The sequence below is a fragment of the Peribacillus alkalitolerans genome, from assembly GCF_010882125.1.
Lineage (GTDB): Bacteria > Bacillota > Bacilli > Bacillales > DSM-1321 > Bacillus_BN > Bacillus_BN alkalitolerans.
Map to the genome: position 1 here is coordinate 1 of NZ_JAAGVZ010000024.1, position 46,372 is coordinate 46,372.

Here is a 46,372-nt window from a genome sequence, read left to right on the forward strand (position 1 = left end):
GTTAACATATTTATCACCTAAGCACATTTTGTAGTACCTTCATTATACAAAAAAAGACCGCAGACAAATCCCCTTTTTGGGGGATTTGTCTACAGTCTGAATAACCCCATTATCTGGGGTTATTTTTTTTTTTTTTGAGAGGTTCCTAAAAAAAGTTAGTATTGTTAGATGTGCTTTAAAGAAAGCTCCTATACCTTCTTAATCATGTTAAATTTGTGGTGTTTTGATTATTAATAAATTTAGTGAAGAGCTGTCGTTATGGAAGCCTTTCTTTTTACAAACGTGGCAACTTGGAAGAAGGGAATTATAATTGAATTATAGAATAATTAGAGAAAATTGTTTGTTTTAAGGAGAGCTTATGAAATTTATTCATATATTTGGACCACAAGCGGTTGGAAAAATGACTGTTGGGCAGGAGTTAGCGAAAATAACGGATTTGAAACTTTTTCATAATCATATGACGATTGACTTGGTTAATCATTTCTTCGATTACAGTACAAATGAAGGAAAAAGATTAGTAAAATTGTTTCGTCAGGAGATATTTGAAGAAGTATCAAAGAGTAATTTGTATGGAATGATATTCACTTATGTATGGATGTTTGATCTGGAATCAGATTGGGATTATGTTAAGCGACTCTCCCAGCTTTTTGAGTCCAGAGGAGGCTCTGTTTACTATGTAGAACTTGAGGCTGACTTAGAAGAGAGACTTGAGAGAAATAAAAGTCCAAATAGACTTGAACACAAACCTAAAAAAAGAGATATTGAATGGTCTGAAAATGACTTAAAACGCACAATGGAGAAACATAGATTGAATTCCTTAGAAGGTGAAATCACATTTTCAAATTATATAAAAATCAACAATACAAGCTTGAATGCAGTTGATGTAGCTAAAATAATTAAAGAAAGATTTCATTTATGAGTTACTTTGTTGTTTACAAACGTAGTTCAACTTAATGAGGGGTAATCCAGAAGGATTATCTCTCTTTATTATTGAATAAGGTTTATTTCTAGTTATATTGCTTAAGAGGCAGATTAGTTCAAATAGAATGTAGAATAAAATTACCATCTTAGATCTCCCTTTAGTAAGTGTAGATTATATAGATGCTAAAAGAAATGAAATAGAAGAATAAAAGGAAATGGAGGTCCGCTAATCTATAGCGTGTCCTTTTAACTAAAAGGATTGAATGGGGGGAATTTACATCTTAATCGGTACAAGATTTATCAATTTCAGTAAAAAACTTGGGATAGGGTTTATTGGTGCACTTATTACTGGAGTAATTTGTGGGTTTTTGCTAAGAATCATTATGCGGATCATTGCTCTTGCATATCCTTCATTAGGAAGCGGTGTATCAATTCAAGGAGTGATTTCCCTGATAGGTACTGGAATTAGCTTTTGTTTAGCGAGCAGTATCTTATATACATATGTAGCACCATATCTTCCAAATCATTGGGTAATGAAAGGAAGTATATTTGGCATTATCAATCTAGTTTTTTTCGGCATACCTATATTAAATAATCCTGATTTACAAGGTGATCAAGCTATTTTGACAATTATACTATTCTCTTGTGTTTTCATAACGGGTGGGTTATTACTGGCATACACCTGTTGGAAGATTTCTACATTTTCCCAAAATCGAAACCACAATAAAATATGGCACGTCAGTTTTATTGTTTTTGTAATTCCAGCCTTAGTATCGCTAGTTCAAAACATAAGTGGGGTATTGATAGAGGTATTGGGATAGTATGATGGTTTCATTGTCAAACGCTTTTCTTATTTAGTTTGAGTAAAGTTATGAGATAAAAAATAAGGAGGTTCTGTGGTGAAAAATAAAATAGATTATACGATAAAACCCCCTGAAAATTTTAAGGGATTATTGACATTGTATGATGAATTAGGATGGAACTCGCTTAAATTAACAATTAATGATTTAGAACAAATGTGCAATCAGAGTTGGTATGTAATATATGCTTTTGATGACCAAGAATTAGTAGGAATGGGACGTGTTATTTCTGATGGAGTAATTACGGCAATTATATGTGGAGTATGTGTATTACCAAGCTACCAGTCTAGAGGAATTGGCAAAGAAATAATGAAACGAATAATCGAGCATTGTGGCCAAAATAGAGTAATTCCTCAACTTATGTGTGTAGAACGGTTAGAGTCTTATTATGAAAATTTAGGTTTCAAGAAATTTTCCATTGGAATGACAAAAAATATAAATCGTTAATTTGCTTTTGTTAACCTTAAAGCACTTATTTTCTAATAATTGAATCAAGATTGTAAAAGGTTGTACTTAAACTATTGGGGACTAGAGTTCAATAACAAAACTTGTTATGCAGCTCTCATTTTTTTGTTCTAATCTTGAGGCTTTGAACGGATGAAATACACTAATTTTTAAGGGGAAATGATAAAAAACTTTTAAAACCTTAAATATTCAATATATTAATTAGTACTTATATTGTAAGGAGTGCTCCTAATCATGGAAGTAGTTGAAAGAAAAAAGAGAATTAAAACAAGTCAAATTTTAGGGTTAATTATTATTGGTTTAGTTATAGCTGCAAACTTTAATATAATTCAAAGCTCGCTTAACAAATTTATTGTTCAACAGACGAAAAAGGAGTCAACAGTTACTAAAACTTTAACCCCACATGAAATTGACCAACTGGAAACTAAACAAGAGAAACTTTCTCAAAAATATGACAAAGCAAAAACTGAATGGCTTCATAAAGAGATTGAGCTTGGTGCATTCCTTATGAGGCGTAACGGTTATTCATTTCTGTTGCACCATCCTGAATACGATTCAGCAGCGATTAAATATACTGTAACTAAGTACAAAATTGATGGAAAAATAGTTGAGTTTATGAGTAAAAGTGAAATCATTCAAGTTCATTCAAAAGAAGGATGGAAAGATCTATAACTGCTATATAAAATAAACCCCTTTTCCAACTTACGCATTCTCATATATTCTTATTACATTGTAAAGGATTGATTATTTATGAAAAAATTTAGAAACCCTGACACGATTCATACTCCTGTTGCTCCATATGTGCATCAAATTGAAATATCTGGTGCTAATAGATGGTTAACTTTATCTGGACAATTAGGTATGGATATCGATGGCACAGTACCAGAACATCCCTTAGAACAAATGAAATTAGCATTAGAAAATATTAAGAGAAACCTTGAAGCTGCTGAAATGGAAGTTAATGATTTAACTAAGTTAGTGTTTTATTTAGTTGGTGACTTTGAAGCTAATGAAAGAAAAAAAATAATAAGTGATTTTCTTGGTGAACACCTTCCGTGTACAACAATGGTTTATGTAGTTGCTCTAGCTGCACCTGCTTTTAAAGTTGAAATTGATGCTTGGGCCTGTAAAGAGGTTGAATAAATATTCTATATCCCTTGTTTGTACTAACCAGGGCGAGAGTTGAAGATCCAGCTACCATTTAGGGTGCTTTTTTATATACCTAAAGGGGCGGGTTAGTGGAGGAAGGAAATGTCCTACTACTTACAGAATATTTCATATAGGTATTATTGATATCCTATTTATCTTAATACCAAATATTATAAGCTGAAATGACAATTTGATCAATGAGGGCGGTGATCCAAAAGGATTATCGCTCTATTTTATTGAAATAAGATAAAATGAATTGGGAAGTAATGGGGCAGGTTAGCACAAAAAAGATTAAAACAAACAGGAGATTGGTAGGGTTTGAAGAAGTAAAAAAATGAATCTTTAGGAGGGAACTTATAAATGTTTATTGTAAATGTTGAAGGTGCAATTAAGAAAAATGATAAATGGCTTATAATTGAAAGAAGCGTAAAAGAAGACCACGCTGGTGGTATGCTTTCTCTTGTTGGAGGCAAGGTAGATATTGAAGGGAACTCCTCAGATATATTAGAAAGAACTGTAAAGCGTGAAATTTTAGAAGAAGTCGGTGTGATAGTAAAAGACAGGATAGATTATGTACACAGTACATCTTTTGTAACAGAAACGGGTGAAAATGTAGTAGATATTGTTTTTCTTTGCGAACATTATTCTGGTCAGGCATTTCCTAAAAGTCCTTATGAAGTAGAAAAGGTCCTATGGTTTACTACAGAAGAAGTATTAAGCCACCCAAAAGCACCTATTTATTTAAAAGAAAGTATAAAACGAGCTGAATCGTTGAATCCAATTCATCCCTCATTTTAACTTTATAATCCATATACTTAATATTGGAGTGGTTTTGTTGAAGAAAATATATATTATAAGGCATTGTGAGGCTGAAGGACAACCATCCGAATCACAACTCACAGATAAAGGTTTTAAACAAGCAATAGAGGTATCTGATTTTTTTTCAGAAATTAAAATCGACCGTATTATTTCAAGCCCTTATAAGCGTGCTATACAATCTATACAGCCACTTTCAAAGCGGTTAAATGTCGAGATAGAGATTAATAGACAATTAACTGAACGTGTACTAAGTACTAAAAATCTTTCGGACTGGTTGGAAAAACTACAATTAACATTTGAGGATATTGACCTGAAATTTGAAGGTGGAGAGTCCAGTAAAGAAGCCACGCAACGAATAGTAGAAGTTGTAGAGGAAGTTTTTAACTGTGAATATGAAAATACTATCATGGTTACCCACGGAAATCTAATGTCATTACTTTTAAAGTATTATAATGAAAATTTCGGATTTGATGATTGACAAAAACTTAGTAACCCTGACATATTCATTTTAAGAAATGCGAGTAATAAAGTAATTTATGAACGATTATGGCAACAAAAATAGGTTATAGGTATAGATAGATTGTGAAGAAACGTACTATCGGGATAATTAAGGATTAGAGCTGTCATTCAGCATTTCTTATTGAAAAAACGATCTATTTATTCAGCTAAAGCTGGCGGTGGTCCTAAAGGATTATCGCTCTTTTTATGTGAATTAAGATATGGTGAATGAAGGTCGTTGGCATACCCATCTTCAACCAGCATTATCAATTGAGTCTAATACTCAGTTTGAAACAGAGATAAATCAAAAGTTCCCTCATGATAAATTTTTAATTTTAACAACAACTATATTTTTATTTTGAGGGTAATTTGCATACCGCAAACGCTTTATCTTGGTAATGTATTAAAATAAATTATTGACACATATTTTGATCTTGTGTTAACTTTATGTCATCGCAATTTATTTCTCTAATACATTAGCGAAATAAAGTATTTGGAAGTTTAGTATTTTAATATAAATTTTGTAAAGGTGGTATACACAAATGGCACGTTTTGCAGCTATGATCTTATCCATTTCAACTGTATTATTCCTACTTATTGGTTGTTCCAAATCTGAAGAAAAAATTAATAAAGACACACTAGTCATTGGAATTGATGATAAATTTGCCCCTATGGGATTCCGAGATGAGAAAAATGAAATCGTAGGATTTGACATTGACTATGCAAAAGCGGCTTCAGAAAAAATGGGGATGAAGGTTAAATTCCAACCTATAGACTGGAAAACCAAAGAATCTGAGTTAAGCAGTGGAAGAATTGATTTAATTTGGAACGGATACACAATCACTGATGAACGCAAAAATAAGGTTCTGTTTACAAAACCCTACTTAAAGAATGCACAAGCGGTAGTCACATTGGGGAATTCGAACATTACGAATCTTAATGATTTAGGAGGAAAAGTGATTGGTCTTCAATCTCTTTCTTCGGCTGCTGATGCTTTGAATAGTAGTCCGGTTAATTCACAAGTCAAGACCGTGACGGAATATGCCGACAATGTTCTAGCCTTAAGTGATCTGAAGTTAGGTCGGGTGGATGCTGTGGTAATTGATGAAATTGTCATAAAGTATTACATGTCAAAAGAGAAAGAGACTTTTAAGTTACTCGATGAATCTCTAGCTCCTGAGGAATACGGGGTAGGTGTGAAAAAAGGAAACGAAGAACTATTAAAGAAACTTCAAAAGGCACTTGATGAGATGAATGAGGACGGTACAGCTGCAGAAATCTCTCGTAAGTGGTTTGGAGAAGATAAGGTATTAAAGTAATTAGCGGCAAAAATAATGGACAAGCAGGATTTCCAGTGGAAAGCCTGTTTTGTTTTTGGAGGAATGTTACATGTCTTTGGATTATGTGATTTCAATACTTGTTCCTATGTTAGAAGGGGCTAAGATGACAGTACTATTATTTTTAATTGCCATACTGTTGTCGATTCCGCTTGGGTTCTTATTAACATTAGCAGTAAAAAGTAGGATTAAGACTATATCATTTATTGCACAGATTTATATTTATTTGATGCGGGGTACACCACTACTTCTTCAGTTGCTTTTTATAGTTTTTGGACTGCCACTTATTCCTGTAATAGGTGAATATTTGGTACTAGATCGATTTTTAGCTGCCTGTTTGGGATTCATTTTGAACTACGCTGCATATTTTGCTGAAATTTTTCGTGGAGGGTTATTGGCGATAGATAAAGGACAATATGAAGCTTCACAAGTCCTAGGTTTGAGTAAATGGCAAACCACAAATAAGGTTATCTTACCACAAATGTTTCGAATAGCACTTCCTGCAGTTTCAAATGAATCGGTGACACTAGTAAAGGATACTGCGTTACTCTATGCAGTTGCTGTACCCGAATTATTACACTTCGCACAAACAGCTGTGAACCGTGATTTTACTATTGTTCCATTCTTTTTAGCGGGGATTATCTACTTAATGTTAACACTCTTATTAACTATTCTTTTTAAGTGGCTCGAACAAAGGTTCAAATTTGAAAAATAAGGAGTGGTGAATGTGTCAATTATTGAAGTATCTAATCTCAAAAAATCATTTGGTAAATTGGATGTATTAAAAAAGATTACTTTTGATGTTAATAAAAATGAAGTGGTTGCAGTAATCGGCCCATCCGGTTCGGGGAAAAGTACGATGTTGCGTAGTCTTATTCATTTAGAAGAAATAGATGACGGAAATATCAATATTACTGGTAAACATCTGGTGAGGGACGGAAGCTACTCTAATATACAGGAAATCAAGCAAATTACGTCTAAGATGGGCATGGTATTTCAGAATTTCAATCTCTTTCCTCATCTGAATGTAAAAGAAAATCTTGAACTTGCTCCAAAAATGTTGAAGAAAGAATCAATTGAAGAAATCGTTAAACGAAGTACAAGCCTATTAGAGAAAATAGGTCTCTCTGATTGGTCGGATGCTTATCCTGATATGCTTTCTGGTGGCCAAAAGCAAAGAGTTGCAATTGCAAGAGCACTAATGATGAACCCAGAAATTTTGTTGTTTGATGAACCTACATCTGCCTTGGATCCAGAATTGACTGACGAAGTACTAAATGTAATGAAGCAATTGGCAAAAGAACATATGACTATGATAGTGGTGACACATGAGATGGAGTTCGCTAAGGAAGTTGCTGACCGAGTCATATTCATGGATAACGGGAAAATCATAGAATCAGGTACGCCTGATGAATTGTTTAATAGTCCACGGAACGAAAGAACGAAAATGTTTTTGAAACGTAAAATAATATAACCGAATAAGTCACAAGTAAAAGGCTGTCTTTTTAGGCAGCCTTTTGTATTTGTTGAATACTTTTTCTACTAGTCAAATTAAACAGCTTCGCCTTCTAAGAGTAAAGGACAAATAACATTAAAAATGGTTCTTGTGGTGCGAATCATTAACCACAAGGGCCTATATTTTTTGTCTACTATCCATTTTCAAATCCATCCAATATGAAAGTAGGAAAAGAAAAATGTATTCAAATTAATAAATATATTATTCGTTTGGTGATTGACAAGAATGATGTCCGTATCATAAATTTATAGACAAAGATAATAAAGTTGCATTAGGCAAACTTTTTAAGAGGAGGTAAAAGTATGTCGGACAATAAAATGTCTCGTCGAGATATGTTAAAGATTGGTACGGCGGGAGCGCTTGGTATTGCAGGGAGCATGTATTTAAATAAAGTGTCCCAGTTTTCAGGTGTAGCGAAGGCAGAGACCCATCATACATCCAGCAAAAAAAGTCATTCTGGAAGTCATTCTGGAAGTCACTCACATGTGGTAGACACGTCCAAAACAGAAGGCTATTTGATGGCAGAACGCCTATTAACCGAGTTTGATTATGGAAAGGTATCCAATCTTTCAGATGGGCGTACTCTTCGTGAATATGAGGTAGTGGCAATTGATAAAGAAATCGAAATCGCTAAGGGAATCAAGTTTCCAGGCTGGACGTACAACGGGTCCATTCCAGGACCAACCTTTCGTTGTACAGAAGGAGATGTATTACGTTTTCATTTTGTGAACCAAGGAAGCCATCCTCATTCCATTCACTTTCACGGTATCCATCCTCCCGAAATGGATGGCATCGACGCTATTCCGCCAGGTGGTTCGTTTACGTATGAATTTGAAGCACAACCCTATGGCTTACAGATTTACCATTGCCATGTGTTGCCATTAAGAAGGCATATTCATAAAGGACTGTATGGGAACTTCATCATTGATCCAAAAACGCCTAGGGAGCCAGCAGTAGAAATGAACATGGTCATGAATGCCTTTGATTTAGACTTAGACGGAGCCAATGAATTTTACACCGTGAATGGGTATGCGTTTGCATTTATGAATCATCCCATACAAGTAAAGAAGGATGAGCTTGTCCGAATCTATCTTAGCAATTTAACGGAGTTTGACTTACTCAACTCCTTCCACTTACATGCCAACTACTTTACGTATATTCCGACGGGTAGAAACGAAAATCCTACTCAATTTACGGATACGATTATGCAATGTCAAGGGGAACGAGGAATCATTGAAGTGCGTTTTCCTTATAAAGGAAAATATATGTTCCATGCCCATGTAAGTGAATTTGCGGAACTCGGCTGGATGGGATTCTTTGAGGTCGTATAAAGAGGAGGGAAGAGAATGAAAACAAAATGGTTTATATCAGGTTTGATCCCACTAGCCTTGTTAGTGTTGGTTTTAGGATGGGTATTTACAAAAGGGGCAGGTGTAGAAAGAGAACCGGCAGCACCGATTGAAGTCTTAAATGTTGAAAAGTTCAAGGTCATTCCTGGGGGTTTTGAACTCGATGTTAGTAACACAGGACCCGAGACATTGACCATCGCTCAAGTCATTGTGGATGATTCCGTTTGGAATTTTTCCATGGAACCTAGTCCGACTCTAAAAAGATTTGAAGATGGAAAAGTCCGAATTAATTATCCGTGGGTGGAAGGAGACCCTCATACGGTCTTATTAATTTCAGAGAATGGAATCATCACAGAAGCAGGATTGGATGCAGCCACTTTAACACCTGAACCATCATGGAAGAGTTTCTTAAATTATGGGTTCATCGGATTCTATGTAGGAATTGTCCCAATCACGTTAGGTTTACTGTGGTATCCTTTTATGAAACGATTGAACCGAAAGTGGATAAATGGCATTCTTGCCCTTACTGTAGGGTTATTATTGTTCTTATTTTTTGGTACTTTATTTGATGGATTTGAAATTGGAGCAGAAGCTCCCTCGGTATTCCAAGGTAACATGGTCGTCATTATTTGTACGATTTTAACCTTTTTACTACTCTTCGGATTCGATCAATATCAACAACGAAAACAGAAGAGAAACGGTTATTCTCCATTTGGAATTTCCTTATTGATGGCTACGGGGATTGGTCTTCATAATTTTGGAGAGGGATTGGCGATTGGATCTTCCTTTGCACTAGGAGAAGCTGCATTAGGTACGTTTTTAATCATCGGATTTACGTTGCATAACATTACCGAAGGTATCGGGATAGCAGCACCATTATTGAAGACGAAGCCTAAAATCAGTACCTTCTTTCTACTAGGTGCCATCGCAGGAGCACCTGCGATTCTCGGAACCTGGTTTGGAGGATTTGTCTTTTCACCGATTTGGGGAGCTGTTTTCCTTGGAATAGGTGCAGGTGCTATCTTACAGGTTATCTTTGTGATAGCCAAAATGCTGATGGATGATCATAAAAAGAATGCAGAACCTTCAGTTTCTTGGTTGAATTTTGCAGGTTTTACTCTTGGGATATTAATTATGTATTTCACGGCATTCTTCGTTAAATATTAAAGGAGGGGCTAAATATGGCAAATATAGGGGTAAGTGGTGCAGTATTAATTCTCGTGTTGGCATTAATCGTTTTTGGTCCGAAGAAACTTCCAGAACTGGGACGTGCGGTGGGTACAACATTGAGGGAGTTTAAGCAGTCCACCAAAGGTCTCATAGATGACCACGAGAAGGAAAAAGAAAAGGAACCATCGTAAACTATGAAAACATTAAATGTAAAGACTCTTTATAGACTCTTTATACTTCTTTAACAAAGGCAACATTATGGAGTGGAGGGGAAGCAGGGCTTCCTTTTTCCCTTTCCCATACATTAAAACCGTTACATTAAAAAGTCGATTTGCACCATATTAGAATCACTAATTCTTATCGTCTAATCCCGGTTATTGCAAGGAATTTAAAGATTCTTGAGTTCTTCCAAATTCATATTTACAAGGAGTTTAATTTTGTTTATTTGGACTCACCAAGTAATTATATACAGAAACTATAATTAATAGATTCATCAAGCTTCCTCTTTCTCCATTCAAAGAATCCATTCTTATTCTTCATGCTCTTTCCTCGTGATTTCTTTTATTTAATATACTTCTATAATAACAGAATTAAGATAAAAGGGAATTATTAGCAAATTACTATGAGTAAATCCTTATCTATTACACCCTTTTCACATACTTTCTAATCAAAAAACATAAGAAGAATATTTCGACTTCCAAAATAAACTGAATTATTATAAAATTATGTAAACTTAGGACAAGCACATGTTTCTAAGTTTCATTTTGAAAAGGAGTGAAGAGAATTGGATCAATTATTTAAGGGATTAGATGATGTTTTTGACGAAATGGTTGAAATCCGCCGTCATCTTCATCAACATCCAGAGCTATCTTTTGAAGAAGTTAATACGGCAAATTTTATTGCTGCCTACCATGAAAAATTAGGACATGAAGTAAGAACGAATGTTGGTGGAAATGGGGTATTAGCCTATTTAAAAGGGGATAAACCTGGTCCAACCGTTGCTTTACGGGCAGATTTTGATGCACTTCCAATTCAAGAAGAGACCGATGTACCTTTTAAATCAGTCAATGATGGGGTTATGCACGCATGTGGACACGATGGCCATACTGCCACTTTATTAGGTCTAGCCAAAGTGTTAAATGGGATGAAATCTGAACTCAAAGGGACCGTTGTTTTCCTACACCAGCATGCCGAAGAATTACCCCCAGGTGGAGCCATTTCCATGATCGAAGATGGTTGCTTAGACGGGGTGGATGTTATTTTTGGCACTCATTTACAAGCAACGATGCCTTTAGGGGAAATAGGTTATCGCTCAGGCCCACTTCAAGCCGCTCCAGATCGTTTTGACATTAAAATTAAGGGTAAAGGCGGCCACGGGGCAGCTCCACATGATACGAAGGATAGTATTTTAATTGGAGGTCAGCTCCTTACAAATCTACAACAAATTGTGAGTAGAAAAGTAGATCCACTGGAATCAGCCGTTGTTTCCGTTTGTTCCTTTGAAGCAAAAGGTCCTTATAATGTGATTCAAGACTCCGCTTCAATGATTGGAACCGTTCGTACGTTTAAAGAAGAGATTCGTACTTTTATAGAGAATGAAATTGAAAGAGTGGTAAAAGGAACCTGCCTCGTTTCAGATGCTTCCTATGAATATACATACTATAGAGGATACCCTGTTTTAGTAAACCATAAAGAGGAAACAGAGTTCGTAGCAAAATTAGCTGAGTCTGTTCCTGGAGTGGAGAGTGTGATAGAAACACCGCCAATTATGGGTGGTGAAGACTTTGCTTTCTATTTACAAAAAGTAAAAGGAACCTTCTTCTTCACTGGTGCTAAAAATCCAGAGTGGGAAGTGGCATATCCACATCATCATCCAAAATTTAATATCGACGAAAGAGCCTTATTAATTGCCGCTAAAGTTTTAGGTAAGGCAACCTTACAATACTTGAAAAGTGGTGTAAGGGAAATAGTCGAGTCGAGCAGTTCTCGTTAAATAGATTTAGGAACGAAGTTCAAAAAAGGGGGATGAATGTGATGTCAGAACAGGTTCAACAATTATGGAAGGATTGGCGATTGCATGCACTCGTATTAGCCATCGTATTAGTGACAGAAGCCATCGGAATCCATCAAATCCCATTAGGTCCAGGTACCATTTTACTATTGCCCATGCTTTATGCAGTTATTATCGGGATTGCATTATACTTCACACCACTTGTAAAAGAAAAACAGTCCATAAATGCAGAACAACTTGTATTTTTATCGGTGACCCTTTTAGTTGCTAAATTTGGGGTGCAAGCTGGACCAGCCTTGCCTAAGTTAATAGCCGCAGGACCAGCACTACTCCTTCAAGAAATAGGCAATATCGGTACCATTTTAGTAGGTCTACCAATTGCGGTGATCCTCGGACTGAAACGTGAAGCCATCGGTATGACACACTCTATCGGTCGTGAGCCAAATGTTGCGTTAATTACAGATAAGTATGGTTTCTCCTCCCCTGAAGGGCGGGGAGTAATGGCGATCTACATTTTCGGAACCGTTTTTGGAGCTATTTTCATGGGACTCATTTCTGGATTTTTAGCTACAGTGACACCACTACACCCGCTTTCCTTTGCAATGGCGACAGGAATCGGAAGTGGAAGTATGACGGCTGCCGCATTAGGTCCACTAGTTTCAGCTTTTCCTGAAATGAAAGAAGATATCATAGCCTTTTCAGGAGCAAGTAACCTCGCCACATCTGTAACAGGCTTATATGCCAGCATTTTTATTGGTTTACCTTTAACGGAAAAAATGTACACATGGTTGACAAGAAGAAAAAGTAAAAAAGCAGATCCAAATGTAAAGGTGGGGGCATAACCAATGTTAAAAAACATTCAAGAATGGGCACTCGTATTAGTCATCATTGGAGCTGTAGTATTAATTGGAAACTGGGTTGGCTATGATGTTCTCCCAACGAAAGCTTTACCAGGATTGCTTAGCTTAGTACTTATTTGTTTAGCTGGATTAATTATTTCCAAACTAATTCCAGCAAAAATTCCCAGTATCGCCTACATTGGGATTTTAGGTTTTATCCTCACCATTCCCGGCATGCCAGGATCGGAACAAATTGTCAAATGGACAGCCGAGGTGAACCTTTTAGCCATTGCAACACCCATCTTAGCCTACGCAGGAATCGGAATTGGCCGCTCATGGGCAGACTTCTCCAAACTAGGCTGGAAAACCATCATCGTTGGTATGTGCGTTCTACTAGGAACCTATTTAGGATCTGCAGTCATCGCGGAAATTGTGTTGAGATTTCAGGGAATTATATAGAAAACAAGGAAGCAAAAGAACCGTCCTTTTGCTTCCTTTATACCCTTATTTCACCCTAGCAAACCCAACCCCCGATACATAATCATCACCAGTTTCTACTCCAATTCCACCATTAATATCATAAAATTTTGCTAATTCTGTCCAAAGTCGAGTGGGCTCCATGATGAATTGCATGACTAAATTTTTGATGCTTGGCCAGAGACATGCGGTATAGCCATGGAAGTTCCGCTAATTGTTTTGTAGTTTCCTTCATACTATGTAGATTCAAACGCAATTTTTTCTTATTAAAGCTACGTAGCAGGTTAGTTGAACTATAAATTGAATAGTTTTAAGTTTTATAAAGCATTTCTTTGTAATGAGGAATGCTTTTTATCTTTTTTAAAATGAAAAGGAAATTCCTATAACAATAATGTTTTCAAATGGGGCAAGTCCCAGACGCGTATGTTACTAATCTAACAACACAGAAATTCTTAATAAGGATAAAGATGGGGCTTGGTTTCCATAAAACAGGATAAACAATAACGAGGATTTAAAGCAGGGATAGAAGTAAAGGTATGGTACGAAGTAATGGATGAATCATTACCTGGATCTGGCATTTCGATAGAAATCATAAAAACAAAATATTGAGGAACAATAAATTGAAAAAATTTTAAAAGGATATAAAGCGAGGAGTTTTATGAAAAAGGGTGTAATGTTTTTCCTCTGTCTAATTATCTTTATTGTTCCATCACAAGTTTTTGGACAACGAAAAGTACCTATTTTAATTTATCATTCAATCGACGAGTTTAAAGGACAGGGTTCTAAGGAGTTATATGTAACCCCTAAAAATTTCGAGAAACAAATGATTTATTTGCGAGATCATGGATATACATTACTTACTTTTGATCGGTGGCAAGACATTAATAAAGTAAACAAACCCATTTTCATTACTTTTGATGACGGATACAAAAACAATCTGAATGCATTTGCAATCTTTCAAAAAATGAAAAATGAACGTTTCCAACCAACTGGTACCATTTTTGTTATTTCTGACTTTATCGGTCGTTCCAACCGATTATCTAAATCGGAATTAAAAATGATGGCTGATTCGAGTATAATGTCCATCCAGTCTCATACTGCAACACATCCTGATTTGACGAAAATAAAAAATTATGAATATGAACTGAAAGAGTCCAAAGAGAGAATTCAAAATATAACGGGAAGACCCGTTATTGCTCTTGCATATCCATACGGAAATAGTAATAGCAAGGTTGTAGAAGAAACGAAGAAATACTATATGTTTGGACTTACAACAACTCCTGAACCATTTACTGAGAAGAGCATTAAAGATGAACTCTATCTGTTACCACGAATCTATATCAAGTATTCGACTAATCTTGATGACTTTGCAAAGATAGTTGAAGGATAACGATAGCGTTTACTATACCGGGTAATCTTTTAGTCTTTTAAAAATCAAAAGAACAGTGCATAGAATTAACTTCCTTGTTCAACAAAATAGTGCGTTTATCCATGTAGGATAACGCACTTATTTTGTTGAAGTTCTTATTGATTGGGTAGTTTAGTTGAAGAGTCCAGATAAAATTCTGTTCAGCAATCTGGCCATTTAGGTGAAGATCTCATCAGATAATTAATAATTTAAAGAATAATTCATTCTGAGAAAGAATATTAAAAAAGTGATGATAAGGAGGCGATTGTATGGCTAATCATGTAGAAAATCTATATAACTATCATGTATGGGCAAATCAACGGATTATTGATCATCTTAAGACAATGTCATCCGAGAAATATCAAAAGAAATTGAAAAGTGTCTTTTCTTCTGTTTCAGAGGTTTTGTCACATATCTATTTGGTAGAATATGCATGGCTTTATATCCTGGAAGGTCAGAATATGAAAGAAGCCATGCAATCTTCACTTCAACTTCAAGAAAAGATTGTTAAACATTCCATTGAAGACTTAGAAAAGGAATTTCACATTTTATCAACTCGGTTTATATCCTTTTTGACCAGTCAGGAAGATATGGAAAAGAGAATTATGCTGGATAATCCATGGGCAGGATTAAGAGAGACAAGTCTATCTGAAATGGTCTTACACGTTGTGAATCATGGATCCTATCATAGAGGGAATATTTCAGCTATGTTGCATCAGTTGGGTGATTCTTCAGTTATGACTGATTATGCTTTTTATTGGTATTCAGATAATGTTCTTCATCAGAAATAGGTAAGAGAAGAATAAGTATTTTCCTTCTTAAAAGTGGCTTCTGTTAAGGATCGAGAGCTGTGCAAACAGCACTTTCTATGAGTTAACGGATGGCACTCATAACCAATCTTCTGAGATTATTTTGCAACTTTATCTGCAAGATTAAGTTAATTGGTTCTACAATACCGGTTAATATGAGTTTATATATGTTCAAGAAAATGGCGCTTTCCTTGAATAGAGATTAGCGCTTATTTTTCATTTAGGGCCAAGATTGGGAAATAACAAAAGGAAAATAGTTACATATGATACCAGATTGAAAAAGAGGAGTTTATGGTTTTATAACGAAATAGGTTAATAGTTAAAGGGGGCGATATTATGGAGAATAAAATTGAAGAAAAGTTTGTGGAACAGGGTATAAATTATAATAAAAAGGAGTTTTTCTATTGAAACAAGCTTTACTTATTATTGATGTCCAACAAGAATTAGTGGATGGCAAAACTAAAGAGAAAAGTGTGTTTAATAAAGAAGCATTGTTGGATCACGTTAATTTGGTTATTAATCAAGCATTAGAATCACATGCTTTCATCGTCTTTATAAGAGATATAGATGTTGCTGACGGCAAAGGTCAAGGATTTCAAATCCACCCAAAAGTAAAAGTGCCTACCACAGCGAAAATTTTCGATAAAGCGGCTACAAATTCGTTTTATGGAACGCCATTAATGAGCTTTTTAAAAGACAATGAGATCAAACATCTTGTTATCATGGGATGTAAAACAGAACACTGTATTGACTCAGCGGTTAGAACTGCAACAATCAATCATTTTGATGTTACTTTAGTTGGAGATGGGCATTCGACGACAGATTCTTCAACCCTATCTGCCGAAAAGATAATCAAACATCACAATGAAATACTTCATGGTCATTACAATGTTGACCATTTTTCAGTTGTTCGGGCTACTCAAGAAAATTTGTTTCAACCAATTCATGACAATTACCGATAAATTGCCATTTGCCGTGGTAAATTCAAAGGCTCTGAAAAACATTATTAATCATCGACAATCTCGCCATATTCTTGAATAAGAGAAGAGATTATTCGTAATAGGGGAGGAAATCATTTATGCGCGATACAAATACATTACGAGGACTCACAACCGTCAGTTTTTGGGCAGCTGATTTAGTGGCGGCAAAGAAGTGGTACGCCGAGCTGTTAGGCATTGATCCATACTTCGAACGCCCAGGATATGCCGAGTTTCGCCTCGGCGACTACCAGCACGAGCTGGGCCTGATCGATAGCCGCTACGCGCCAGATGGTGCGGCCACCGGCCCGGCCGGTGGTGCTGTCGTGTACTGGCACGTCGACGATGTGACAGCAACTTTCGAGAAGCTGCTGTCTATGGGAGCGAAAGAATACGAAGCACCCACAGTTCGCGGTCAGGGGTTCATTACTGCCTCCGTGGTTGATCCCTTTGGGAACATCCTAGGCATTATGTACAATCAGCACTATTTGGAGGTTCTGGGTTCGACCAAAAACGCGTGACTCGGGCTGTCAGCATTCAGCTTAACGCACGGCTAGTTTATCTACTTGCCTCATTGGTAGAATCGTTTACTCGAACAAGTGTAAATGAATAATTAGTATTCAGGAAATGGCGCTTTCTTTAATAAGAAGGCGTCTTTCTGTTATGAGTAAGATTCAATGACAATACTTATAAGGAATTGGATTAATTAAAATGTATAAGTGATTGTTAAGGTTTCTACTTAAACTCTAGAGGGCGATTCTTCGAATAACGAGGGATCGGATTTTCTTTTTTTATTATCGGGGCAGGTTCCTTCAATATAAAAGGACTTTACGGATTGTATAGAGAATAAAATTAAGAGTTTAATCTTGAAATATCCCTTTTAATTTGATGTTCTATTTTGTAATGATAATGCGGAAGTGGGGGAATTTTGATGTTTATTTTTTCTGTAATTGCATTTACAGCTTTGATAGGTTTGATTGTGTCAATAATTTTGGCTATCAAAGGCAAGCATCAATTTTACTGGTTTGCCGCAATAGGAATATACATTTTTAGTTTGATTGGAGCCTGGAGCATAGGTCAATTTACTGTTGGATTAACATTTGTACTTTTAGCTTTGGCTATAGGCTATACATTAAATTTGATAAAAACCAAATTACAGTACACTACTTTTGTTGTAGTTGGATTTTTGGTTGGATTTTTAATGATAGCTTTTGTTGATGATTATTGGCTCTTTTTCCCTTTAACATTATTAAGTTAATAGTTTGTTGAAGATCTAGCAATCGATGCAGCTTTTTCTTATTCTGCTAACGGGGCAGATTAGTGGAAGAGAAAGTAAATTACAAGGTTAACAATCAAAGCAACAAGTATTAAGGTTAAAGGATGGTATATAACTTGAAAGACATACTTCAAATGATTAATGATGGTAAAGTAAGTGAAAATATTGCTTAGAAGGCAACCAAACGATGAACTTAACACGGACAACTATGAATGGACTGCCTATTGTCATGGAGCAAGTTTAAGTATATTAGCACAGTGGCGAAAAGAAGGTTGGCAAGATCGATGCTACCTTTGTAGAAGTATGATTAATTATTATGGATTTGGTTGGACAATCCGTGATGATAAATTGATTGGATTAAACTGCTGTAATTGATAGTCAATAAAGTAAAATGCTTGAGAAAATATGATTTAAAGAAATTAGTAGAATTGGTAGTGAAGAATATTTAGGAACTGAGAACAAACTCATTCTATATAGGTTTTCATATTAGCAGACAATTTTCATTTTTTTCTACTAACGAGGCAGAATTGCTCAGTAATAAATTGTAATTTTAATCCAACTATGAGGTATATTTATTTAAAGTAATAAAGTTTGGGAGTTGTTCTAAATTGGCAGAGAAAAAAAAAGTAAAGAGAAAAGGGCAAGTGTTTTTCTCAATAACTTTATCTTTGTTTTTAATCATTACATACTTCTTTATCAAAAGTGGTTTTGAAGATTCTTATGAAATGCCGATTTTGATGTCTATAGTTTTAATTTTTACTTCAATTATAAATATCATACAAAATATAAAGAACAGGCAACCTTATTATGTTGCGGGGTCTTTACTTGCAATTGTTATGATTTTAGTATTTTTCTTAATACCAAAGATAATTAACTGGATATTATAGGTTTAATAGTATAAGTAATTGTAATTCTTTATGTATTTATCACTGTAGGGAAGTTGTGTTACTAACGGAGCAGGGTACTTAAATAAAGGAGTTAATGTTTTGAAAAACACAAAATTAAGAGTTGTATGGATTATTCCTAATGTAATCTGTTACATAATGTTTGTAGGATTTTCAACTTTAATTGCTTTAAATGTTAATGGTTTACAAGAAATAAAACGTTTAGATTTATGGGTATTTGCAATGATTATTCTTTTCTTTATATCCATTTTCGGTAGTTATAGAATTTTGTCATGGATAAAAAAAGGGAAAATGTAATATTTCTTATTGAGCTAAAAGTGGCGGTGATCCGAGGATATCTTGGTACTAATTCCCTTAAAATTCTATTAATTTTTAAGTCATTTATTTATATATTTTTTTCATAGTTTTATTGGACGATAGGGTAGGTTAGTTAAATTGAATAGTAAAGTAAAGGAGACTCACATGAAACATGCGTAACATTATTTTATACATTGGTACTTCAATTGATGGCTATATTGCAAATGATGACGGTACATTAGAATGGCTAGAATCAACAGAAGTAGAAGGAGATTCTGGCTACAATTCACTCCTCGATAGAATTGATACTGTTGTTATGGGAAAAGGAACATATGATGTCATTCGTGGATTTGATATGGACTATCCTTATAGTGATTATAAAAATTATGTATTTTCTAAATCTGTTAGTGGATCTGATGAATACGCTTCATTTATTGATGAAGAAGTCAAAACTTTCATTAAAAATATTAAACAAAAGCCTGGTAAAGATATATGGTTAATTGGCGGAGGAAATTTAGCTCGTGAATTTTTTAAAGAAAATTTAATTGATGAATTCCAACTAGCCATTGCGCCGATTATTTTAGGGAAAGGAATCTCCCTTTATACCGGAGAGGATATTACTCTAAATTACACATTAACGAAAGTAGAAAAATTAGGTCAACTTGCTATGCTTCATTATATAAAAAAATAATTTTCATCATCTTTCCCTTTTTTTGTAGGGGAAGATTCGAAAATTAATAGATATATATATAACAAACGGGGGCGTTGGCTGAAGATCAGAGCTGTCATTAAGGCAGCTTTCCTTTTTCCAATAAAGGAGCATGTTGGAATAGGTAATAGGATTTCTTACTTCAATGTCTTGGTTATATAACCATATATTGATACTGGAGATTTGAACAACCTTATTGTGCAATTATTTTTACTAGGAGTTTCGATGATATTACTAGTTTATGCCAATACTAAACGAAGAAGATTTTTAGGCCAACTTGAGCGATGATCCAGAAGGATTTTCGCTTTTTTTATTTAATCTTTTTATGTTAGTAACGGGACAGGTTAGTGATAGAAAAAGAATAAAATATATGATAATACCAAATTTACGCTTATCTCTAAAAAAGAGTGTTATCATGACAAAACCGATTGAATATTATATTAAATTCATTGACTCTCCCCTAGGAGGAGGCTTTACATTGTGTTCTGTAAAGTTTTTTAAAAGGAGTAGAACAATATGCAAAAACAAAACATGACGTTAGCCATAGTATTGATGAATTTATTCATTGTCTTTTTAGGAATCGGCCTAGTAATTCCAGTTACTCCTTCAATTATGAATGAGTTAAAGATATCTGGATATGTTGTGGGTTATATGGTAGCTGCATTCGCTGTCACACAGTTAATAGTTTCCCCAATTGCAGGTAGTTGGGTAGACCGATTTGGACGAAAACCAATGATCATTACAGGTCTAATAATCTTTAGTATTTCAGAGTTATTATTCGGAATCGGAAAAACTGTTGAGGTTCTTTTTATTTCTCGTATGCTTGGAGGTGTCAGTGCAGCATTCATCATGCCAGCTGTAACAGCATTTATTTCAGATATTACAACGGTTGATACAAGGGCAAAAGCGCTTGGATTTATGTCGGCAGCTATTTCAACAGGTTTTATTATTGGGCCTGGGGTTGGGGGAGGGTTTGCAGAGATTGGTTCTCGTTTACCTTTTTTCTTTGCAGCTACTTTAGCGGGATTCGCATCTATTTTATCTATTTTTGTACTTCATGAACCAAATCGAAAATCTGAAAAAAAAGAAGTAAAAGAGCAAAATACAGGGATTAAACGAATTTTTGCACCGATGTACTTTATATCTTTTATGGTTATATTAATCTCACAGTTTGGTTTAGCAGCCTTTGAATCCTTATTCTCTCTCTTTACAGATCATAAATTTGGTTTTACACCGAAAGACATAGCCATCATGATAACAGGCGGAGGTATTGTTGGAGCGATTGTTCAGGTTGTATTATTTGATCACTTTACGAAATGGATCGGAGAAATTCGTTTAATTCGTTACAGCCTACTTCTCTCGACGATACTGGTATTTTTAATAACAGTTGTGAACTCATACTTTACGATTTTACTTGTTACGATAACAGTGTTTCTCGGATTTGATTTAATGCGACCAGCTGTGACAACGTATTTATCAAAAATTGCAGGCGATGAACAAGGATTTGTTGGTGGCATGAACTCGATGTTTACAAGTCTTGGTAATGTAATTGGGCCAATTATTGGCGGGATTTTATTCGATATCGACTTAAACTATCCGTTTTATTTTGCAACAGTCATATTGGCAGTTGGTATTGGGTTAACCCTTGCTTGGAAAGAGCCAGCAAAACGTACAGCTTAAGAATCAAAAAGCGTATTCTTTGTTTACCGAAAAGAATATGCTTCTTTTACATATACTAATATAAGGAAGTGATAGAAATGAAGGAAAAGCTTTATACCATTGGTGAAGTCTCAAAACTGGTGAATGTTTCTATTAAAGCCCTTCGTTATTACGATAAAATAAATTTATTTAAACCTGCTTATGTAGACCCGGATACTAACTATCGATATTATAAAGACTCACAAATTCATCTTCTCGATCTAATCAAATCATTAAAATATATTGGTACTCCATTAGAAGAAATGAAAAAAGTACAAGGATTAAAGAGAGATGATTTTTCCGACTTTTTATCAGAACAAGAAATAATTGTAAGGAAACAGATAGAATCTTTATTAGAAATCGAAAAAATTATTGCAAATGCAAAAAAGGGGTTGCAAAGGCAGAAGGAAAATCCTTCACTAGGGGAAGTGTTCCTTTCATATGAAGATGAAATGCAAATTTTACAGACAAAGGCAAAAGGAATTGATCCGAAAAATATTTTAAATGCTTCATACAGTAAATTTAAGAAATTTGATGCTTCCACAGAAGGCTTTAGGAACTATGGCTATGGCGCTATATTCTCTTATCAGCCATATAAACATATTGATGAAGTTGCTTATCGATATTTATTTACACCTGTTTTGACAAACAAACAAATTTCATTACTTATGCAAGATACGGAAGTTGCAAGTATTCCGAAAGGTAAATACGTATGTATAACGTTTAAAAGCATATCACAAGAAGAATATTTTTTTAACTTACAAAAACTAATTCATTTTGTGAAAGTCCATCAATTAATGGTTATCAGTGATATTTATGAGTCTTTAATCCACATTCATTATTCTCCGAATCAACAAGAAGAGTTTTTGATTGAAATGAGAGTACGAGTGACAGAATCAACAAATAAAGGAAGCAAAAGAATACATATACAAAAAGGTTTAATTGAAAGATCTAATTTTATCAAATACTGAATGTTAGGGCAGTCTCTATGGTAGTTTATCGCTAAAGGGGAGGTTAGTTAAAGAAGGGTTTGTAAATAAAACGAAGAACACAATATGATGCAAATCTTAGTAATAAGGAACTTTCATTTATTTTAGGGAAAGGAAGTTATAAGAATGACAGAAATTACATTCTTAGCTTCATCCAAGCCATTTGAAATACCAGATGAAATTGAAGAATACAATAAAAGAACAGTGTTTGAGAGTGAGGAAGATTTTATCTTTTTCACTGTTCAAGAGGCCGATGATTATTGGAAGAAAGAAATCGAGGGGCTGTTTTCTTTGCCCTACGTATATGAAGTAAATGGAGTTGGAAATCGTTTATTTCTAAAGTACATTGAAAAGTATATGGAATTAGGTGATGTGTTGGAAATTTACCATGTTCCCAATCAGGTCGAAAGAAACCTGGATAAGGAACTTAATAATTTACAAGACTTGACCAAGATAATGGGCTTTTCTTCCCCTTGAAGGGATTAAATACATATTAAAAACCCCATAGATTAGTATGGGGTTTCATATTGCTGAAATGTTAATTAGAACTAGTATTCTAATGTGCACTAACAAAAGATATTAGAAAATCCAATTCCAACAGCAACGGCGACGATCTCTATCGTCTCTTATGTCTTCTCTTCTGTCATCGCAACGATCTACCGCACGACAGAAGTCGTCTCTGTCGATGATGATTCTAGCATCAAATGTAAAGTCTCTTCTTCTGTCACGATCTCTGTCATCTCTTCTGTCGTCACTTCTATCATCTCTTCTGTCGTCTCTTCTGTCATCGCAACGATCTACCGCACGACAGAAGTCGTCTCTGTCGATGGTGATTCTAGCATCAAATGTAAAGTCTCTTCTTCTGTCACGATCTCTGTCTCTGTCAAAAATACCTAATACACCACCTCTGTTCCTACGATTACGACAGCAGCATCCAAAAAACATATTAATCACTCCGTTATTTTTTTATTAAACTACAAAACATCATATGTAAATAAGGACAAATTGCTTGAGGCATTAACCTAAGCAATACGGAAAGTGTATTCGCTTAGAAGTGTAGTTAAATTTCTTAAAACCAATATGTTTTCACTTTTCGTAATTACCTTTTTAACAAATCCATCACAAGTGACAATAGGATTACAAAAAACGTGCCTAATTCCTTATAAAAGGAGGGATGCGATTATGAAGAATCGGAGATAAGCAGTGTTGGATTTATTTGCCGTCATTAGGGTTTATTGAAGCGGGAAAGAACTTGGAAGAAATATTAAAGAACATTAACCTGGCTGAAGTAGAAGTAGAAATAGAAAACAAAAAACTTCGTAGGAAATTTCAGCGTGAATATCCTAACTGTGAAATCATTCAAGGACTGAATTGTAATCTAGGGATATCTAAAGAAAGAAGCTTCCTGTACTTTTACTAATCAATAATTGAAGGGAAGATGACTTTATGGTGAATCCAATGCCATACCACTCAAAAGTAAAACTGATTCAGATGTTTATCAAATATGGAACTACAATCAAGATCTTAGAAGAAGAACTAGAGTAAAAGAAGGGGAATATACAAGATGGTTCGCAAAAGGATAAAAACTGAACTACTGGAAGGAAAGTTCGGGATAGTATCAATTGCGAACCATACCACTCCAATATGATGTAAATGATAATTAACCGAATTTGAAATTAGATTGTGTAGAATTAACCTTCAACTAACGAGGGCAAGAGGTAAAGATGGTGATCGCTACGGAGGTCTTTTTGCTTGTTTGACTAACGGGGCAGGTTAGATTATTTAGTTAGAAATAATTAAAGAACCAAGTATAATGTACTAACTATTGGGGCTGTAATTCAGAAGAAACTTGGTTCCTTTCTATATTATTAATGGAGTCATTTCTTTTGCTGTCATGCACATTGTATTGGGACTAAAAGGCATTATTGATAAGGAAATAAAACTTTTGCGTAAGTAAAGACAAGAGAAAAGTAATCAAAAATAGTTAGGCAGAGGGTCCAGAAAAAGATTTTAACGAAAAAGCTCAACATTATATTCATCAAGCTATAGAAAATAATGCATTAACTTTTGGATCTAGTTGGGGTCCAGAGAATGATAAGCCAGATAAGTATTTTAAATTCTTACCTGGACTCGTCCTTCGATATTTATCATTTTACATACTTTCTATGATAATGGGACAAAGCCAGCAAGGGATAGATATAGCGGTAGCTGTGATAATGAACGTAAAATCCCCCTGCCATTGCTTGCCCCTTAGGATAATCTGTAGTCCAATCTTCTTTTTGGAGCGATTCTAGTATATACGTAATCCCACTTTGAATTTCTGTAGTCGGACTTTCTTCAACTGCAATCAATGAATCAAGTGCCCAGGAAGTGTCGGTCAAGGTACTTGTACCTAGCGGAACGTATTTATTTTGCAAATCGCTCATACAGGATTCTCCCCAGCCGCCGTCACTATTCTGAATGCTTTTTAACCAAGTTGTTGCGTGTTGTATGCTTTTATGGTTTGTGGGTAATCCAACAGAAGTAAGACCTGTGATAGCGGACCAGGTTCCATATAAATAGCAAATTCCCCATCTGCCGTACCATGACCCATCTTTTTCTTGATTTTTTATCAGCCATTTTACCGCTTTTTTTACAGAAGGATGATTTCTTGGCAAATTTGTATAGTTTCCGAAAAATTCAAGGGTTCTTCCAGTCAAATCAGCTGATGAAGGGTCGGCAAACATAAATTTACTTTTTTCAATCGGTAGTAGCCCTAGCCATTTATTATCAATATTTTTTTCAAAAGAAGCCCAACCACCATCATCATTTTGCATGGTGAACAGCCAATTTATACCCCGGTCCCATACCACATGATTTTGTGGATTGTCTGAAACACCTCTGGCGATTGATCTTAGTGAGGCTGTTGAGTCATCCACATCCGGATTGACAGTATTTACATCAGAAAATCCCCATCCACCTGGTAAACCATCCGGATTATGAATCACCCAGTCACCAAATTTATGATGTTGACGTTCTAGTAAGTACCGGTTTGCTTTGTTTATAACTGGATCATCAGGAGGAACATCTGCAAGCTGCAAAGCAGAGCTAATTAATGAAGTATTCCATACAGTGGCAGTTGTATATTGCATATGGGGCAACCCGTTTATTTCCGTTTTCATAGATTTTAAGCCATTTATAGCATTAGTGATAAGCGGGTCATTTTTGGAATACCCAAGTGTTAGTAAGGCATATATCATTAAAAATGTAGAACTGTAATAACTGTAAAATGTCCCATCTGGTTCAATACGCTCCAGCATATATCTTTTTAATCGATCAATCGACATGGAATGAAGCTGTGCCGGTAATCCAATTAAACTTTTTACGCACACTTTCATAGATGAAAATAAAGATCGCCACTCAGAGTTAATTTCCCAGTCATCTTCTCCAGTTCTATTCAAAAATAAATCCGATAAATCGGGACTTTTTTTCGTCGTCATGCTAAATTTTTTATCTGCCAAAATTAGAATAGGGGCAAGGTTTACTCTTCCATAAACGGAAAATTGGTAAAAATTTATTGGGAATGAAAGGGGGAAAAGAATGACCTCGGTTGGTATTGGAAAAAAAACAGGCCATTTATGCTGTCCTGTCACTGCAAGCATGATTTTTGTATATACATTTACATTTTCCATCCCGCCATGTGCAATAATGAAGCTTTTAGCAGCTCTCAACCTTGGATCTTCCTTCTTAAAATACCCTGAGTATAAAAGTCCATAATATGCCTCCAAGGTAGCCGTTAAGTTACCATCTTTTTCATCATAAAATAACTTCCAAGCCCCATTTTTCTCTTGTTTGCTGATGATTCTTGATGCAAGGCCACGAATTAAATCTTCATCATTAATTTCCAATGTCCGCAATAAAATAATCATGTATGAATCTGTTGAAATGCCTGTTTCAAATGGATAGTTCCATGATCCATTGGGAGATTGATCTTTTTTAAGCGTTTCGATTATCCACTTAATGCCTTTTTCGGTATTAATCATTATAAATACTCAATCCTCTCCCCTGAAAGATTCAATCAATAATACATATTCACAGTGTAGGAGGAGAATTCATGAAGGAGGGATGACGTATTTTTTTCAGAAAGAAACCAGAAAAAACTCCTATTGAGGTTTTAAAGGAAGAATTCAAGAAAAGGAAAAAATTAACAACTAATAAAAGACTAACAATAGAGGAAGAGATGATCCTACGCCAAATTATACTGAAAACAAAGGAATGGAATAAAAATAATGTAACTAGAACAAAAGCGTACCTGGATTTTTATCATCAACACCCTGAAGTCCATTGGGCTTTCTTGGGGCATATGGTGTCCCGAAATGGCGGTTGGAACATGACCGATTTAAAAGGTGAACTCTTATCCAGATTATTATCCGGAAGGGAAAAACGCTATTTTTTTTCCTTTTTAGAACGGGGAAATTGGCTAATTTTTCAAGATGCTTACCCACAGTTTTTACTATACCAAGAGAGTTTAAAAAGAGATAAACCGTTGTTTTCTCTTTTTCCTTTTTTAAACATTTCTATTTTTATGGAAATCGTTTGGAGCTATTTTTGGATAAATCAAAATAAGTACCTCCTAACGATAGCCCTTATTATCAATGAACAAAATTATTTAGAAAAAAGGGTCGTTAAAAATCCAATTTATATAAACGAGGTTTTTAATACACTCGAATATAAACTGCAGGACATATTGTCCTTTAATCATATTCTTTTTCCATATCTGGATAACGGAACTTTAAATATAGCGGGCCAAACGCTTAATCAGTTTCATTCCATTCATGAAAGAATTTTATTAGGAAAAAGACTTTACGCCGTCCTTTTTAACAAAGATGTATTAAAAAAAACAGAACAGTGGGCAAAGAGTCACCCTCATACAGGTTCAAGAAAGGATTATTGGCCAAATATTTTCAACAATGTCCATGAAGGACTACCAGGTAAGAAATACGCAATTCGCTTGAGTTCCTGTAAATTAAGACCTGGTGCAAGAAGAATTTATAGCCCCTGCCTCGAATCTGTCTGGAAAAATGTTAAACATGTTGAAGCGGAGGTGGGGGACTGGTTTGAAGACCTTCATGTTTTAGATTACCTATTAGATAAGGATGAAACGCTAGATGGGGGAATTCTAAATGAATACTGTAAAACACTTAAAAAACTTGAACTTGCAGCCCTTGCGAAAAAGGCAATTTCTATATGGGATTAAAACCTATATTCCAGCAATGATATTATCCTCCTTAATAGGATCCTATTTAGATCTTTTATTTATTGGGAGTCAACTTTACTCCTTCCCGAATAGGCCTCTCCCATCTGTGTTTTCTATTAACATTTTATTTACGTTGGTAGGGCTTCCAACCCTAATGAGGGGTATATTAATGCTTATGCAAAACTGGAGCAATTGGAAGAGACGAATTTTCATCATAATTATTAGTTTAGGAATGGCTGCTCTCGAAAAAAAGGCAGAGGAATTTGGCTTCTTTGTCCATTCTAAACAGTGGAACCACTTGTATACCATAATAGGATATTTTCTATTTTTACAAGTTGTTTCTAGATTTCATCTATGGATTAACAAAAACGATGATAAATTCTAGAGTTACTTGAAGTTTGGAAATAACAAAATAGAAGAGAAGAATTGAGCGAGAAAAAATCATATATTCTTTCTCCTTATTCATGTAACGTGGGCGTTAGTTGAAAATAAACAAATTTTGAAAACTCCAAGGCGATTCATACGTGTTTAATGAGATCTATCTGTCTCTCGGAATGTTTTTTTCGATAGATTTCTTAAGAGTGCAGCCTGTTCTGACAACTGATCCAGTATAGTATATTAATATAAAATTAAAGATGTTGTAGAATTAAGTTTATATAGGTAAAATATGGTATAATTAAAATAAATGATTAAAATATTTTTGTTAACGTAGTGGGCAAGTCTTTATGATGACAACTGAAATATAAAATTAAGATTAAGTTTTGACAAGGTGTGGATTTATTATGAGCCGTAAAAACAACTGGATTGTACTTTTTATTTACAATTTTATGTTATTTTTTATTTTTTATATTTCATTGGGAGCACTGATAGAAATTGCTGTAACAACAGAATCTTTTCCAAATTTAAACTTTTTTATTGTATTATTATCAACTATCATTGGAATTTGGTTATTAGGTCTTGGTGTTAGAAGATACATTTTTATTTCATCAAAAGATGAAAAAGAACGTCATAAACTTAGAAATATGTTTCTTTTAACAACCCCAATAACTTTTATCATTTATATGGGGTTGATGATTAATACCTGGTAAAATAACAAGTGCTTTATTTTAAGTTCAGGCTGCCATAAATAGCGTTTTTTCTTGTTTGGGTATTACTTCAATTAAGAGGTAATGCCATTTTCTTATTCAAGTAACAGAGCAGGTTACTTAAATAGTAATAATATTTTTTATTGTTATAAGGTGGTTTTGAGATGGCAGAACCTCAATTTAGAATGAGGAAAATATGGGAAGATTATGATGACTTTTATGAGGTAAATCTAGAACTAATAGGAAACGATTGTAGTGTTGATATACAAATATACTTGGATAATGAGCAGCTAGAAAAATTACAAATAGGTTTAGAAAGTTTCACAAAAGACATGGGTAAAAAAGTGTTGATTTGGATTTCTGGAAGTGAAAATGTCAGTAATAATCATTACGTATCCATGAGATTTTTTTTACAAGAAAAAAGAGGGATAGTTGGGGTTGAAATTTTTGCTGATAACAAACGTGAACTACCCTATAAAATGCGATCTCATTTCTATATACTAACTGAAATTGGGCAATTAGATGACCTAGCATGGAAACTTAAAAAATTTATATATAATAAGGATCGTGAAGTAAATAGTCTAATTTATCCAAGCTAAAACTGCAATTTTTAATCAATCATTTTTACTATCGGGGCAGTTTTGTTTATCAGGAGATTTGCTATAAAATATCTAGTAAAAACTAAAAAGATGATAATACATGATTATTGGAGGGAATACATTGCCACACTTAGTGATTCGAGGAGTATCGATAGAAGAGATGAAAAGAATCAGCAAGCCATTAGTAGGAGAGCTTGCAGAAATTTGTGAATGCGGGACTGATAATTTTACGTTTGAAGTGCCTCATTCCACGTTTATATTTGACGGGATAGAAATTCCGTCTTTCCCTCTAATTGAGGTCAAATGGTTTGAACGTGGGCAAGAAACTCGTGATCAATTAGCCAAATCCATTACCAAACATATCATGTCAATGGGGGTTGGTGAGGTAGAGGTCGTGTTTATTCCTTTCTCCGAGCCTGCTTATTATATTAATGGCGAAAGAGTCGCAGATTAAAGGAAACATGATGTGAGGAGTGATTATTACAAACGTAGGCATAATATGTGAAGTTTATTCTTAAATTAGCAGCCAGAAGCTTTACTTCAAAAAGGAGTAAAATTTATTACTATCTTATTAACAAAAGATGAAAACATAAAAGATATAATTTACAAGATGAATTGGGAAGCAATAACATGTAACGAAAATACTTATATCATTTGGTATTCAGAAACGTGTAAAAGATAAATGAGATTACATAGAAGGAGAGAATAACGCTGTCAATATATGACAGCTTTTCTTTTTTGACTAAAGGGGCAGGTTAGAGCAATTAGAATAAAGGTCTTATTAACCTAAAAGTCGAAAGAATGGACATCCATACAACACAAGGAGAGGTACTTTGAAAAAAATTAGGGAAGCAACAAAAGAAGATATGATAGAGATTTATATGATGGGATTTGATGTTTGGGGAGATGATATGCACTCGCATGAATATATAACTATGTGTCAGGATTCCAGTAAGTATAAAAAGGGGAAATGGTACGTTCTTGAAGAAACAGATACAAAGGCATTATTAAGCACTCTCATAGTATATGGACTTAATCCTTCAGAAGACTTAATTGTAAAAGGGATTGGTTCAATAGCTACTCCTGTACAATTAAGAAAAAATGGATATGCTTCTTTATTAGTTAAAGCAACAATAAATAAATTAGAACAGGAAGAAAACTGTAACAACTTTTTCCTGTATAGTGATATTGGGACAGATTTTTACAAAAGATTAGGTTTTGTTGCTCTACCTAATGAAAGTCAAAACTATAAAGACAGTGTTTGTATGTATTACTCAAAAGAAAATGATATCTCCTCCATATCATATGATATCCCCAATTACTTTTAATACATATCATTCTTCAAGTAACGAAGCTATTCGTCACCCTTTCTTATGCTACAAAAGGGGGAGGTTAGTTAAAGAAGAAGTAAATTTAAATAAGTAGAAATCGTTACACAATAAGAAGATTATTTCTCTTTAAAGTAGGGATGAATATGTATAGAAAATTGACAAATATTGATTTTAATTATTTCATTGGTCAGATGGTAACTGAAGTAAATACGGAAGAGAATCTTCCATTGGGAATGACTTTTGAAACTGGTGGTTTATTAATAGAATGCCCGTAGAGGTTGAAAATTGCTAATGAAATAGCTATTGGGTATTCAGATTGCATCAATTCTCCTGAAAGATACTCACATAAAAATGTTGAGAAGGTTCTAATGGGAAAAAGAATAGTGAAGATCCTTCATTTTGAAGAAGTTTCCGATTTAGTTGTGGAATTTTGAAAACAGCATCTATCTTGAGTTGTTTCATGACAGTAATTTTTATGAAGGATGGCAATTACGAGGAGACAATGGTTTTTATTTATTCACTATACCAGGTGGTTCTTATTCAAATTAGTGAAGATCCTTTATAGTTCACTTTCATGGCGATGATCCAGAAGGGTTATCGCTTTTTTTATTGAAGTAAGACAATATGCTTCTAATGTAGGAGGGTTGACCTCCATGAGAGATGTGGACATCCACCAGTGCGATTATAATTTAACTAATCCACCATTTTTTATAAGCCAGTGGCTAATGAGCTATGAGTCTTTTTTTCTTCAAAGGTCCAAATTTATCCTTTCGAGATAAATCAAACCACATTAATGACAAATAACACCAAATTATCTAATTGTGAAAAACTGAGAAAACCGGAGAAAACGGGCGAATTCGCTTTCTTTATTGAGGGAGTTTAGTTAAATAAGCTTTATTTGTTAAATGAAAAGGTTCTGAGAGTTAAGGATGGAATTTAATATATAAATTATATTTTTAAGTTAAGGGGCAAAAAAATGAAAAACCTTGTAATTGGTGGTATTGGAGTTCTATCCAGCACCCTTTTATTCGGAATGACTTTTATTTCGGCAGCAATCTATTCGTTATATTCATCTGAAGAAGGTGGGATAGGAAGGAGCTCTAATTTTGCTCCGTTCGGAACAGCTTTGTATAACATTGGATTCATACCTTTATTGTTGAGTATAATATTCATTTTATCGGTGTTTATTATATTAATAAAAGTATTAAGGAGTAATCTATTCCAACTAATTCATTCGTTTCTGTAATAATCAGGAACGCTTTTTTATTAAGCTGCTATGTCACTAAAGGGGCCGGTTAGTGCAATAAGAATTTACATTACTTTTGCCTAATTAGAATATAATGGTTGTAAAAAGATAATGGAGGGATTTTATGAAACTAGTAGGGGAACAAATTTATCTTCGACTTTACAAAACTTCTGACGCCAGCGAGTTAGCTAACTTACATACTAGAAATCGCGAATTTTTTCAACGAGTTAGCCCATTACTCCCAGAAGCCTTTTATACAGAAGAACATCAAAAAATACGCATTGAACAGGCATTAAAAAAGACAGATGAAGGGCAATTATATGCTTTTGGAATCTTTTTAAAAGCAACTGATAAACTTATCGGAGACATTTCATTAACTCAAATTGCTAGGGGAGACCTCCAAAGCTGTTATACGGGATTTACTTTAGATAAGGAGTATAATGCAAAGGGTTATACAACAGAAGCTCTTCGACTTGTTGTAGACTTTGCCTTTAGAGAATTAAAACTACATAGAATTGAAGCAGGAGCTATGCCTGACAATATAGCATCTATTCATGTATTAGAAAAAGTAGGGTTTAAAAAAGAAGGTATAGCTAAAGAAAATCTAAAGATTAATGGAAAATGGACAGATCATCAAATATTAGCTATCATCAATAGCTTGGATGTGTAAGCTCATTTAACTTCCGATAATGTTATGTAAACGATGGATTTGGTACTTATCTATGGAGTTCTTGGCAACTCTCTTTTTTATTAAAGATTGTGAAATGTTTCACTTAAACAAACTGAGGCAAGAGTTAATGAAGGTGATCGCTGGACGCCATAAGTAGTCATCTATATGTCTGATGCTTGCTGCCAATTTGGTGGCTTTTTTTATGGAACTAACAGGGCGAGATAGTGCAAGTAGAATCCAAAGGGTAAGGATATAATATAGATATATAATGACTGGAGATTTAAGTACTATGAAACCGAAGTTTTGTCCAAATTGTGGTAAGGAACTTATTGATGAATCATTCCATCTTAAATCATTTTCAAGCCTAATTTTTAATGAAGGAAAAGAAAATGAATTAATTGTGTCAGTTAAAGGGTGGGGGATGTGTTATTTTTCTTGGAAAAATTGGGGAAGTTAAAATGAAATTGAATGAATTATAATAAGTTACCAATCAAAAGAATTGAAAATAAACTAGAGCTTGAGCATTCTTTGATACTTACTAAATGCCTTGGAAATCGAGGAGATTTATATATGATCTTGGTGGCGTTATTGGGAATTAGCATACTTACTACAGTTTTTCTCCTATATCGTTCAATGGGGTTATTAAAAATATTCCATTGGTATGAACTTATTATCATATTTCTATTTATTGCTTCTGTAAATTCTTGGTGTTTTGGTCTATATCAATCTGCTTACGAAACTTTACATATTGTAAAAAAGCCAAAAGAATACATGATAACATATATCCAATTTGTTCTGTTGTTTCCACTATCACAGCTATGGATAGTAAGTTTAATTAGAAGAAAGGTATCTCTCAATTATATATTCGTATTCTTCTTAATTTGGTGTACAGCTTATATTTTAGTCTTTGAAATTGATGCTTTTTTTGATGTTATAAAAATAAAGTATTCACATTGGTATCCAATTCTCATTTCATTTGGATATAACATAACAACCTTTGTATTAACATATTTTTTTATGAAATTCTTAAAAGGAAAATTAATAAAAGAAGGGAAATGGAATGGATAATATTGGAGAAATACTACTTAAGATTTATGATCCTATATCCCCAAAACACTTTGACAAAAATGAATGGTGGATTATCAGTTTATTTTTTCTCATTGGATTTATAGTGTTTTATCTCCATAAGAAGTCTCGTATTGTATCAACATCTGAATTATTACTAATTTTCTTTTTAAATATTTACCTCGCCTCATTAGGAGATTATATTCTTGCAATGGATCCAATAGATCTATATGACACGGTGGATTTAGATAGCGGAGAATTATTTGATATACCATTACACATGGTTGTATATCCAGGAACCATTTATATTGCCATGCACTTCTATTTTTTAATAAGACCTAAAAAGTCATATTATATTGTGTTCTGGGCTTTACTTCTAACATTTTTAGAATGGATCTCCACACACTTCTTCCACTTATATACCTATAAAGGCTGGCATCTGAGATATAGTTTTTTAGTCTATTTATTTACAATGACTGTAAACTTATTATTATTAAAAGGTGTAAGAAAATCATTTAGTAAATGCAAATAATCAAAAGCACAAAGTAATAAAGTAATAATATTTTTCCTATTAAACAAAAATGTACGCTGAAAAACTTGAATATACTTATCAACAAACTCCAACTTAACTGCTATTAGGATAAATACTCTTTATTTAGAAGTATCCTTAGGGAGATAACGGTGAGCATTTATTCCATAACAAACTTAAGAGAAATTTCATCGAAATTACTAAGGATACAGTCCATTATAAAGAAGGTAACTGGTAAAGTTAAGAATCCAAAGAGACTTGGACAAGTTAATTCTTAATAAACTAACAGAGAGGGTGATCCAGAAAGAATATTGAATTTTATATTGAATTTAGAAAATATGCTAAATGCACAGGATTTGTTTATGAAGGAAATACATTAAAATAGAAATTAATTTGATTCAAAGAGGTATTTATAATTAAAAATACAACGCCAAAACTTCCATTAACACCCGAAGAAAGAATAAATTTAAGAGGTTCTAGAATAAAAATAATAGAGATTGCCGAAATGGAGATAATTCAACTATCCAAATGTCTTAAATGCTCTCTAGAACGTGCAAAAAGCGGTATCGAAATCATTATGGGTATCCACCTACAAGACCTACTATTTCTAGGTATGAGAAGAAATAATAGATTAAATAGAACCAAAACTTCTCCATTATTATTGTGTCGCTCGTTAGTGTATTAGTTGGGGGGAGCCGTTTATCGTTCTGTTTAAATTTCAATCTAGTTTACATAATATATATTATAGGAAGTTAGGTTGGATTTGCCGAAAATATCTCAAAAGCCTAGTATTCTCAGTGTTTTGAGACGAAATAAAAATTTCGCCAAATGAGATAATTTCAGGAACTTCCTGATAACATTCCGGCATTGTCCAATAATTACTTGAGGTTTATTTTCATGGAAATTCAGCAAGCATTAGATGACTTTTTACTGTATCTTGAAGTTGAACAAAATTATTCCAAAAATACCCTTAGAAGTTATGAAAGCGATTTATCAATTTTCCTGACATTTTTACAAGATCATAAGCGTTCGACTGACCTCGATGATTTGAATCCGTCCATCGTTCGTCGCTTTATTCAGCACCAAACCCTTCATAGCTTTATCGGTCCAAGAAGTATGCAACGACGAATATCTAGCCTAAAGTCCTTTTGTCAGTATTGTTTAAAGGAAAAAATGACCCAACCCACCTTCCCTGTACCAATACGTCCCTTTAGTTGTTTAGCCCAAGGAAAAAACGTGATAACCGTTCCTGGTTGACCAGATTCATCCAAAATAAAGATGATACACTTCAGGACGGTCAAAGTTTTTAATAAGCCTTAACCCAAGTACGCCTACATAAAAGTCTATATTTTTTGTGCATCGTTGACCATCGTCGTTATATGATGAATACTTGACGTTTTTTGCAAGCTAATCCTCTCCAGTTCTTTTACTCTTAGATCTATTCTGGTCGCTCTATGGAAAAAATCTCACCTATTTTGGCATAGTTCGTACCAGCTAAACGGCTTACAGCCGCAAGTCCCCTAGGATCAATTCTTCCATTTTCATATATGTCACTGTCAACATGAAATTGAACCACTTTCCCGATGATAAAATCACATCCAGGTGAGTCCAAACCTCCCAATTCCAAGGAATGTTCTAAAGAACATTCCAATCTGATTTTCGCTTCCTTTACGCCTGGAACTGAAATTTTCACACTCTCAACAGGGGTTAATTTAGCTATATCTATCTCACTTTGATCCGGTGGAAGGTTTGCCGCTGTTCTATTTATTTTTTCAACATTTTGTTCATCTACAATATGAACAACAAATTCCTTTGATTCGATGATGTTCCTCGCTGTATCCTTTTGTCTCCCCGAAGACCGTTGAATGGACAAAGAAATCATAGGGGGATTAGAAGATACAATATTGAAGTAACTAAATGGTGCACCGTTCAAAACGCTATCTTTTGAAAAAGTTGTGACGAAAGCAATAGGTCTAGGGATAATACTCCCAATTAGAAATTTATAATTTTCTCTTTCATTATTTTTAGAAGGATCTATTGAAAGCAAAGAAATCATTCCTTTTCGTAAAATTAGTCTATTTCCCTTACTATGATCGGAATTAACACTCTTTCAATTTGTTCTCTATGATTCTCATACTGTTCTGGCAGCATTAAGTTTTCCCCCATAGTCTCTTGTGTTTCATCATGCGCAAATCCAGGAGGGTCCGTTGCAATTTCAAATAGTATTTCTCCATGTTCCCTAAAGTAAATTGCATTAAAATAATTTCTATCCTGAACTGGAGTGACACCATATCCATTTTCCGCAACATATTTTTGCCAATCCAATTGGTCTTGATCGTCACTTGCTCTCCATGCAATATGATGTACAGTACCCACTCCCGCTTTTCCACGTCCAATCGAGGTTAATTTTAGGTCGATTACATTTCCGATGTCTGCTGAAGAACGGAAGCGGATAAAGTCACCTTCTCTACCAATAATCTCAAGTCCCATTACCTTTTCTAACAATTCTGCTGTTTTGTTGGGCTGAGTGGATAATAGTGTTGCACCGCCGAAACCTTTGATAGCAACTTCAGGAGTTACCCCTCCAAAAGTCCATGTATTGACTTCACCTTCTTCTCGTTCAACTATTTCCAAGTGAAGCCCGTGTGGATCACTAAATTCTAAATACTGCTCACCAAAACGTTCCATTTTAGTGAAAGTAATCTTAAACTTTTCTAGTCTTTGTTCCCAAAATTCCATAGCACCTATAGGAACAACATATGAAGTCACCCCTACTTGCCCGTCTCCAATTTTCCCTTGATAAGCATTAGCCCATGGAAAGAAAGTAATGATTGTTCCTGGTTTTCCACCTTCATCACCAAAATACAAATGATAAGTACCTGGATCATCGAAATTTACCGTTTGTTTCACCAAACGCAAACCCAAAACTCCAGCATAAAAATCTACATTCTCCTGCGGATGTCCTACAATAGCTGTTATATGATGAATGCCCATTGTTTTTTTACTCATATTTTCCACACTCCTATTTGTTTTTTAACATTTAATTAATGTTTACATTTAGATATACGTAACGAATTCGCTTATTGGGTTACGATAGCCACGGAGTTTTCTACTTTTCACTTTCTCTTTCCCGAGTGTAATCATAAGCACCACTTCGTATTGCTGATCCATGTTTAAAACATCTTTGATAGCTTCAGAATTAAATCCAATCATTGGGCAAGTGTCCCATCCCTTTTCCTTGGCAGCTAACATAAATAGCATGGCTGATAAGGAAGCATTTCTAATAGCTTCTTCCCTTTGAAATTCTTGCCCTTTTGATTCATAAAATGACACAGAATCATTGACAATATGATCGTATTCTTACTTACAAACAATCCCTAACATCTTTAAACCTTCATATATTTTAGGTGCTTGATGAAACGCTTTTTTTATCTCCTAATACAATGACTACTGCTGATGCACTAGCTACTTTATATTGTCCATTTGCAACCACTCTTAACTTCTCTTTTAGACAATGATCTATAACAGTTAAATAATTTGTGTGCTGAAGGTTAAAAGCAGATGGTCCCCATTTAACCAATTCAAATACTTCATTTAGTTCTTCTTTTTTTTCGTATAATCAGGTAGGAAATTACTTGCAAATCGCCTTTCCTTTATCACTTGTATAAAATCAGTCATGTCACACTAATCCTCTTTAGTTAAATAATCTTCAATTCGAGATATTTTAGAATAAAAAAGGATCTACCGCGTAGCGTCCAGGTCCCATTAAAACAGTACCGATAGCAACTGCAAGCAAAGTTAGGTTATATTCATATCCATTAGATGTTGCCCATAATCCATTTGGAGCATGCACTTTAACGATAGCCATTACCATAGTTCCTGCAATCATAATTCCTGCAAGTGGAGTTAAAAGTCCTAAAGCAAACAAAATTCCTCCAATAAATTCAGCTAATCCAGCGAAAAGTGCCATGGTTACGCCAGGTTTCATACCAATTGATTCAAACCAGCCTCCAGTCCCTTCTAATCCATAACCCCCGAACCAACCAAACAATTTTTGAGCACCATGGCCAATAAATAAAACACCAATTACCAATCGAATAATTAATAAACCAATATCCATCATTTTAATATCCTCCTATATGTGTTAATTATCTTGAATTCGAGATAATCACATAAAAAAATTTAATTTCCTACTCTTTCCTTTACTTTCTTCAATAGGTGAACAAAAGTCTCTGCCTCATTACTACTTAAGGACTCAAAAGTATAATTTACGAATTCCTTATGTTTCGGCATTATTTTGTTTATTAATTCAAACCATCATCCGTTAAAGTTACATGTATAACTCGGCGGTCTTCAGGACATGCGTTTCGTTTTAATATTGCTTTTTGTTCTAATTTATCAATAACATATGTCATTGATCCACTCGAAATTAGTATGCTATTCCCTATCTGCTGTATAGTTTGTTTTCCATTATGGAATAGTACCTCTAGAACAGAAAATTCCGTATTACTTAAATTGTTTTGGGTCAAATCTTCCCTTATACGTTCTTGATTTGCTCTTGACGTTTGCATTAATAACATAAATGGTTCGCTTGTGCATTTACTTTCCATTTAACCACCTCCTCGAATTAATGTCTTTAATTAAAATATCTTGAATATGAGATAATGATAGTACTTAAAAACTTTTGTGTCAATAACCTGTTAATTATTTTTTTTAGGATTTAATTACATCTTATATAATTTTATCCTTATTAAACCTGCCCCCTTTACTCCCATAACAAAAATGCCACCTTGGGGAGCGACACGATACGATGTAGATTTTTCTTCTCCCTGTTTGTTTACTGAAAGATAAACAAACTTATAATGTGTAACATTCTAAAAAATAAACTTAAAGTTAATGATTTATTATGTCAAAAAGACGTTCTGATTTCTCTGACGATACAATTGCGGACAACCTTGCTACAGCTATAATTGGTGCCCATTGTAACACTTCATCTTTTAACAAACCACTTTTCTCGCAATAAAGACGCAAATACATCTCTGTAATTTATTAGCTCAAGGTACTACTCAGGAAGGCGAAGATATTTCTGCTGTTGAGTGGATCTATGTCAAAAAACTGAAGAGTGAAGAAATTAGATTTGTCTGGTATAAGGAGAAGGATTGGGACAAAAACTTTTCTACCTAGACCACTTGATCTGACAGAGGATGGACTAATAGAATTGTTAAAAGATGGTCTAGACAAAGGTGTTTTCACAGATCATTTCAAAGAGAAACTAAAGAAAATGCTTTAATAGCCATGTCTCATATTTCAGAGGTAAACCAATCCGAATGGAAGGTAACTTTGCCATCATAGAAGGCAGAAAAAAGAGAGACAACTCATGTTTGTTATCTCTGCTTTACTTTCCGGCACTAATTAATATAGCCTCATTTTCCATACGAAGTTTTTGAACTCTCTTTTGAAGTTCTTTGTGTTTCTTCTCTGTTTCCTCCAGTATCCATCAGTCCTTTCTACAAAAAGACCCAGTTTTACAGATAGCTAAGTAGCTTTCTGTAAAACTGGGTGCTGGTAATTTATGACTAATTAATTATTAGTTTGAAATTTCGCTCTTGGCATGATCTTATCTGACTCTTTAAGAACTCTACCGAGAGAAATGATGTTTTGTGAAACTGATTTATGCAAATTACTTTTTCCAGTTCCTACAACTAAGGATGCAGGTAAATTAGAAACTCTTTCCATAGGTTTGTTTATCTTTCTTCCATTTACCGCAGGGGAACGTTTAATTACTACTGAACCAGAGGTTTGATAATTTTCTTTTCTCATCATAATGTTCTCCCTCCTATTAGCAATTTTAGAAATCCGTAGAAATAATCTTGTTCATTCATTATAGCATATTCAATTTCATCTATGTGAGCAATAACTTTTTCATATGACCATTTGTGAGCTAAATAGAAATGTAAACAAAGTACAGAATCACCAATAGGTTCAGTTATATATAGTGTTTGCTTCTCTTCACGATATGTAATAACTTTCTCTTGAGTGTTAAAAGCATCTACCACAAATACATCTTTTTCGTCTAAAAAGAACATTTCATGGGCGGTTATGTCACCAGCTGTACCAACAAGTCTTAATTGATTGGATTTCTCGTCAAAATTATATAATGATGCTGCATAACATCCATTTACTTTAGTAATTAAAGTTGGGTTAAAATCTCGTGCTTGAATAACGTCTTTTGGTTCTTTTAAGAAAGAAATTCCTTGTTCTAATAAGTTTGACCACTTATCTTTGTAATTATCCGGATTGTTACTGATTAAATTTCTTTCAGCAAGCATAGACAATGTGTATTCTGCGTACCTTAACAAATAAATAGCTTGGCTTTGTAAAAGCTCAATTTCATCCCTTTTAGAAATAAAATGAACAACAGACCTTAAAGACGTACTCAACATATCTGATATTTTCTTCGCTTCTTCTTTTGACTGTGAAATATCAATATCATAAAGCCAATGACCGTTTGAATATATCTCAAAAAGAAATGCCCAAACAAAAGGGTCTGCAACTTCAAGTAACTTTTTCCCTAATTGTCCATCTTCCATGTTCTCTTTAATCCAATCTTCGAATGGATCTAAAGGTGAATCAGGTTTGCGATGAAAATCTCTAACATAAGCCTCATGTATAGATTTTAGCTTGGGATGGAGTGTCATAAAATTACTCTTTATGTCGTGTGATACAAAGACAAGGATATGCTTTTTTTCTTGGACTGCTGCCTTGTATTCTTTGAATGTTGGTGTAACATTCCCTTTAAGTAGTTTTCCTGCACTAGCACTTTTATTTATTAAAAGTACATATACATCACTGGATTTCACAACTTCCAAGCACTGTTTTAATGTATCCTTTTCCCATGTTCCCCAGTCACCGTGTTCAAATATAGGTACTTCATGTCCACTATTTTCCAATTGGTGTTTTATATGTTTTCTAGGTTGCTTTAATGCCTCTTCATAAGCAGAACTAATAAATATTCTTGTTTTATTAATCAATGGATTTCCCTCCATTAGGTGAAGATGTTTTATTTTTATAAACTAAATTCTAATTGCTTTTTGTGTTGAGGTATTTCCAAAACCTTTTAGGAATTCGATATTTTGTTTAATGATATCTAGGCATTTCAAGTCTTCTGGAGCCTTTACACGTGTCCCATTATCCTTATACACTTTTCTACCTTTAATAGATGTTCTCGCATTAATATTGGCTGTTCCATCTGCTGAAAAACAAGGGAAATCGAGAAGTAGCTCATTGGCATCACTAACAAATGAAAGTTTACAGTAGAGAATTTTGCGAATATTTCTTTAAGTATTGATCTAATTAACGAAATCAATCCGATAACTCAAATAAGGTACCGCTCCGCCAATACCTATCACTTCATTTCCCTCGATAATAAGTTTCTCTAATTCTTCCATTATATCGTTATTTTGCCAAACAGGATATATCTTTGCGTCTGTTAATCTCTTATGTTTTGATAATTATCTCTTGTCTTAACTGGTTCTCCACACTATCATAAGGGAAAAATCATAAGATTCTTTCGTGATTTTTACATTGATTAATGAACTGGGCAGACCCTTCTAAATATTGTTCATTGAGAAATTCTTCATTGGTTTATTTTATGCTTATAGGAATATGGCATTGGTGTAAAAACTTCAATTTAGTCAATAATTCTTCTAAACCTCCAATAGAAAATTTTGTGGCAATTGAGGAAATTGATAGAATGAATGGAAGGCAATTTGAATTGTTTCTTTCAAAACTATATGATGGGCTTGGCTGCTTTTCTGAAGTAACTCCGCCAACAGGTGATTTTGGGACAGATGTAATCACAGTTAAGGATAAAACCAAGACTGTAATCCAAGCCAAGTGTTATGGGGAAGGTCAAAATGTTGGTGTGGAAGCGATCAATGAAGTTTGCAGTGGTACGGGATATTGGAATGCTCAAAAAAAGATTGTGATTACAAACCGATACTATTCGAAAGCTGCCATTCTTTCTGCAAAAAGGAACAATGTCAAACTAATTGATCGTGACGGCTTACAACTTCTATTACGAGAATATCAGGATTCAATGGAGAATAAGAACTTATTTAGTATCTTTCCACTTAAGAAACAGGCAAACGAGTAGAGAGATGAAAACTATTAATTAGAAAGTATAGGAGTATGCAGATTTTATTATCTGCTATCTTATCTTTTGGACCTTCCTGATAACTAGATAGCTTGATCCGATAAGTGTTGGTGACGGGATATAATTTATGGGTACGTCCAAATAATAACCGATTTGGAGGTTTTTCTTTTGGAATTTCTACCTGCCTTAGATGATTTTTTACTGTATTTGGAAGTCTAATAAAATATTCCCAAAATACGGTTAGCAGCTATGAATGTGATTTGACCATCTTTCAAGCTTTTTTGAAGGATCATAGCCTTAACCTGGCAACAAATCGACTTATATAATGGAACCATTTTGATCTATGGCAAAGGAAGAAAAGAACGCCTCCTCCCCTTTCATTCCGATATGATTCCTTTGTTGAAGAAATATAAAGCTTCCTTCATCCATTAGAACCGGGTGCTAGATGCTCCTGCGGGGTCTCATGTAAACCTTTCTCCCCACAGGAGTCTCGCACCTTCCGCTCTAATCAACTTAGTGCAAATTCAACAATGAATTTTAACATAGTCTTCTAATAGATAAATATTTTATTAACGAGTGTTATTCAATTATCTGGCTCGATACATGAAAAGACGCGTTCCTCAATAAACGCGCCAGTTTGTTCAAGAGCAAAATTTCAAAGATTAACCTTTAATCTTTATTCCAAATAAGGATGCAAACTGGATAGCTTGATTGGTTGATACTGTGCATCCTTGTAAGTTATCAATTGAAACGATTAGTGATTCAAAATCTGAGGAGCTAATATCAATTCCTTTGAGGGGAGTTTCTTCAAAGTTCGCTCCGTTAATATTGCATGAAATGAATTGAACTTTTTTTAGTTTACAATCATACAAATCCGCACTCTCTAATGAAACATCGTTGAATATTACTTTTTCAAACTTTGAGTAGCCAAACATGGCCATATTTAGGATTGAGTTTTCAAACTTCACATTACCAATGTAAGACTCTGTTAGGTTACTACCGAGTAATTTACAGTTAAAGAATTCAACTCGATGAATGGAAGCGTGGCTTAAGTTTGCATTGGATAGATTACAATTTTCAAATCGAACATCAGTCATATCAATATTACTAAAATCGGTATTCATGAAATTGCAATTCTTAATGACTGTGTTATATAGACGTAATCGATCTACGGACTCATTGGAAAACTCTGAATCCGTGATGATGGACATTTCAAATTCTGGATCTTCCTCATAATAAATGTCAGTAAACTTCTTCGCAGTTAACTCAGTCGATATTTTCGGCGCATCAATTTTCATACTCTACCTTCTTTCGCAGATTGAATCATTATCCTCTTGAAGATCGGTTAACACGACATTAGCGCCTTCTCGGGCGAAAAGCTTCGCTTCCGCTTCACCCTGACCCATTGCTGCACCTGTAATAATGCTATTTTACCATTTCCCATGTCTAACACATTCCTATTTCATCATTACAAATTAAATTAGTTTCTCGTAAACTGAAGTAAGTTCTTTAATTTCTTACCGCTAGAAGTTGTACACATAAATAGTTGTAAGTTCCTCGTATTTCTTAGGTTTTTCTACCTGTTCCATTGGGATATTTTTATTGATTATAAAGTTAACCCACCATCTACAAGAACAATTGAACCGGTCATATAGCTCGCTTTATCTGATGCTAAGTAAGCAACCATTTCAGCGAGTTCTTTCGGATCAGCATAACGACCCATTCTCATATTGGAAATCTCTTCTGGAACGTAACCACCTTTTGCAAACTGAGCTTCAACGCTTGTTGTTAATGCTGTATTCACACCGCCAGGACATAGTGCATTAATGCGAATTCCTTTTTTCGCATATTCTAATGCAGCACCCTTGGTTAAGCCTACAACCGCATGTTTGCTTGCAGAATATACAGCTACACTGTGTTCAGGACGAACCCCTGCAGTAGAAGCGGTATTAATTATAGAACCGTTTCCTTGATTCTCCATCACTTTTAATACGTATTTCAATCCAAGGAAGACTCCTTTTACATTTATGGCCATAATACGGTCAAATTCGGACTCTTCTACTGTTGTGAAAGGGGCAAACTTTTGAATAACACCTGCATTATTGAAAAATATATCAATACGTCCATATGTTTCGACTGCTTTTTTTACGTAGTTTTGTACATCTTCAGTTTTAGAGACATCGGCCTGGACGAAGATGCCTTCTCCACCTTGTTCTTTCACAAGTTTTAATGTTTCTTCTCCTGTTTCCTGATTGAAATCGACCAATACAACTGTTGCACCGTTACTAGCAAGTTTCAAACTGCTTGCTCTTCCGATTCCGCTTCCAGCACCAGTTATGACAGCAATTTTATTTGATAATTCCATGTTTAATTCCTCCTTGTTTATCCTTGTTTATCCTTCTTACATCAATCATTTTATTGCTTGTTTAAAAATATTTATTGTATTATCTTACGAATAATAGTATTTATTAACTTTAAAAAATGGACAAAAAACTTGATTGGAGTTTATAGAATAGATGGAAATAGCCATACAAGATTTACAATATATATGTGAGCTTATTTATAAAGTTCATAAAATCCCTGTTTATTATGTCGATCAATTTGGTGTGTTTGTATACGAATTTTCAAGTAGAGACTTACGGAATCATCCATATTACATCCCGTTCAAAGAGCAGATAAGCGTCTATACTTATGAAGATAATCCAAAGGATTTTCCTATCTTCTTTTCGAATTCAAATTTGAACTTTTTCTTTGTCAATCTAAAAAAAACGAATCTATTTTTAGGTACCATCATTTTAGGCCCTACCCTTGAGTCAGAAATATCTGAAGAAAATATTAACAAGATCCTTGATGCTTTTAAAGGAAACCTAAATAAAAGGAAACTCATTGAATACTATAATTCCGTCCCCATTATTGATAGTCAACAATTTCTAACGATTAGTTTACTGGTTTACTATTTGATGTACCATATAAAGCTTGATAAAACGATGGTCATTCAAAACAATAAAGCGTTGACCTTTGATATGATTGAATTTGAGAATCCGGATCTTGAGCTTTCAAAAGGGAGAAGGAATTTCATTTTTCATTCCAATCTTTCATATGAACGGGTTTTGCTTGATTACGTCAAAAATGGACGGATAGATAAATTAAAGGATATCTTCGATTACTCTATTGTCGGTGAGGCGGAATTAGGATTATTATCGAAACGAAATCGTCTAAGAAGTGAAAAAAATTTAATGATTACTGGAATTGCTATTGTTTGCAGAGCGGCAATTGAAGGTGGTTTAAATGATGAAACGTCCTTTACCTTAAGCGATTTCTATATTCAACAACTCGAGGAATTAGGAAGCTTAAAAGCAATATTGAAATTAACGGAAGAAGCCATAATGGATTTTACCAATCGTGTGCACCAATTAAATGAAGAAAAATATTCTGCACCAATAACAGCTTGTCAACATTACATTTATAACCATCTTTATGACGAAATCACACTTGATCACCTCGCACAAATGTGTCGTTTAAGCCCAAATTACTTATCATCACTTTTTAAAAAAGAGGTTGGTAAACCAATAAGTGAATACATTCAACGGCAACGAGTTGACGAAGCAAAAAAGCTATTACTTTTAACAAATTATTCGATTTCAGACATCGGCACATGGCTAAATTTCAACGACCAAAGTTATTTTATAAAAATCTTTAAAAAATACACAGGTTTAACCCCCAAGCAGTTTAGAAATGATCATTTTTCCGATCATAAATCGACATAATTTTTTTTCAACGAAAATTTGAGCAACAGATCAAATTAGGATACCCCACAGCAAAACGCGTATTTACAACGTTAAGGAAAATCCAAAATAAAAAGCCCAATTTTAGCATTAAAATGGTATTATCCCCTTTAAGTAGACAGTGTAAAAAGCCTATGATTTTATCATGGATGATGCACTACTACTTGGAGGGGATTTTTCTATGGCTGTAAA

54 protein-coding genes and 2 pseudogenes are annotated in these 46,372 nt (G+C 34.3%); 44 read left to right on the forward strand and 12 right to left on the reverse strand.

What is annotated here, in order from left to right; translation table 11 throughout:
* Positions 1-358: 358 nt before the first annotated feature.
* The 28 genes from G3O09_RS19065 to G3O09_RS19200 all read left to right on the forward strand — a co-directional run bounded on the left by G3O09_RS19065 (position 359) and on the right by G3O09_RS19200 (position 22,956).
* Complete coding sequence (locus tag G3O09_RS19065; RefSeq protein WP_163103033.1) at positions 359-919, forward strand: AAA family ATPase; 561 nt, start codon at positions 359-361, stop codon at positions 917-919.
* A 265-nt stretch (positions 920-1,184) separates the two neighbouring features.
* Positions 1,185-1,742, forward strand: coding sequence for a hypothetical protein (locus G3O09_RS19070; RefSeq protein ID WP_163103034.1), 558 nt, complete (start codon positions 1,185-1,187; stop codon positions 1,740-1,742).
* A 78-nt stretch (positions 1,743-1,820) separates the two neighbouring features.
* A complete protein-coding gene (locus G3O09_RS19075; RefSeq protein ID WP_163103035.1) occupies positions 1,821-2,228 on the forward strand; it encodes a GNAT family N-acetyltransferase in 408 nt (135 codons plus the stop codon).
* Positions 2,229-2,480: 252 nt separating this feature from the next.
* Positions 2,481-2,918, forward strand: a complete 438-nt coding sequence (locus tag G3O09_RS19080; protein ID WP_163103036.1) for a hypothetical protein — start codon at positions 2,481-2,483, stop codon at positions 2,916-2,918.
* A 78-nt stretch (positions 2,919-2,996) separates the two neighbouring features.
* Positions 2,997-3,389: a RidA family protein gene (locus tag G3O09_RS19085; RefSeq protein ID WP_163103037.1), complete on the forward strand. Its 393-nt coding sequence runs from the start codon at positions 2,997-2,999 to the stop codon at positions 3,387-3,389.
* Between the two features lie 366 nt (positions 3,390-3,755).
* Positions 3,756-4,193: an NUDIX hydrolase gene (locus G3O09_RS19090; protein WP_163103038.1), complete on the forward strand. Its 438-nt coding sequence runs from the start codon at positions 3,756-3,758 to the stop codon at positions 4,191-4,193.
* 28 nt (positions 4,194-4,221) lie between these two features.
* A complete protein-coding gene (locus G3O09_RS19095; protein ID WP_338048423.1) occupies positions 4,222-4,692 on the forward strand; it encodes a histidine phosphatase family protein in 471 nt (156 codons plus the stop codon).
* A gap of 562 nt (positions 4,693-5,254) precedes the next feature.
* Positions 5,255-6,031: an amino acid ABC transporter substrate-binding protein gene (locus tag G3O09_RS19100; RefSeq protein WP_163103039.1), complete on the forward strand. Its 777-nt coding sequence runs from the start codon at positions 5,255-5,257 to the stop codon at positions 6,029-6,031.
* A 70-nt stretch (positions 6,032-6,101) separates the two neighbouring features.
* Positions 6,102-6,764, forward strand: coding sequence for an amino acid ABC transporter permease (locus tag G3O09_RS19105; RefSeq protein WP_163103040.1), 663 nt, complete (start codon positions 6,102-6,104; stop codon positions 6,762-6,764).
* 12 nt (positions 6,765-6,776) lie between these two features.
* Entirely contained in the window at positions 6,777-7,523 is a 747-nt protein-coding gene (locus G3O09_RS19110) for an amino acid ABC transporter ATP-binding protein (protein WP_163103041.1), read from the forward strand.
* Positions 7,524-7,867: 344 nt separating this feature from the next.
* Positions 7,868-8,896, forward strand: a complete 1,029-nt coding sequence (locus G3O09_RS19115) for a multicopper oxidase domain-containing protein (protein ID WP_163103042.1) — start codon at positions 7,868-7,870, stop codon at positions 8,894-8,896.
* 15 nt (positions 8,897-8,911) lie between these two features.
* Entirely contained in the window at positions 8,912-10,081 is a 1,170-nt protein-coding gene (locus G3O09_RS19120) for a ZIP family metal transporter (RefSeq protein ID WP_163103043.1), read from the forward strand.
* Positions 10,082-10,095: 14 nt separating this feature from the next.
* Complete coding sequence (locus G3O09_RS19125) at positions 10,096-10,275, forward strand: twin-arginine translocase TatA/TatE family subunit (RefSeq protein ID WP_163103044.1); 180 nt, start codon at positions 10,096-10,098, stop codon at positions 10,273-10,275.
* Positions 10,276-10,868: 593 nt separating this feature from the next.
* Positions 10,869-12,077 carry a M20 family metallopeptidase gene (locus G3O09_RS19130; protein ID WP_275898339.1) on the forward strand — a complete coding sequence of 403 codons (1,209 nt, stop codon included), beginning with the start codon at positions 10,869-10,871 and terminating at the stop codon, positions 12,075-12,077.
* Between the two features lie 41 nt (positions 12,078-12,118).
* The gene (locus tag G3O09_RS19135) at positions 12,119-12,937 is read left to right on the forward strand and encodes a DUF3100 domain-containing protein (protein ID WP_163103045.1); all 819 of its coding nucleotides are present in this window, start codon (positions 12,119-12,121) and stop codon (positions 12,935-12,937) included.
* 3 nt (positions 12,938-12,940) lie between these two features.
* Entirely contained in the window at positions 12,941-13,393 is a 453-nt protein-coding gene (locus G3O09_RS19140; protein WP_163103046.1) for a hypothetical protein, read from the forward strand.
* Between the two features lie 676 nt (positions 13,394-14,069).
* Positions 14,070-14,801, forward strand: coding sequence for a polysaccharide deacetylase family protein (locus G3O09_RS19145; RefSeq protein WP_163103047.1), 732 nt, complete (start codon positions 14,070-14,072; stop codon positions 14,799-14,801).
* A 287-nt stretch (positions 14,802-15,088) separates the two neighbouring features.
* A complete protein-coding gene (locus tag G3O09_RS19150) occupies positions 15,089-15,610 on the forward strand; it encodes a DinB family protein (protein WP_163103048.1) in 522 nt (173 codons plus the stop codon).
* A 422-nt stretch (positions 15,611-16,032) separates the two neighbouring features.
* Complete coding sequence (locus G3O09_RS19155) at positions 16,033-16,590, forward strand: cysteine hydrolase family protein (protein ID WP_163103049.1); 558 nt, start codon at positions 16,033-16,035, stop codon at positions 16,588-16,590.
* 116 nt (positions 16,591-16,706) lie between these two features.
* Entirely contained in the window at positions 16,707-17,126 is a 420-nt protein-coding gene (locus G3O09_RS19160; RefSeq protein WP_163103050.1) for a VOC family protein, read from the forward strand.
* A 410-nt stretch (positions 17,127-17,536) separates the two neighbouring features.
* The gene (locus G3O09_RS19165; protein ID WP_163103051.1) at positions 17,537-17,863 is read left to right on the forward strand and encodes a hypothetical protein; all 327 of its coding nucleotides are present in this window, start codon (positions 17,537-17,539) and stop codon (positions 17,861-17,863) included.
* A gap of 174 nt (positions 17,864-18,037) precedes the next feature.
* Positions 18,038-18,256, forward strand: coding sequence for a hypothetical protein (locus tag G3O09_RS19170; RefSeq protein ID WP_163103052.1), 219 nt, complete (start codon positions 18,038-18,040; stop codon positions 18,254-18,256).
* 233 nt (positions 18,257-18,489) lie between these two features.
* Complete coding sequence (locus G3O09_RS19175; protein ID WP_163103053.1) at positions 18,490-18,768, forward strand: hypothetical protein; 279 nt, start codon at positions 18,490-18,492, stop codon at positions 18,766-18,768.
* A gap of 99 nt (positions 18,769-18,867) precedes the next feature.
* A complete protein-coding gene (locus G3O09_RS19180) occupies positions 18,868-19,083 on the forward strand; it encodes a hypothetical protein (RefSeq protein ID WP_163103054.1) in 216 nt (71 codons plus the stop codon).
* 172 nt (positions 19,084-19,255) lie between these two features.
* On the forward strand, positions 19,256-19,774 hold the full coding sequence (locus G3O09_RS19185) for a dihydrofolate reductase family protein (RefSeq protein WP_163103055.1): 519 nt from the start codon (positions 19,256-19,258) through the stop codon (positions 19,772-19,774).
* A 534-nt stretch (positions 19,775-20,308) separates the two neighbouring features.
* Positions 20,309-21,472, forward strand: coding sequence for an MFS transporter (locus tag G3O09_RS19190; RefSeq protein WP_163103056.1), 1,164 nt, complete (start codon positions 20,309-20,311; stop codon positions 21,470-21,472).
* A 77-nt stretch (positions 21,473-21,549) separates the two neighbouring features.
* Positions 21,550-22,461 (forward strand): MerR family transcriptional regulator, encoded by a 912-nt coding sequence (locus G3O09_RS19195; RefSeq protein ID WP_163103057.1) that lies wholly within the window; start codon positions 21,550-21,552, stop codon positions 22,459-22,461.
* A gap of 144 nt (positions 22,462-22,605) precedes the next feature.
* Positions 22,606-22,956, forward strand: coding sequence for a hypothetical protein (locus G3O09_RS19200; protein ID WP_163103058.1), 351 nt, complete (start codon positions 22,606-22,608; stop codon positions 22,954-22,956).
* Between the two features lie 102 nt (positions 22,957-23,058).
* Here the strand turns inward: G3O09_RS19200 and G3O09_RS19205 are convergent, their stop codons facing one another.
* Complete coding sequence (locus tag G3O09_RS19205) at positions 23,059-23,424, reverse strand: hypothetical protein (protein ID WP_163103059.1); 366 nt, start codon at positions 23,422-23,424, stop codon at positions 23,059-23,061.
* A 307-nt stretch (positions 23,425-23,731) separates the two neighbouring features.
* Here G3O09_RS19205 and G3O09_RS19210 point away from each other — a divergent pair, with 307 nt between their 5' ends.
* Entirely contained in the window at positions 23,732-23,899 is a 168-nt protein-coding gene (locus G3O09_RS19210; protein ID WP_163103060.1) for a hypothetical protein, read from the forward strand.
* A 727-nt stretch (positions 23,900-24,626) separates the two neighbouring features.
* Here G3O09_RS19210 and G3O09_RS19215 read toward each other — a convergent pair.
* The gene (locus tag G3O09_RS19215; protein ID WP_163103061.1) at positions 24,627-26,501 is read right to left on the reverse strand and encodes a terpene cyclase/mutase family protein; all 1,875 of its coding nucleotides are present in this window, start codon (positions 26,499-26,501) and stop codon (positions 24,627-24,629) included.
* 197 nt (positions 26,502-26,698) lie between these two features.
* Here G3O09_RS19215 and G3O09_RS19220 point away from each other — a divergent pair, with 197 nt between their 5' ends.
* The 13 genes from G3O09_RS19220 to G3O09_RS19270 all read left to right on the forward strand — a co-directional run bounded on the left by G3O09_RS19220 (position 26,699) and on the right by G3O09_RS19270 (position 35,497).
* Positions 26,699-27,715, forward strand: a complete 1,017-nt coding sequence (locus tag G3O09_RS19220) for a DUF2515 family protein (RefSeq protein ID WP_240338496.1) — start codon at positions 26,699-26,701, stop codon at positions 27,713-27,715.
* Positions 27,716-27,731: 16 nt separating this feature from the next.
* The gene (locus G3O09_RS22905; protein ID WP_338048425.1) at positions 27,732-28,100 is read left to right on the forward strand and encodes a CBO0543 family protein; all 369 of its coding nucleotides are present in this window, start codon (positions 27,732-27,734) and stop codon (positions 28,098-28,100) included.
* 397 nt (positions 28,101-28,497) lie between these two features.
* Entirely contained in the window at positions 28,498-28,803 is a 306-nt protein-coding gene (locus tag G3O09_RS19225; RefSeq protein WP_163103062.1) for a hypothetical protein, read from the forward strand.
* A gap of 161 nt (positions 28,804-28,964) precedes the next feature.
* On the forward strand, positions 28,965-29,399 hold the full coding sequence (locus tag G3O09_RS22600) for a hypothetical protein (protein WP_240338497.1): 435 nt from the start codon (positions 28,965-28,967) through the stop codon (positions 29,397-29,399).
* Between the two features lie 121 nt (positions 29,400-29,520).
* Positions 29,521-29,853, forward strand: coding sequence for a DUF1904 family protein (locus G3O09_RS19235; RefSeq protein ID WP_163103063.1), 333 nt, complete (start codon positions 29,521-29,523; stop codon positions 29,851-29,853).
* Between the two features lie 111 nt (positions 29,854-29,964).
* Positions 29,965-30,081, forward strand: coding sequence for a DUF2711 family protein (locus tag G3O09_RS19240; RefSeq protein WP_275898342.1), 117 nt, complete (start codon positions 29,965-29,967; stop codon positions 30,079-30,081).
* A gap of 151 nt (positions 30,082-30,232) precedes the next feature.
* Positions 30,233-30,727 carry a GNAT family N-acetyltransferase gene (locus G3O09_RS19245; RefSeq protein WP_163103064.1) on the forward strand — a complete coding sequence of 165 codons (495 nt, stop codon included), beginning with the start codon at positions 30,233-30,235 and terminating at the stop codon, positions 30,725-30,727.
* 146 nt (positions 30,728-30,873) lie between these two features.
* On the forward strand, positions 30,874-31,005 hold the full coding sequence (locus G3O09_RS22820) for a hypothetical protein (RefSeq protein ID WP_275898341.1): 132 nt from the start codon (positions 30,874-30,876) through the stop codon (positions 31,003-31,005).
* Positions 31,006-31,706: 701 nt separating this feature from the next.
* Positions 31,707-31,976 (forward strand): hypothetical protein, encoded by a 270-nt coding sequence (locus G3O09_RS19250; RefSeq protein WP_163103065.1) that lies wholly within the window; start codon positions 31,707-31,709, stop codon positions 31,974-31,976.
* A gap of 124 nt (positions 31,977-32,100) precedes the next feature.
* Positions 32,101-32,646: a GNAT family N-acetyltransferase gene (locus G3O09_RS19255; protein ID WP_163103066.1), complete on the forward strand. Its 546-nt coding sequence runs from the start codon at positions 32,101-32,103 to the stop codon at positions 32,644-32,646.
* A gap of 570 nt (positions 32,647-33,216) precedes the next feature.
* The gene (locus tag G3O09_RS19260) at positions 33,217-33,714 is read left to right on the forward strand and encodes a hypothetical protein (protein WP_163103067.1); all 498 of its coding nucleotides are present in this window, start codon (positions 33,217-33,219) and stop codon (positions 33,712-33,714) included.
* Positions 33,707-34,243, forward strand: coding sequence for a hypothetical protein (locus G3O09_RS19265; protein ID WP_163103068.1), 537 nt, complete (start codon positions 33,707-33,709; stop codon positions 34,241-34,243). The genes G3O09_RS19260 and G3O09_RS19265 overlap by 8 nt, the downstream gene beginning before the upstream one ends.
* An 894-nt stretch (positions 34,244-35,137) precedes the next feature.
* Positions 35,138-35,497: a site-specific integrase gene (locus G3O09_RS19270; RefSeq protein ID WP_163103069.1), complete on the forward strand. Its 360-nt coding sequence runs from the start codon at positions 35,138-35,140 to the stop codon at positions 35,495-35,497.
* Here the strand turns inward: G3O09_RS19270 and G3O09_RS22605 are convergent.
* The 8 genes and pseudogenes from G3O09_RS22605 to G3O09_RS19305 form a co-directional block, all read right to left on the reverse strand.
* Positions 35,422-35,610, reverse strand: a pseudogene (locus G3O09_RS22605) (VOC family protein); the annotation flags it as partial. The gene G3O09_RS19270 and the pseudogene G3O09_RS22605 overlap by 76 nt on opposite strands.
* A 68-nt stretch (positions 35,611-35,678) precedes the next feature.
* Positions 35,679-36,287, reverse strand: a complete 609-nt coding sequence (locus G3O09_RS19275; protein WP_163103070.1) for a flavin reductase family protein — start codon at positions 36,285-36,287, stop codon at positions 35,679-35,681.
* Positions 36,288-36,310: 23 nt separating this feature from the next.
* Entirely contained in the window at positions 36,311-37,249 is a 939-nt protein-coding gene (locus G3O09_RS19280) for a ring-cleaving dioxygenase (protein ID WP_163103071.1), read from the reverse strand.
* Between the two features lie 48 nt (positions 37,250-37,297).
* Positions 37,298-37,918: pseudogene (locus G3O09_RS19285) on the reverse strand (nitroreductase family protein).
* Positions 37,919-37,964: 46 nt separating this feature from the next.
* Positions 37,965-38,363: a DoxX family protein gene (locus G3O09_RS19290; protein WP_163103072.1), complete on the reverse strand. Its 399-nt coding sequence runs from the start codon at positions 38,361-38,363 to the stop codon at positions 37,965-37,967.
* Between the two features lie 181 nt (positions 38,364-38,544).
* Positions 38,545-38,850 (reverse strand): MarR family winged helix-turn-helix transcriptional regulator, encoded by a 306-nt coding sequence (locus G3O09_RS19295; protein WP_338048424.1) that lies wholly within the window; start codon positions 38,848-38,850, stop codon positions 38,545-38,547.
* A 970-nt stretch (positions 38,851-39,820) separates the two neighbouring features.
* Positions 39,821-40,063, reverse strand: coding sequence for a hypothetical protein (locus G3O09_RS19300; RefSeq protein WP_163103073.1), 243 nt, complete (start codon positions 40,061-40,063; stop codon positions 39,821-39,823).
* Positions 40,060-41,271, reverse strand: a complete 1,212-nt coding sequence (locus tag G3O09_RS19305; RefSeq protein WP_163103074.1) for a DUF4062 domain-containing protein — start codon at positions 41,269-41,271, stop codon at positions 40,060-40,062. The genes G3O09_RS19300 and G3O09_RS19305 overlap by 4 nt, the downstream gene beginning before the upstream one ends.
* 722 nt (positions 41,272-41,993) lie before the next feature.
* On the opposite strand from G3O09_RS19305, the gene G3O09_RS19310 reads away from it, so the two are divergent.
* Positions 41,994-42,395, forward strand: a complete 402-nt coding sequence (locus G3O09_RS19310; RefSeq protein ID WP_163103075.1) for a restriction endonuclease — start codon at positions 41,994-41,996, stop codon at positions 42,393-42,395.
* 662 nt (positions 42,396-43,057) lie between these two features.
* On the opposite strand, the gene G3O09_RS19315 is transcribed toward G3O09_RS19310, so the two are convergent.
* Together G3O09_RS19315 and G3O09_RS19325 are read right to left on the reverse strand one after the other, a co-directional pair.
* Positions 43,058-43,693 carry a pentapeptide repeat-containing protein gene (locus G3O09_RS19315; protein ID WP_163103076.1) on the reverse strand — a complete coding sequence of 212 codons (636 nt, stop codon included), beginning with the start codon at positions 43,691-43,693 and terminating at the stop codon, positions 43,058-43,060.
* A 308-nt stretch (positions 43,694-44,001) separates the two neighbouring features.
* On the reverse strand, positions 44,002-44,760 hold the full coding sequence (locus G3O09_RS19325) for an SDR family NAD(P)-dependent oxidoreductase (protein ID WP_163103077.1): 759 nt from the start codon (positions 44,758-44,760) through the stop codon (positions 44,002-44,004).
* A gap of 151 nt (positions 44,761-44,911) precedes the next feature.
* Here G3O09_RS19325 and G3O09_RS19330 point away from each other — a divergent pair, with 151 nt between their 5' ends.
* Positions 44,912-46,162: a helix-turn-helix domain-containing protein gene (locus G3O09_RS19330; RefSeq protein ID WP_163103078.1), complete on the forward strand. Its 1,251-nt coding sequence runs from the start codon at positions 44,912-44,914 to the stop codon at positions 46,160-46,162.
* The last annotated feature ends 210 nt before the right edge of the window (positions 46,163-46,372 follow it).

Excerpts from the sequence above, each read along its gene's own strand:
- G3O09_RS19200 (WP_163103058.1), top strand. The coding sequence starts at position 22,606 with ATGACAGAAATTACATTCTTAGCTTCATCCAAGCCATTTGAAATACCA.
- G3O09_RS22820 (WP_275898341.1), top strand. The coding sequence starts at position 30,874 with ATGTATAGAAAATTGACAAATATTGATTTTAATTATTTCATTGGTCAG.
- G3O09_RS19195 (WP_163103057.1), top strand. The coding sequence starts at position 21,550 with ATGAAGGAAAAGCTTTATACCATTGGTGAAGTCTCAAAACTGGTGAAT.
- G3O09_RS19190 (WP_163103056.1), top strand. The coding sequence starts at position 20,309 with ATGCAAAAACAAAACATGACGTTAGCCATAGTATTGATGAATTTATTC.
- G3O09_RS19065 (WP_163103033.1), top strand. The coding sequence starts at position 359 with ATGAAATTTATTCATATATTTGGACCACAAGCGGTTGGAAAAATGACT.
- G3O09_RS19215 (WP_163103061.1), bottom strand. The coding sequence starts at position 26,501 with ATGATTAATACCGAAAAAGGCATTAAGTGGATAATCGAAACGCTTAAA.
- G3O09_RS19280 (WP_163103071.1), bottom strand. The coding sequence starts at position 37,249 with ATGAGTAAAAAAACAATGGGCATTCATCATATAACAGCTATTGTAGGA.
- G3O09_RS19080 (WP_163103036.1), top strand. The coding sequence starts at position 2,481 with ATGGAAGTAGTTGAAAGAAAAAAGAGAATTAAAACAAGTCAAATTTTA.
- G3O09_RS19255 (WP_163103066.1), top strand. The coding sequence starts at position 32,101 with ATGAAACTAGTAGGGGAACAAATTTATCTTCGACTTTACAAAACTTCT.
- G3O09_RS19220 (WP_240338496.1), top strand. The coding sequence starts at position 26,699 with ATGATCCTACGCCAAATTATACTGAAAACAAAGGAATGGAATAAAAAT.
- G3O09_RS19205 (WP_163103059.1), bottom strand. The coding sequence starts at position 23,424 with ATGTTTTTTGGATGCTGCTGTCGTAATCGTAGGAACAGAGGTGGTGTA.
- G3O09_RS19100 (WP_163103039.1), top strand. The coding sequence starts at position 5,255 with ATGGCACGTTTTGCAGCTATGATCTTATCCATTTCAACTGTATTATTC.
- G3O09_RS19125 (WP_163103044.1), top strand. The coding sequence starts at position 10,096 with ATGGCAAATATAGGGGTAAGTGGTGCAGTATTAATTCTCGTGTTGGCA.
- G3O09_RS19225 (WP_163103062.1), top strand. The coding sequence starts at position 28,498 with ATGAGCCGTAAAAACAACTGGATTGTACTTTTTATTTACAATTTTATG.
- G3O09_RS19105 (WP_163103040.1), top strand. The coding sequence starts at position 6,102 with ATGTCTTTGGATTATGTGATTTCAATACTTGTTCCTATGTTAGAAGGG.
- G3O09_RS19270 (WP_163103069.1), top strand. The coding sequence starts at position 35,138 with ATGGAAATTCAGCAAGCATTAGATGACTTTTTACTGTATCTTGAAGTT.
- G3O09_RS19185 (WP_163103055.1), top strand. The coding sequence starts at position 19,256 with ATGCGTAACATTATTTTATACATTGGTACTTCAATTGATGGCTATATT.
- G3O09_RS19150 (WP_163103048.1), top strand. The coding sequence starts at position 15,089 with ATGGCTAATCATGTAGAAAATCTATATAACTATCATGTATGGGCAAAT.
- G3O09_RS19250 (WP_163103065.1), top strand. The coding sequence starts at position 31,707 with ATGAAAAACCTTGTAATTGGTGGTATTGGAGTTCTATCCAGCACCCTT.
- G3O09_RS19330 (WP_163103078.1), top strand. The coding sequence starts at position 44,912 with ATGGAAATAGCCATACAAGATTTACAATATATATGTGAGCTTATTTAT.
- G3O09_RS19070 (WP_163103034.1), top strand. The coding sequence starts at position 1,185 with ATGGGGGGAATTTACATCTTAATCGGTACAAGATTTATCAATTTCAGT.
- G3O09_RS19140 (WP_163103046.1), top strand. The coding sequence starts at position 12,941 with ATGTTAAAAAACATTCAAGAATGGGCACTCGTATTAGTCATCATTGGA.
- G3O09_RS19260 (WP_163103067.1), top strand. The coding sequence starts at position 33,217 with ATGATCTTGGTGGCGTTATTGGGAATTAGCATACTTACTACAGTTTTT.
- G3O09_RS19290 (WP_163103072.1), bottom strand. The coding sequence starts at position 38,363 with ATGATGGATATTGGTTTATTAATTATTCGATTGGTAATTGGTGTTTTA.
- G3O09_RS19165 (WP_163103051.1), top strand. The coding sequence starts at position 17,537 with ATGTTTATTTTTTCTGTAATTGCATTTACAGCTTTGATAGGTTTGATT.
- G3O09_RS19160 (WP_163103050.1), top strand. The coding sequence starts at position 16,707 with ATGCGCGATACAAATACATTACGAGGACTCACAACCGTCAGTTTTTGG.
- G3O09_RS19310 (WP_163103075.1), top strand. The coding sequence starts at position 41,994 with ATGAATGGAAGGCAATTTGAATTGTTTCTTTCAAAACTATATGATGGG.
- G3O09_RS19300 (WP_163103073.1), bottom strand. The coding sequence starts at position 40,063 with ATGATGAGAAAAGAAAATTATCAAACCTCTGGTTCAGTAGTAATTAAA.
- G3O09_RS19145 (WP_163103047.1), top strand. The coding sequence starts at position 14,070 with ATGAAAAAGGGTGTAATGTTTTTCCTCTGTCTAATTATCTTTATTGTT.
- G3O09_RS19325 (WP_163103077.1), bottom strand. The coding sequence starts at position 44,760 with ATGGAATTATCAAATAAAATTGCTGTCATAACTGGTGCTGGAAGCGGA.
- G3O09_RS19120 (WP_163103043.1), top strand. The coding sequence starts at position 8,912 with ATGAAAACAAAATGGTTTATATCAGGTTTGATCCCACTAGCCTTGTTA.
- G3O09_RS22600 (WP_240338497.1), top strand. The coding sequence starts at position 28,965 with ATGGCAGAACCTCAATTTAGAATGAGGAAAATATGGGAAGATTATGAT.
- G3O09_RS19135 (WP_163103045.1), top strand. The coding sequence starts at position 12,119 with ATGTCAGAACAGGTTCAACAATTATGGAAGGATTGGCGATTGCATGCA.
- G3O09_RS22905 (WP_338048425.1), top strand. The coding sequence starts at position 27,732 with ATGATATTATCCTCCTTAATAGGATCCTATTTAGATCTTTTATTTATT.
- G3O09_RS19265 (WP_163103068.1), top strand. The coding sequence starts at position 33,707 with ATGGATAATATTGGAGAAATACTACTTAAGATTTATGATCCTATATCC.
- G3O09_RS19090 (WP_163103038.1), top strand. The coding sequence starts at position 3,756 with ATGTTTATTGTAAATGTTGAAGGTGCAATTAAGAAAAATGATAAATGG.
- G3O09_RS19115 (WP_163103042.1), top strand. The coding sequence starts at position 7,868 with ATGTCGGACAATAAAATGTCTCGTCGAGATATGTTAAAGATTGGTACG.
- G3O09_RS19315 (WP_163103076.1), bottom strand. The coding sequence starts at position 43,693 with ATGAAAATTGATGCGCCGAAAATATCGACTGAGTTAACTGCGAAGAAG.
- G3O09_RS19085 (WP_163103037.1), top strand. The coding sequence starts at position 2,997 with ATGAAAAAATTTAGAAACCCTGACACGATTCATACTCCTGTTGCTCCA.
- G3O09_RS19295 (WP_338048424.1), bottom strand. The coding sequence starts at position 38,850 with ATGGAAAGTAAATGCACAAGCGAACCATTTATGTTATTAATGCAAACG.